Here is a 57,671-nt window from a genome sequence, read left to right as displayed (position 1 = left end):
CATACTCAGTTTATCCGTGCGCATCCTGTCCGCTCTTTTCGCAGTTTCAGAATCAGTATGGTAGCACTTCAAGCTGATTTCGTGGACGCAGAGATAGGGAAAATCAAAATCTGAGAAATATTTATTTCTACACCGAAGACAGAGAAATACGCTCAACTGTCTACCCTGAACCGGCTGAATGCTTTTATATAATCAAGCTTATTACCTCTTTCAGCACGTTAAAAATCAGGTACCAGCCCATACAAAATATTTTTAAAAAATATCCACAGTATCTTCAGAGCAAAGATCCGGCAGGACTACACTGCTGAGAAATGAATTTTCATAGGTGTTGCCATCTTAGAAAAAAACCACTCCGAAATCAGAAATTTCTTGCTTCCAACAACCTATCTGACACTTTATCTCGGAATTCCAAATAAGAGATTAGCTATTCAACATCAATACACAAAAGCAAAGCATCATTTAAGCTAAACAAAACCACGCAACTGTTTCACGTAAGCATAAGCAGCTTGTATACGTTGAGTATGCTCGGTAGCCCGCTGCATTTCTTTTGCAGACAATTTTTGTTTTACTAGTTTATCCGGATGATATTTATTCATCAGGCGGCGGTAAGCCTGTTTGATTTCATGCACACTGGCTTGGGGATTGATACCCAGCACCTGATACGGATCGCCGCCCAGCGGTTCTTCAACAGTCTGATGCTGTTGACGACTGCTCTGCTGCTGTTGCCGGTACTGCTGTTGTTGCTGCCGCGATTGCTGCTGTCGTTCCTTCTGGCGCTTACTCTGACGCTGATGCTTCCATTGCTCATTAGTTTGCCAGTAACGCTTATATTCACTCTCTTGCCCATGCACAGTTTGGCTGGCAAAAATCAGCATCTGCGAGTAAGGAATATGAAACTCATCAGCAATGATATTTAAGATACGCCGTTCATTATTGTGCAGCCTGCCATCAATCAGCGCCAGCTCAAGCATGTGTTTACAAAACAACATCAACGCGCGTTTTTCATTTCGGTAGGTACGGTACAACTGCCCCAGCCGAGCTCTAAGCGGATAGTTTTTCAGTTGCCCCATGTTAAAACCATAGCGCGCCAGAACGGCCAATTCGTCATTGAGCTGCAACTTTTTAATCAAGGCATAAACAGATGAACGGTCTTCATCTGTGACATGTCCCTTAGACGCACATATCTGGCCGGCCACTTCAAACATTACCGCTACATAGAGATTTTTATCGGTTGCAATGGAATCTTCAGTACCATCATCTACTATGTGGGCAGCAAATAAATAAAACAAAATCAGGATAATCAGTATAATATCCAGCAACACACCACCAGCACCGAAGAGCAAAGGTAAAAACCACAACAGCAATAAACAGATACCTGCACCGAGATTAGACATGTAGACCAGCCGATTGATAAAATCAGTAAATAGTAAGGTAAGACAAATAACTATACATGAATTTACGCGGAGTCTGATAATTTTTCAGAATTTTGATCTGTTCAGCATCACCCTGTGCCACTTTCACCAGCTACCAGAAGCACCGCCTCCTCCATATCCACCGCCTCCACCGCTGAAGCCTCCGCCTGACCCGCCACCGCCCCAAAAATTATCATCATGTGGATTGTAATGGTCACTGACAAATACATTTCCGGCAAAAACATAAGTTACGATATAGGAAAAAAGCGCAATAATAACGGCCAGAATCAGGTTCCAGCCAATATACCAGCCCAGAGCCAACACCAGTAAAGCTAAAATGAAACTGCCTAGCCGAGTGCCGAAAATATTCTTTAAAAATGCTCCCCCAAAAAAGACCAACATCATTGCTTCTATAAACATGGCAGAGAAACTTTGCTTTTGCGGAGGCTGCTGTGATACCGCCGGCAGTTTCTCACCATCAATCAGTTTTTCCAGAATGTCTACCGTTTGTCGTACCCCACCATCGGTATTATTTGCACGCAGTTGCGGACGCAGCACATCATCCAGAATACGCTTGGCATACACATCTGGAATAGCACCTTCCAGTCCACGGCCAGTGGCCAGAAAGGTTTTGTGTTCATCACGCACCAGCAACAGTAACACACCATCATCAACACCCATGCGCCCCGGCCGCCAGTTATTCATCACTCTGGTGGCGTAATCAAACGGCGTTTCCGGTGCAATAGTAGGGACAGTTAAAATCACAATTTGACTGCCATGCTGGCGACTGAAATCCAGCAACTGTCCATTTAAATCCTCTCGCGTATCCTGCTGCAACATATTTGCAGTGTCCATCACCGGCGCAGTTAAAGCAGGTATCGGCGCCAAATTTTCCGCTTGCGCAGCCATAATATAAAGCACGCAGCTTAGAAAAAATACCAACAGTTTATGGAAGGATAAGCGGATAGTGTTCATATCATTATTACCTAGAAACAGTACTGCAGAGTGTCTCCGCTGACTGTAAAACCGGAATCAGAATCTAATTGTATTTAGACCATGTGTCTGAATCATAACCGATAGTCAGCCGTTTCCGCCATCACGGCAGCACTTTGATAAGAGGCTTTAGACAATAGATCAATTCGGCTCTGCTAGCACGATTTAATTAAAATCTGTACAGATTTAACACTTAGCAGCAAGCACAAACTGAGGGCAGATAAAATAGCCGGCTAATATCGCATCTATACAACTACATTTCGACAAATCGCTAAACCACCAAAATCATTCTTTTAGCACTACTGCGAGGCATCGTCTAGGGGAGGGATAAAACCTAAATGAATTATATTAATATCTTGCCACCCGAATATTACCTTTTATTTATCAGCATTAAATTAGTAAATTCAAATTGCAAGAAATCTTAGAAGATAAAGATTTTGTTTTATCCAGCAACTACTTTACAATCTGTCATCACATAAGGTGATCATCTAGAGTTGCAATAGGAAATGATCACTTAAACCAAAAATGAATACTTACTTTTACGCAATACCGATTATTTGATTTATTAAAAGGAGACTAAGCTTGAAAATATACACTGCACCTGGAGCACGATCTTTGGCTGTTATCTGGGCCTTGGAAGAAATAGGTCTTCCTTATGAAGCAATCCGGGTTGAAATACACACAGATAATGCGGTTGTCAAATCACCTCATCCTTTTGGTAAAGTGCCATTTTTAACGGAAGGGAGCTTTTCTTTAAGTGAAACGTTGGCCATATGCCTTTATATTTGTGAAAAAAAACAAAATACGTTATACCCTGCGAATTTACAAGAAAAAGCTATCATCAATTCTTTAATCAGTTTTTCGATTACTGACTTAGAAACGCCACTTTCTTGCCTTGCTAAACAGATACTGTTTACTCCTGAAGATCAGCAATGGCCAGAATTTATCAATTACTTTAAAAAACAAACCATTGATGTTTTGTCTAGGATAGAACTAAAAGAAACAAATGCATGGCTCATTGGTGATACCTTTACGTTAGCAGATATCTTTTTATCTCATCGATTAATGTTTGCAAAAGCATTTGGCATTACATTGGACAAAAAACTTGAAAACTATCTTCAAAAAGCGATGAGTAGACCGGCATTTTTGAAAGCTCATAAAATAAATGATAATTAATTCTCATTTATTTTACGTATTTAATTAACCGCTTCATGGCGGTTTTTTTTGACTGAACCCTCTTTACTGAATTGAATTGGTTAAGCCGTGAGCAAGTTAAAAGACGCTTTATCGGAATACTCTTCAAGTTTTTAAATAAATTAGGCTTCTAACAAATTCTTTATGCACCCTAAGTATGTTTGATACGCAAGGCAAGGTTTCACGCATTTCCACCACTGCTTTTATGAATAAGCAACCATTATAATCACTTTAAAAAACCATTATATGCCATTTGAATATTTCTAAAATCGCATTTTTATCATTAAGTCCTTTAATAAAATCCTCAAGTTTTGAACGAAATATTGAGTATATATATTTCAATACTTCCATTATTAGTAATTATGCCAGAGATAATTCACCGTTTGAGACGTCCGACTATCTCATTATTCAGGCAGTTGAGCAAAAGATATAAAGTGACATGTGAAAGGCATCATCTACATTAAAAAAGATTATTGTTAAAAATAACGATTCTAATGTTGAAAACCATAATAAATGAATTAAAAAGAGAGTTATATTTTTAAATTAGGCATCAATACGGAAGAAGACAATAATAAATATTCTAGCTTAATAGTTTAAATGATTTAATATATAGGGTTCTGCTTGATAATCCCAAAGCTTATGGTGAAGGGCAGATAATGGCTATACGGCGAGAAGTAACCAATAGTATTAGAAAAAAAATTAATACTTACTATTGTTACACATAAAAGTCCTACTCTATATGTTCTCAGCAAAAGCAAACAGCCAGTTCTCATGAACCGGCTGTCACTTTGTAAAACAATTTGTACCTCTATTCGAGCTTTAAAACTCTACCTGAGGCGCCTGTTTTACAGCGGCTTCGTTTTCCGGCACAAAATTTGGCCGCACATGCATTCCGAAAATTTTCGCGGTCACATTATTCGGGAAAGAACGCAAGGTCGTGTTATACACCTGCACCGTTTGGATATAACGGTTTCGAGCCAGAGCGATGCGGTTTTCAGTACCTTCCAGCTGTGCCTGCAAATCACGGAAGCTCTGATCTGCTTTCAGGTTTGGATAGTTTTCAGTCACAACCAGTAAGCGGCTAAGCGCATTACTCAGATTACCCTGTGCTTGCGAAAACTGCTGCATTTTTGCAGGATCATCGGCGTCGCTGCTCGTCATATTCAAACTGCCCACCCGCGACCGCGCATTGGTTACCTCAGTTAACACCTGCTGCTCATGCTTAGCATAGCCTTTAACTGTATTCACCAAATTAGGCACCAGATCGGCACGCCGCTGATATTGGTTCAGCACTTCAGACCATGCAGCATTGGCGGCCTCATCCTGAGACTGCATGGTATTATAACCACAGCCACTCAGGCTCAGAGCCAGAATAAATGCGCTTAAACATCCCATTAAGCGTTTATACATTGTAAACTCCCGTATGTGTTATTGTGTCAGTTTAACATGCCATCGTTACTTTTTTTGCCATTACTAGCGAAATCTTATATACCTTAAGCTATAATGAATGCAAAATAATAAAAATCATTTTTACCAAACTGTAAAGGATGTTATATGTTTCCTGAATATCGTGACCTAATTAGCAAATTAAAGGCGGAAAACACTCATTTTGCTAATGTATTTGAAGAACACAACCGTCTTGATGATAAAATCACCGGCCTGACCAACAATCCGGTAACCAGCGGGCTGGAAAATCTGGATGAACTAAAACGGGAAAAATTACGTCTTAAAGATGAAATTTATGCCATGCTGCGCGAAGCAGACGGCAAAGCCTGATAATTCAGTCCAGAAAAAACCCTGCTTTAAGCAGGGTTTTTTTGGATGCAATCATGTAGCATTAGCGTTTTGAAACGTTGCAAAATAGCAGCAGGAAAAGAAACTGCCTTATTATTTTGCTGATCGAATGCTACAAACGTTACCAGTGCATGAACAACAGTCTGTCCAGTATCTTTCAGAAAGATAGACTGGCTTATTTCGACCTTGCGAGAATGTACCCTACTGAAAACAGTTTCAATCAGCAAATCATCGCCAAACACAGCACTATGTCGATAGCTGATATTGATATTAATCACTGCCATCCCGCAGCCCGCTTCAGCCAATAATGGTGTCAGCCCAGCCGTATCAAAATATTCCCAGCGCGCTTCCTCTAAAAATTCCAGATATCGTGCATTATTGACATGCCGGTATACATCCACATGAAAACCGCGTACTCGTATTTCAGTCTGATGCACTGAAGCGGACTGTGTCTGCTCTAATTTCTGCATAAGCGCCTATTCCACCAGTGTCCAGCTAATCGTACTATTTGCCCGTAGCGGCACCAAACGCTCATGGCCATACGGGTAGTATGCCGGTACCAAACGATTGGTTTTTACCAGTGTAATGATATCCGTATTGCGTGGCAGATCATAAAATGCTGGTCCGTTTTCCGATGCAAAGGCTTGTAATTTATCCAGTGCGCCGGCCTGCTCAAATGCTTCAGCGTACAACTCAATAGCGGCAAAAGCACTAAATATTCCGGCACAGCCACAGGCACATTCTTTGTGCGTCTGCGCATGCGGCGCACTGTCAGTGCCAAGAAAAAATTTATGAGATTGTGATCCACATACTGCCTGTATCAATGCCCGTCTATGGCTTTCACGCTTCAGTACCGGTAAACAATAATGATGCGGCTGCATGCCTCCTACCAGCAGAGCATTACGGTTATACAACAGATGCTGTGGCGTTACCGTAGCAGCCACATTCTTACCTGCTGCCGCCACTAACTGAGCAGCTTGGGCGGTTGTGATATGCTCAAATACTAGTTTCAGCTCAGGCAGACGTTGTAGTAATGGCTGCAACAACTCATCAATAAACACCGCTTCACGATCAAAAATATCAACTTCACTATGGGTTACCTCGCCGTGCACCAGTAAAGGCATGCCTATTTCGGCCATGGTTTCCATTACAGGCAGCAGAGCCCATAAATCACTGACACCGGCTGCTGAATTGGTCGTAGCACCGGCTGGATATAATTTACACGCTATGATACCGGCGGCTTTGGCCTCACGAATCAGCGCTGGTGTGCTCTGGTCGGTCAGATATAAAGTCATCAGTGGCTGAAAACTGTTGCCGGCCGGTACCGCGGCGAGTATCCGTTCACGGTAAGCCAGCGCAGCAGCAACAGTAGTTACCGGCGGCTTCAGATTGGGCATAATCACCGCTCGCCCCATTTGACGTGCACTAAAAGGCACCACTGCTTTTAAGGCTGCACCGTCACGCACATGAAGGTGCCAATCGTCTGGTCTGGTTAGAGTAAGAGTCTGCATCTGTATCCGTTTCGTTAACAAACTGTTTTACAGCTCAATAATACAGTTAGGCTTATTTAGATTGTAGAACCACCGTAGCCAGCATGGAACGGCTAAACATCGTAGTCATGCCGCCATTTATCCGCAGCAGCGCGAAAACTAACGGTGTTTCACCCACATCTGCATCACACCATCTTCGCCATTATGCACTTGTAGAAGCTGATGGCCTGTCTGGCGGCAAAAAGCGGCAAAATCGTCTGGCGCATTTTTATCGGTTGCCAACACTTTTAATATCTTTCCAGCATCCATCGCGGCCAAGGCTTTTTTGGCTCGCAGAATCGGCATCGGGCAATTCAGGCCGATAACATCCAATGTCTCATCACTATGTGGTTCGCTCATCATCAGCTCATCACAGATAATTGAAAAATATGATTATACAACGTGCATGCATTTGCCCAATAGTCTCTGGGCAGAAGCCCAACATATTAATTAGGACAAAGTACAGCTATTATCATCTGGATATTATTTTCCATGGCCTCCTCGGCCTAACATGTACAGGCTGAGAACAAATAACTACTTACTTTCAAAAATATTTTTTATTTATTAAATCAGATCTAATAATTAAATACAGCACTATTCCGTTGAATCATATCTGAAGCTCACTATTATATTTTGGCTGTTATCTGATAAATGATATTTGTCAGTTTTTTACAGTATCGGATAGCTAAATTAAGCTGAAAATTACTAGAGATAAAAAATCAACCTACTGGATAATTGTATGATTTTATATTGTGCCGTTAGCAAACATACTTTCTTATACAATACTTCTGCCTAAACCAACCCTGCTTATAGGTATTTTACGATGCTGCAGCTCCTACCACCGTAGATAATACAAACTCTCTTCTAGCATTGTATCTGTACAATCCAGCTCGCTGATTGGGGTTTGTGGACACATCGATCCGTAATTCATTCGCGTGTTAGCTGATTCACATCGTTAATTGTTGATTCAGTACGTCATATTCAGTTGCAAATACTTCTGAATAGATAAAATTATTTATACAGGCGGCAAAATCAGCAAAAAAACTTCCCAAACCAAAGTACGATAGCCACCACCTTCTTGGTGCCAGATGCTGTATATAGTCAAACCAAATTACTTTTGTGCCAGCGCCAACATCTCGCGAGCATGATTGCGCGTGGTATCAGTAATGGTTTCACCGCCTAGCATTCTGGCAATCTCATCTATCCGGCTATCGGCAGTCAGAACCTTTATTTCACTTATAGTCTGACCTTTACTGCTGTGCTTGCGCACCTGCCAGTGCTGCTGGCCACAAGCAGCTACCTGAGGTAAATGGGTAACTGCCAGAATCTGACGGTTTTGCCCGAGACTGCGCAAAGCATGGCCAACAACGTCCGCCACTGCACCGCCGATACCAGTGTCCACTTCATCGAAAATCAGCGTAGGAACTTCATTGTACTGACTAGTTACCATTTGCAGTGCCAGGCTGATGCGCGCCAGCTCGCCACCGGATGCCACTTTACTCATGGCGCGCAAAGGTGTGCCCTGATTAGCGGCTACCTGATATTGCACCTGTTCTAGACCATGCAGAGAGGGAGAAGCACTGAGCAGTTCAATATGAAAACGTGCACCCTGCATGGCCAGATTCTGCATATGAACAGTAGTTTGTTTAGCCAATTTCGCTGCTGCCTGATGCCTGCGGGCAGATAATTGCTGGGCTACCTGCATATATTCGTTTTCACGCTCTGCTACTCTCGCCCGCAAAGCCTCAATATCAGCCGCTGCTTCCAGCTCATTTAATGCAGATTCCACTCTGGCCAATTCTTCCGGCAATTGCGGTGGCTCCAGCCGATATTTGCGTGCCATGCTCATTAATTCCTGCATCCGCTGTCCCTGCTGTACCAGCAGATTTTCGTCAGTTTCTACACTGGCACTGGCTTCGCGCAGATAAGCACTGACTTCACCCAGCTCGGCTTCTACCGATTCCAGCAGAGTCACACTATCGGCAAAAGCCGGTGCAGCCTTAATCAATGCAGCCAGTTGCTGGCGGCAGTGAAACAAACGGCTTTGCAAGCCATCATCACCATTGAGAATCTCTTCTACGCTGGCAGCTGTGTGCAGAATATCGGCTGCATGTACCAGCGCATCATGGCTCTGACTCAGCGTTTCCCATTCATTTTCCTGCACATTTAAAGCACTGAGCTCATCCAGGCGCCATTGTAGGCGTTCGCGTTCGATATTCAGGCTGTCAGCTTGAGTCTGAGCTTTTTCCAGCTCGCGTTCGGCTTCCTGCCAGCGCTGGTAGGCTTCTCGCACACGTGCAACTTCCTTATCCGCCCCAGCAAAGGCATCCAGTAAAACGCGCTGCGCAGCTTCACTATTTAACGAATGATGAGCATTCTGGCCATGGATATCGATCAGTAATTCACCAATTTGGCGCAGTTGTCCCAGTGTCACAGCCTGATTATTGATAAAACTGCGGCTTTTGCCTTTCACATCAATGGTACGGCGGATACTCAGCTGCGTTTCCTGTGCATCCAATAAGCCCTGTTCCTGTAGTAAGGACTGCGCCTGCGGGACATCGCTTACATCAAACAGGGCTGATAACTGCGCTTCTTTAGCACCATGCCGTATTTGTCCGTAATCTGCTTTATCACCCAGTAACAACCCCAGCGCATCCAGTGTGATTGATTTGCCGGCACCAGTTTCCCCTGTCAGAACGGTAAATCCACTCTGAAAACTCAGGTTCAGTTCATCCACAATCACAAAGTCACGTAAAGACAACGCCAGCAGCATAAACAGCCTTTCTTCAAGAAAGCATCCATGATTCAGGGCTGATTTTAGTATTTTTTTAAAAAAGTGCAAGGTATTTTTTAGAAAAAACTAAAATTAATTATAAAAATTTCGATTTTATTAATTTTTACTACATGTCTTACACTTTTACAGCATTACCATCTGTCATGCCACATTAGCTAAAGCCAAAAATTAACGTAATTAAATAAGGATGTATTAGAAACTTTCAGCCACATTTCATACCAGCTGATCACCCCAGTGCAGTTTCTGGCGTAGAGTACGGTAATACTGATAATTCACTGGATGTAAGATACGTAGTGAATTGCGGTAGCGACTAATACGGATTTTATCCATTGTCTGCAAATCAAAAAATGCCTGCCCATCAAAATGCGCACGCGCATCCCCGCCTTTGGTAATCAACACTTCGATTTCACTGGTATCACTTACAGCAATCGGGCGGTTTGACATCGATTGCGGGCAGATAGGCACCAAACTGAATGCACGCAATGTGGGCTGTAGAATTGGCCCACCGGCCGCAAGTGCATACGCTGTAGAACCCGTTGGTGTGGACACAATCAGACCATCCGAACGCTGGGTGTAAACAAATTCTTTATTAATGAATACTTCAAATTCAATCATCTGCCCCAGCGCACCGCGGCTAAGAACCACATCGTTTAGTGCCAGTGAATGGTAAACGTCTCTGCCTTCTCGAACTACCGTCGTTTCCAGAAGAATACGCTCTTCTGGCAGATATTTACCCGTCAGCATGCCGGTTAGTTCGCTTACCATTTGTGCACGCGGTACTTGCGTTAGAAACCCTAAGTGCCCCTGATGAATACCAATCAGCGGCACACGATAGGGAGCCAGTTTGCGAGCCACTGAGAGCAGTGTGCCATCACCGCCCAGCACCATTACCAAATCACAGCGTCTTCCCATTTCACATTTGGTAATGATCTGGCAGCAATGCAAATTAGCCGCACTGATATGATTATCTGCTTGCGCCTCACCGTCCAGATACACCGATAACCCTGCTTCAAATAAAAAAGCAATAAGTTCATTCAATACTTCACTCATCATCGGCGTTTGCGGACGGGTCACAATTCCGATATGGTTAAACTGGCTATTCATGAATTACATGTTCCTAACAAAGTAGCTCACCCAGAATTCAACTGCCTTGGTTTTTATGGCTTATTATAAAGGGTAATACATTAATATACTTCCTTATTGTAATCCTCCAATTTCAGCAAAATTCTTATGAATCAGGCGCAACATCACACTCAAGGGCTAATCAGCTGTAAATCCTGATAATTTTAAAATAAATGATTATTACCTTGGCAACAGCGTGTACACAAATCTGATCTGAGTGCTGACTAGCATTTGCCTTCAAATACAAACTATAAAATGCTCACTTTTATTTGCAAACTGTTGAAAAATTAGCATTGATTTTGCAAATATAACCTAATTTACAGCACAGCTTTGGACTAAAAACAAACAATTTTCTTCGAATACCCACCAACTTCAGATATTGCCACATAAATAGCAGTTATCTGCTGCCATTTAACTATCATTCGCTGATTTAGCTAGTTCAAGCTACAATAATCGTTTAAAAACAGAGTTACTGCGATGGTTACATCTTTGCCTAAAGTATTTGCGCTTCTGGGGCCTACAGCTTCCGGTAAAACCAGTTTAGCTCTGAATCTGGCTGCTCAATTTCCGGTAGAAATCATCAGTCTGGATTCGGCTTTGATTTATCGGGACATGAACATCGGTACCGCCAAACCCACACCCGCAGAACAGCAGGCAGTACCGCATCATTTGATTGATATCATTTCCCCATTGGAATGCTATAGCGCTGCCCAATTTGTGAGTGACTGTGTACGCCTAGCTAGAGAGATACACAGCCGCGGCCACCTTCCCTTACTGGTAGGTGGCACTATGATGTATTACCACGCCCTTACTCAGGGGCTCAGCAGCCTGCCTGAAGCCAATCCACACATCCGTGCCGAGCTGGAAAAACTAAAACAACAGCATGGCATGGATTATTTATATACTTTATTGCAGAAAGTAGACCCAATTACGGCTGCACGCCTGCCTGCCGGCGATAGCCAGCGCATAGAACGGGCACTGGAAATCTATCATATTACCGGTATCCCGATGAGTAGCCATCTGGCCAATCAGCAAAACCAGCAACCATCTGTAGACGTATGCACACTGGCACTGCTGCCAGCCGACCGTGCTCACCTTCGCGTTCAGATTGGCACCCGCTTCCATACCATGCTGGCACAGGGTTTTGTAGAAGAAGTGCAAGCATTGCGTCTGCAATACCCAGACCTGCACTCAGACCTACCCTCCATGCGTTGTGTCGGCTACCGGCAAGCATTTGATTATCTGAATGGTATCATTGATTACGACACCTTCGTAGAACGCAGTATCGTGGCTACTCGCCAGCTAGCCAAACGCCAGCTCACATGGCTACGCAAGCTCAATCCGCAGCATATGCTTGACCCATTTAATCCAGCCGGACTCTTTGAGCAGACAGCTCATCTGATGCAGCAATTCTTTTCCTGAAATCATCCATTTCAGAAAAATTCTAGCTATGAATATTTAAGCAATAATAGTAAAAATTTATGTAAACATCTGCATGCTTCCTCAATAGACATATTCACAACATGCTGAATTAATTAATCTTACTGATTATTAATCTATAATTATTTATCTATGTGTACAGCACAGCCCCTTACCCATGCACAGACAAAACAGCATAAGACAATTATTTACAGTAAAATGCACACCGTTGATAGCGTCATTACGTCTTCTCATTCATTCCGAAAGAGATAAACGGCAAAGACAACATTTATCCTTCACGCCTCACTCTAGCCAGGCAAGGGTCAGGCATTTTTGATTTAATAAGGAGAAAACACGATGTCCGTACAGGATCGCATCCGTTATACCTCACTTCATTCCCGTCTGATGTCTGCTGCTCAGGCTGCAACCCTGATTCAAAATGATGCCAATGTTGGCATGAGCGGATTTACCGGAGCCAGCTACCCTAAAGTATTACCGCAGGCAATTGCCGATTTTGCTCGTGCAGAACACGCTGCCGGCCGGCCGTACAAAATCAATGTCTGGACTGGTGCGTCTACAGCACCTGAGTGTGATGGCGTTCTGGCTGATGCACATGCTATTAATCAGCGCCTGCCCTTCAATACCGACCGCCACATGCGGCAGGAAATCAATAATGGCGATGTCAACTTCATCGACATGCATTTATCACATGTTGCGCAGCAAGCTTGGTTTGGCTTTCTGGGTCACATGCACGTGGCTATTATCGAAGTGCTGGGCATCACCGAAGATGGTTTGTTGATTCCGTCTACTGCCATTGGTAACAACCAGACTTGGCTGGATATGGCCGATAAAGTGATTCTGGAAGTGAATACCGGTCTGCCGGTACAGATGGAAGGCATGCACGACATCCCGGTGAGCAATGCCATTCCGCCTCATCGCACTCCAATCAACATGACCCGTGCAGACGACCGCATCGGTGAAAAATACATGAAAGTCGATCTAAACAAAGTGGTAGCCATTGTAGAATCCAATGCTCCAGACCGCGACAATGTATTCAGCGAACCCGATGACAAATCCAAACAGATTGCCGCATACATCGTAGACTTCCTGTCTCAGGAAATCAAAATGGGACGCTTACCGAAAGAAATGCTGCCGATTCAGTCCGGCGTAGGTAATGTGGCCAATGCTGTATTGGCTGGTCTGTTAACCGGTCCGTTTGAAAATCTTTTCGGCTATACTGAAGTATTACAGGATGGCATGCTAGACTTGCTGCGCGCAGGTAAAATGGCCACCGCCTCCGCTACAGCCATCTCTCTGTCTGCCAAAGCATTCAAAGACTTTGCCGACAATATTGATTTTTACCGTGAACGCATTATTCTGCGTCCGCAGGAAATTTCCAATCATCCTGAACTGGTACGCCGCTTAGGCATTATTGCCATGAATTCCATGATTGAAGCGGACATTTACGGCAATATCAACTCTACGCACGTAATGGGTACCAGCATGATGAATGGTATCGGCGGCTCCGGCGACTTTGCTCGCAACAGCTTCCTAAACTTCTTCGTTACCCCATCTACTGCTAAGGATGACAAAATCTCCTGCATCGTGCCGATGGTATCGCATGTTGACCACACCGAGCACGATACACAGATTATTGTTACCGAACAAGGTCTGGCCGACCTACGCGGACTGGCTCCACGGCAGCGTGCAAAAGTGGTTATCGAAAAATGTGCACATCCTGATTATCGCGACCAGTTGCAAGATTATTATGATCGTGCATTGCAGACCGCAAAAGGTATTCATACGCCACACATCCTGACGGAAGCCTTAAGCTGGCACGAACATTTCCTAAAAACCGGTTCTATGAAAATGTAATTCATCATATACCGTATCCAAACAGCCCTGAATCATTCAGGGCTGTTTGTTTATTTAATCAACACGCACCATCAGCCAACTAATAGTTTCGTATCCTATACTCGGCAGTATTAAGTACTACATCTGCACAGCATTTTGTACAATAATTTTTCCCACAGTCTGACCCTGACTGCAAAACATTCGCATTGTATGAATTCCCTTCATCATGGCAAGGCATCAAATTCAGCCACACAGCCATCACTATCAGTTAAAATAAGCGCGACTCAATCTCATTCGCTGCATACAGCACTCTCTTTATTTCTCTACTTTCATAAAAGGAAAGACCGCCATGTTTTCCAAAGCGTTAACCATCGAAAAATTCGACCCACAGCTAGCCGCAGCCATTGCCCGCGAAGACCAGCGCCAGCAAGATCATGTGGAATTAATTGCCTCAGAAAACTATGTTAGCTGCGCTGTAATGGAAGCTCAGGGCAGCCAGCTAACCAACAAATATGCCGAAGGCTATCCAGGCAAACGCTACTATGGCGGTTGTGAATACGTAGACGAAGTGGAACAACTGGCCATAGACCGCCTCAAACAACTATTTGGCGCTACCTATGTTAATGTGCAACCACACTCCGGTTCACAAGCCAATCAGGCAGTGTACGCCAGTGTGCTGCAACCAGGTGACACCATTCTGGGCATGTCACTGGCTCATGGCGGCCACCTCACTCATGGCGCCAGCGTCAACATTTCCGGACGCTTATATAATGCCATTACCTATGGCCTGGATGAAAACGAAATCCTCGATTACGCACAAGTAGAACAACTGGCTCTTGAGCACAAACCGAAAATGATTGTCGCTGGCGCTTCTGCCTATGCACTGGAAATCGACTGGGCACGTTTCCGTGCCATTGCCGATAAAGTTGGCGCCTATCTGTTTGTGGATATGGCACACTACGCTGGTCTGGTAGCCGGCGGAGAATACCCAAATCCAGTACCGTTTGCCGATTTTGTCACTACCACTACCCATAAAACCCTGCGCGGCCCACGCGGTGGTGTGATTATGTGCCGCAGCGAAGAACATGCCAAAGCGCTTAATTCTGCTATTTTCCCATGCCTGCAAGGCGGCCCACTGATGCATGTGATTGCCGCCAAAGCCGTGGCATTTAAAGAAGCTTTGCAGCCAGAATTCAAACAGTATGCCCGTCAGATTAAAGCCAATGCCAAGGTACTGGCAGAAACCCTGATTGAACGTGGTTTGCGCATCGTATCCGGACGCACAGAAAGCCATGTATTTCTGGTGGACTTACAGCCGAAAAAACTGACCGGAAAAACTGCCGAAGCAGTGTTGGGACAGGCTCACATCACTGTGAACAAAAATGCCATTCCCAACGACCCAGAAAAACCGTTTGTCACCTCAGGTATTCGTCTAGGTACCGCCGCCATTACCACCCGCGGCTTTACTGAAGCCGATACCCGCGAGCTAGGTCATTTGATTGCCGACGTACTGGACAATGCAGATAATCAGCAGGTAATTTCAGAGGTGGCTGAAAAAGTACAGAAAATTTGCAATAGATTACCCGTTTATGGAAAATAAACAACATTATTAAATTCTTAATATCTAGTTATTGCTTAGATACTATAGAATATTTATACTCAAATAAGGCTACTTTAATATCGATTAAATGATGTTTTAATCTGTTTTCTAATGATATAAACATCAACATGGATTTCCTTACAGGAAAACCAGCTTTAACTAATCAGATATTATCAAAATACCAATAAAGTATTAATATAGCCTCATTGCAAAAGCAAAGTTTACACTTTGCTTTTAAGATTTAAGGTATCTTGATAATAAAATTTGAAAGGAAACAAAATGAAAAAATTAGTTTCTACTGCTTTATTGGCTGCATCTTTAACAATGACTGCTGGTTTTGCTTTGGCTAATTCTCAAAATGACACTACCGATGTGCGCAATTTTGCAGAATCTACTGCTCAAAATGGCCAGAATACTCATGTTTCTGATTCAACTCCTGAAAACACTCCATACCGCACTGTTAATACCTATGCTGGTAATCACTAAATAGTGAGTAATAATCAAAAAGCATAACTTTTCAGTTATGCTTTTTTTTCGTCCATCTCATCAATATTTGCCATTTGATATTCACTCACGTTTCTTGTTTCGATGCATCATCAAACATAAACTAAAATTTCATTCTCATACCAAAAAACCGCCTTACTACCCAAAACATAACATACTGATAACACATATTGATTTAAAATAAGCATTTCAATTAGTGATTTTACATCAGTAACGAACATCTCATAAGTTTCAAGGATTAAGATAAAGTTTCCTTATTTTCAGGGAGTACAACATGGGCTTAATCTGGACAATTGTAGTAGGTTTCATCATTGGCGTGATTGCCAAATTGATTTATCCAGGCAAACAACAAATTGGCTGGATTGTTACCACACTACTGGGTATTGGTGGTTCCTTACTCGCTGGATATGTTGGTCAGGCTTTCGGCTGGTATCATGCAGGAGAAAAAGCCGGTTTAATCGCTTCGATTATCTTCGCCTGTATTATTTTGTTTATTTACGGCAAAATTAAAAACCGGCCATTATAGAATAAAAAAACGGTGACGAATACATATTCGCCACCGTTTTTTCAACAAATATATCTTTACTTCTTCATCTGCACCTTACCCAGCCCCTTTTCCCGAAGTTGAGCAATCGTTGCATCAATACCCTGCTGCTGAATTAACTGATCAAACTGATTACGGTAGACCGTCACTAAACTAGTGCCGTTCACACGAAAATTATAAATCTTGAATACACCATTAGAATAATACATCTGATAACCCACGGTATAATGTTTATCACTGGCACTGACAATCTCAGTGAAGGTTTCCAGTTTGTTATTACCCTGATTCACCACTTTGGGCAGGACTTTTACCGTTGCATTGCTGGCACCCATCAAAGCAGAATGTGCGTAAATTCGTACAATCATATTCTTGAAAGCAGCGCTGAAATCCTGCCGCTGCTGCGCAGTAAATTGCCGCCACGGCAACCCTACAGCCAAAGCAGATATACGCTCGTAATCCAAATACTGATCCGCATAGCGCTCAATCTGACTGATTCGTTGCTGCTCGTTCAGACTTTTGTCACGTGCTACCGACAACACCGCATCCACATTCTGCTGCAATTGCTGTTGCGCCAGCTGTTCTTGCGTAGCGGCAAACGTACACACCGATACCATCAGCATCCACGCAGCCAGACAAGCTTTAACATACCTCTGCATTTTTCATTCTCCTATTGGTAAGCAAAAAAAACGGCTTATGTAATTATCTTCCATAAACCGTTTGCTGTATTCATCTGCGAAATATCTCTACACTGCTTTAGCAGCTAACCAGTCAGTTACACTGGCCAGTGCCTTCGGCAACGCTGCCACATCATGGCCGCCTGCCTGTGCCAAATCAGGACGGCCACCGCCCTTTCCACCAACCTGCGCAGCCACATAATTAACCAGCTCTCCTGCTTTAACTGTTTTACTCAGGGCTTTCGATACACCTGCAGTAACGGCAATTTTACCATCATTTACAGCAGCTAATACCACCACAATATTCTCACCCTGTGAAACCAAATCAGCAGCGATATCACGCAACGCACTACTGTCTGCATCAATCTGGTTCAGTATTAGCCGCGCACTGCCCACATCCTGAGCCTGTGCCAGCAGCGCACTGCCCGCGTGTTTGGCTAGCTCTGTTCTGGCTTCGCTCAGTGCTTTTTCCAGCTGTTTCATTTGGCTGTGCATGCTTTGCAGTTTAGGCACTAGGTCTTCAGCAGTCTGAGCCTTCACCTCCACTACTGCGGCTTTCAGCAAATCTTCCTGCTGTTGTACATACTGTAGAGCATTCAAGCCGGTTACCGCCTCAATGCGACGTACACCGGCGGCAATACCACTCTCAGATACTATCTTGAACAGTCCGATATCACCGGTACGTGCCACATGAGTACCACCACACAGCTCGGTGGAAAATTCACCCATGCTCAATACACGCACTTCATCGCCGTATTTCTCACCAAATAGCGCCATGGCACCAGCGGCAATGGCATCATCAAAATTCATATTCTGAGCACAAACCGGCACATTGGCCACAATAGCCTGATTTACACGGCGTTCCACTTCTGCCAATTGGGCGCTGGTTACCGGCTGCGTATGTGAGAAATCAAAGCGTGTACGCTCTGCATTCACTAGCGAGCCTTTCTGCTCAACATGCGTACCCAGCACTTCACGCAGGGCACGATGCATCAGATGAGTCGCACTGTGGTTACGCATACTTGCTTCACGCAAAACACTATCTACCTGAGCAGTAACCGCATCGCCGACTTTCAGGCTGCCAGAAACCATTTCTCCAAACTGACTAAACACTTTTGCCTTAATTTTCTGCGTGTCATCTACTTGAAAACGGTTTTCACCAGCAAAAATATAGCCCATATCACCTGTCTGACCACCAGATTCGGCATAAAATGGCGTGAAATCAATCACCACGGCACCAGTTTCACCTGCGTGCAACTGTTCAACTGCCTCACCGTCTTTATACAAAGCCAAAATCGTGCTTTCATTCTGACGCTCATGATAACCAGTGAATTCAGTATCTGCTCCATCATAAGCCAACTGGGTATTGGCTTTGAAATTCTGCGCCGCACGCGCACGCGCACGCTGAGCAGCCATTTCGCGCTCAAACCCTGCTTCGTCCAGACTAATATTGCGTTCACGGGCAATATCAGCAGTTAAATCATAAGGGAATCCATAAGTATCATACAGCTTGAAAATCACTTCACCGGCAAGCGTATTACCACCATCCTGCAAAGCATTTTCCAATAAGGCCATACCCGTTTCTAGCGTCTGCGCAAAACGGCTTTCTTCTTGTTTCAGCACCTCGCTGATTTGTGCCTGTTTTTCTACCAGTTCTGGATAGGACGCACCCATTTCCTGCACCAGATCAGCTACCAGCAAATGGAAAAACGCCTGTTTACAGCCCAGTTTGTAGCCATGGCGTACCGCGCGGCGAATAATGCGCCGCAATACATAGCCACGTCCTTCATTGCTCGGCAGTACACCATCAGCAATCAAAAAGGCACAAGAGCGGATATGGTCGGCAATCACCTTCAGGCTGGGTACTTCCTGACTGTAAGGCACGCCAACCACACGAGCCACAGCATGCAGTAAATGCACAAACAAATCGATTTCATAATTACTGTGCACCTGCTGCAATACCGCAGACACGCGCTCTAGTCCCATACCGGTATCAACCGAAGGTTTTGGCAGCGGATTCATATTGCCGTTTTCATCGCGGTTATACTGCATAAACACACAGTTCCAGATTTCGATAAAACGGTCACCATCTTCCTCAGGGCTACCCGGAGGGCCTCCCCAAATATGTTCACCATGGTCGTAAAAAATTTCTGAGCATGGACCACAAGGGCCAGTATCACCCATCTGCCAGAAATTATCCGAAGCATAGCGCGCACCTTTATTGTCGCCAATGCGAATAATTTTTTCTGCCGGTAGGCCGATTTCATTCAACCAAATATCATAGGCTTCATCATCATCTGCATAAACGGTAGCCAGCAGCTTTTCCTTTGGCAGATTAAGCCAATCCTTACTCGTCAGGAATTCCCAAGCAAAATGTAGCGCATCATGTTTGAAATAATCACCAAAGCTGAAATTGCCTAGCATTTCAAAAAACGTATGATGACGCGCAGTGTAGCCTACATTTTCCAAATCGTTGTGCTTACCACCGGCGCGTACACATTTCTGTGCCGTGGTTGCGCGACTGTACGGACGCTTGTCAAAACCCAGAAACACATCTTTAAACTGATTCATGCCTGCGTTGGTAAACAACAGGGTTTTATCATCCTGAGGTGGAACCAGCGAAGAAGACGGCACCACCTGATGCCCCTTACTGGCAAAAAATTTAAGAAAATTAGAACGTAAATCTGCTGTTTTCATGGTAGTTTCAGTTGAACGGGCGATTAATCGTATTCAGGCAGTCTGTATACACACAGACTGCCTGAATATGGATATTAAAAACAGGACACTGGATAAACTATCCCAACTACCGCCCTTGTTAAAATCATGTGCTTATCTTACCGCAGTTTTACGCATAAGCATACCAGAACTGGTTAAAAACCATGCCAAAATGACAAATCCGACAACACCCCTACCCGATTACGGTATAGTTAGCCCTAAGCACACAGAATATGAAGTTACAAGGTGATCATACCCCATCACCATGCCAGCCTAAAACAGGCGCATCTTTGAAAAGGACAAACATGAAAAACACAGCCTGCCTGAGTTTATCCAGTTTGATTTTATGCATACTGGCCGCCTGCAGCGGTTCTCATGAAAATAGCAGCACCAAGCCGGCTTCTGCCGTAGCGGCCAGCAGCACCGGCACATTGAACGAAACTAAAACACTGAAAATCTACAATTGGTCTGATTATGTGGACCCAAAAACCATCAGTGAATTTGAAAAGAAATACGGCATAAAAGTTACCTACAACTATTATGACAGCGACGAAACACTAGAAAGCAAAATCCTAACCGGACAGTCTGGCTACGACATCGTTGGTCCGTCCAACTCCTTTGTCGGCCGACAGATTAAAGCTGGCGCTTATCAGCCGCTAGACAAGAGCCTGATACCCAACTGGAAAAACATTAACCCGAAATTACTTGATTTATTAAAAGATGTCGATCCGGGCAACCAATATGCTGTCCCTAATTACTGGGGTATGAATACCATCGCCATTAACATTGATAAAGTCAATGCCGCACTGGGTGACACCCCAATGCCAGAAAATAGCTGGGATCTGGTTTTCAATCCGAAATATACAGACAAACTGAAAAGCTGCGGCATCAGCTACATGGACAGCCCTGTAGAAATGATTCCGCTGGCACTGCACTATGCAGGTAAAGATCCCAACAGCCAAAGCAAAGACGATATAGACATGGCTGCCAATCTCATCAAAGCCAACCGCAGCAACGTGCTGCGCTACTCTTCTTCAGGCTACATCGACGATCTGGCTCGAGGAGATGTCTGCGTGGCCATCGGCTTTGGTGGCGATTTAAATATCGCCAAACGTCGTCGGCTAGAAGCCACCGGTAAAAAAGATATTCAAGTTTTAGTTCCTGAACAAGGCGTATCTCTATGGGTGGATACTCTGGCCATTCCCAAAGATGCCGCCAACTTGAAAAATGCTTACCGCTATTTAAATTGGGTTCTCGAACCCCAGATTGCTGCTCGCAATGGCAACCATGTTACCTATGCACCCGCCAGCCTGCCAGCAAAACAACTGATGAAAAAAGAATATCGCGAAGACAGCAGCATCTTCCCATCAGATGAAGTGCTGGCCAACAGCTATCTCGTTTTACCGGCCAAATCCGATACTCTGAAATACGAATTGCGCTTATGGCAAAATCTCAAAGCAGGCAAATAAAACATTAGCCTATATTTGCTTAAAACAAAACCCCTCAGTAATGAGGGGTTTTGTATTGCCGGCCGCCGAGACAGAAATTTTACACGGCTAGCGACACAGCTCAGGAAATTTCCGCCATGCCTGCGACAGCGTCATACCATTTGCATACAAATTAACCGTACTCTGCGACATACCCGCTTTAACCACATCTATCTGCAACCCTTCTTTGCCGGTAAATGGATTAACCAGCGCCAGCGTCTGACTACCATTCGGATAACTGCTTATTCTGTAAAATTCACGAGGCAAATTAAAACGAGACTGCAACTTATCATGCAAACACTTGCTGACTTCGATAGCAGGCCGGTCAATATTCAGGCTCACTTCCGGCGGAGTACTACGTTCCGGTTTCAGCACCGTCACATCTTTTGTGACTACCGCACAGCGAAAACCTTTACTGCCTATGGGCTGGTCAGCCTGCAATAAAGCTTTGGCCATAGCCTCTGAATCACATTCGCGCTCTTCTTGCGCATAAGGTGTGACCTGAGCACACCCCACCAACATGCTGGCACACAGACAAGGCCACCATAATAAATTCTTCCACAACATGTTTGATTTTCCACTGGATGCCTAGAGGTTCTATGCCAAACTGAACCCAGACATAATTTTTCCCCGCCAACAGGCAGCAGGTTTACTGAATCTGCCCAGTTGTAATAACTTCATGGGCATAACATAATGATTAATTGATTAATCTTTGCCAATGCATAAAACACCTGCATAACAAATGTAATATCGAAAGCAAAGTGGCTATAATAACAGCCATATCTTGCCACACACCAGTCTTATCATGATTTTTTCAGCAGCCCGACCCATAAAAACCGTCACCCTCGCCTTAACCGGCGCTTCAGGCATGCCTTATGCCAAAAGACTACTGGCCTGCCTATTGCAAGCAAATATCAAAGTCTGGTTATTGTACTCACAAGCTGCACAGATAGTGGCACAGCAGGAAATCAATTGGCATCTACCTACCAACGCCAAGCAATGTACCGCAGCTTTATGTAGTGAATTCGGGGTCGACCCATCTCAACTCACCGCATTTGGCCGTGATGAATGGTTTGCTCCACCCGCCTCCGGTTCTAATCCCGCAGATGCCATGATCATCTGTCCGGCAAGCATGGGCTGTGTTGCCGCCATTGCTGCCGGTACCTCAGATCATTTGCTCGAACGTGCTGCCGATGTTTGCATCAAAGAACAGCGACCACTGATAATCGTACCGCGAGAAACGCCGCTTTCAGCCATTCATCTGGAAAATATGCTTAAACTCGCACGTCTAGGCGTCTGTATCCTACCACCGGTATCGGCTTTCTATCAGCATCCGCAAAGCGTAGCAGATATGGTAGATTTTGTGGTAGCACGTATTCTGGATCAGTTGCAGATTCCGCACCGGCTGATAGCGCGTTGGGGCGAAGAAAATAATTATTGACACCACTCATTGAATGTTTTACTGTATAAAAATGAAAACCAAACACACTTTCTCTTTTGCTTATTATTGGTACCACACCTCGGTGCGGTGCCTTTTTGCGTTTATTTAAAAAACATAAGCAAAAACAAAGTGAACCGCCCGGCCAATCCGAGGCGGTTTTTTTATACCATAAACGCCTCGTACACTAAGGCAATAACAATGAATCAACAACTATTGGAGAATAAAATGCCGGTATTACCGCAGAAACGAATGCAGCACACTGAAGCACCTGTACCACAACTTCAGCGCTGGTATATGATTGTAGATGGCAATCAGCACAGAAGCGACCTGTTACAGCTTCAGCCACAATTTCAAAGCCCGTACATGCTTAGTGAAGCACTGATTCCACAGCTGCGGATGGTAGCCATGTTAATAGCCGCACAGCGGCTCAGTTCTGATCAACCTACACCAGACATTATCAGTGAAGAAGCAGACTGGTTTGCTGCCCGTATCCTGGTAATGGGCGTGCGCATTTTTCACCTGGATATTACCTTAATCCCCATGTTGAAAACGGCCAATAGCCGCGCTCGTATGTTTGCACAAAAGCACAACCTTCCCTTTACTCAGGCACAAATGCGCATGAGTTTGCATGCCGGCCGGCCGCAACAGATGTTGATTATCGAAACAGAAGCACAATGTGAAGAAGATAAAGGACTGCTACAAAACAGCATCGATTTTGCCCGTATGCATTGTCTGAGCGAAAGCAGCCTACTGGCTCCCTGCCACCAGATTTAAAACCAGCACTCATTTAATTCTGCGTAGATTGTGACTAACTTTATATCGGGCATACAACGCCACCTGCTGCAAAAACTGCTCCAGTTCTGCAGCAGCAAAACGAGTATGGATAAAATAACAGCCGTCCCCTGTAATTTTGTGCAGAGCCTCTACCGCAGCAAAGCGACTGACCATATTTTCAAATTCCCCAAACCGGCTGCCGTTCATATAAATTGTAATAAACTGTTCTGACTCAGAATATTCTGACACCGTGAACCGCTCAATCACGCCTCTATCAAGCAGGCTCTGTACCCTTAGCCCCACTGCCTGACCACTCAGAAATACTTTTTCCCCAACTTCTTTCCATGACATCCGGCTATTGATTTTCAACAAATCCACAATTGCCCGGTCTTTTTTATCCATATTTTCATCCTGAAAATAAATCCTGCCTACTGCTTTCATATACCCGTTCAGTATTGCATGCTAATTACAGATAATAGAAGTCTCACAACAAACATGAAAACATATATGAAACAAGCACTCCTTATCATCGATGTGCAAAATGATTATTTCCCCCAAGGAAAAATGGCATTGCATCAGCCACAAATGGCATTGGAAAATATACTCAGATTGCGCCAACAGTTTCGCCGGCTGCAGCTACCAATATTCTATATTCAACATATTAACATTCGTAAGAATGCAACTTTTTTCCTGCCGGATAGCCATGGAATAGAGCTTCATCCACAGCTAATGCCCATCGCCACTCAGACAGAATGGATTATCCGCAAAAATTTCCCCAACAGCTTTGTACAAACCGATCTACTAACGCAGCTACAAAAGCAGGCAGTAGAACAATTGGTTATCTGCGGAATGATGACCCATATGTGCATAGATTCCACTACCCGCCAAGCAGCAGAACTTAATTTTCAACCTATTCTAATTGCCGACGCCTGTGCCACACGTAATCTCGAACTGAATGGCGAGACGATACCGGCAAAAAATGTACAGCATAGCTTTATCGCGGCTTTGAGTTTTTTTGCTGACATCCAGTTCGCCAGCCAGTTCTTAAATCCATCCAATGCCTAAATCATTTCTTTTGCTTTTTTATTAGCCATCACAAATAAAAAGAAATAACTGCCCGTCTGTTTGACACATAATTGTCAGACAACAAGGCAGTTATCAGCCTTCAACCTATTGTTTTTATATTAAAACTGTCAATATATTGTGATTATTATATTGTGATTATTCTGAAATTTTAAAAACAAATATACCGGTACTGTAATATACACAAATAGCCACGAATACCATTAGTTATTCGCAAAAAAGTAGATGTAAAATTTCAAATTAACAAAAATAAAAAAGCATCTGTTTTTCAAATTCAGAAAACAGATGCTTTTCAGTGCCAATCTGCTGATTGGATTTGATTGCTTACATTGGGATATAGCGGCTTGGGTCCTGCGGCTGACCATTCTCACGTAATTCAAAATGCAGTTGAGTCCGCTTAGCATCAGTGCTACCCATTGTGGCAATCTGCTGACCACGTTTCACCTGCTGGCCTTCTTTCACCATAATACTCTGGTTATTGCCATAGGCAGTCAGATAGGTTTGATTATGCTGCACAATAATCAGATTACCATAGCCGCGCAAACCATTACCGGCATACACCACCTTACCGGAAGCGGCAGCCATAATTGGCTGGCCAGCATTGCCACCATAATCGATTCCCTTACTGCTGCCGCCGAAGCTTTGCAGGATATTACCGGCAGTCGGACGCTGCCATTCAATACCGCTTACACTGCGCACACCACCAGTGCTTACGGTTTTACTTGTTGAGACAGTAGTAGAGCTAGATGGCGTAGTCGTCGTGGTCGTACTGGTGGTCGTTGTCACATTCGCTGTGCTTACCGGCGTCGTTACCGTAGTGGTGGTATTTTTGCTTCCGGCCGGTGCAACATATCCAGCCGGTTTCACCCGCAGCACCTGCCCCAGACGAATATTGTTATCAGCCAGATTATTCCAGGCACGCAAATTATCCTGCGTAATCTGATAACGTTTTGAAATATTGTATACCGTGTCACCACGCTGTACCGTATGCGTAGCAGCATTGATATCAACTGGTGAATAATTGCCTACATAACCAGTGGCTGTGGCGCCAGCATTGGGCGTATAAGCCGGAGGCGTGTCTGTCGGTGGTGTATAAGGCGGGGCACCATAAGGATTGTCGGCAGTGGTAGCAGCAGTACCGGCGTTACTGCTGCCCGTTTCTGTCGGTGCTGCCGGTTGTTTGAAAATAGTACAGGCACCTAATGCCAGCACCAGCAAACACCAGCTGGAACGAATTACGTTTTTTTTCAACATAACGGTTTACCTTAAATCATTGCAATGTTCAGGGGGTGCCAGCGCGATAGCGGCGGCAACAGCCAATTCAGACATTATCATAAACAATGCCCAGCATTGTGTAAAATAGCATCAAGGTTAAACTATTTTAACATGTCCTAATAATTATGTATTATTCAGGCTGTTTTTTTCAGCAATTGCCCAGTCATACAGTGCTTTTTTACTCTCACCACTGATTTCCGCAGCCAAAGCGGCGGCTTGCTTGGTAGGCAGTTCCTGCACCAAGATCTGCATCACACGGATTGCCTCAGCAGACAAATCCGCCTGCTTTTCAACTTCGGCCGGATGCAACACCAGTACCATCTCGCCACGTTTCTGATTAGCATCCGTCTGTAAAACCGTCTGGATATGCGCCACCGTACCCGTTATATAAGTTTCATGCGTTTTACTAATTTCACGCGCCAAAAGCATACTACGCAGAGGATACAACACAGCCATCTGTGCCAGCGTATCCATAATCCGGTGCGGAGTTTCAAACATCACCACCGGACAAACTGCTTTTTGCCACTCCTTTAAACGCTGCTGACGTTCGCCACTTTTGGCCGGCACAAAACCTGCAAAATAAAAATCAGATTCCGTCACTCCAGCCACGCTTAAAGCAGCCATCACCGCACTGGGACCAGCCACAGGTGATACCGCAAATCCAGCTTCTCGCACCCGCGTAACTAAACGGGCACCGGGGTCACAAATCGCCGGTGTACCGGCATCCGAAACCTGTGCCACAACTTCCCCTGCTGCCAGTGCATCAATCACCCGCTGCGCCATACTTTGCTCATTCTGCTCACGCACACTAATCAGCCTGCCCGAAATACCATAAGCCCGCAGCAATTGCTGAGTTACCCGCGTATCTTCGGCACAAATCAAATCAGCTCGCGACAACACAGCCAGAGCATGAAAGCTTAGATCAGCCAGATTACCAATTGGAGTAGCCACTACATAAAGGGTTTGCGGTACAATGCTGGCAACAGCTTTCTGGTAATGGACTTGCATTTATTAATCCGTAATCTGGTTAAGTGATCATTTAAGTGTCAAGGCAGAATACCGGCAGCACTCAGCCTTAAATGAATACTATACCACGATGTCACATTGCATTCGTATTCAAGCACCAACCGGAAATACCTGACCACCACTAGAAATACTATTTAGCCCAACAACGGGCACTTTATCCGGCTGCCTTATCTGCCCAAAGCACAAAGCGCAAATTCATATTAATTGACACATAAACTTATATGACAGAACCCATTTCCGCCCATCAACACTTTGTCGATAGCGCCCAGCTACTAAACGAATGCGCTGATTTATTGGCAGAACCCATTGCCGAAGTGGCTCAGGGCATCCTCATGGCTCTGATGAGCGATGGCAAACTGCTGATAGCCGGCAATGGCGCCTATGCTTCTCTGGCCAACACACTGGCCGCTTATATGGTTACCCGCCTGCAACAGGATCGCATGGCTCTGGCTGCCTTATCTCTCTGTACCAATCCTTCCGTAATCAGCACGCTGACAGATAGCGAACCCAAAGATGTCTTTGCTAAACAGATTCATGCGCTCGGCAAACAGCACGATATGCTATGCGTACTCTCAGCCGATGGACAGAGCCTAAATCTCGTCAGTGCAATCAAAACTGCCCATGAGCGCGATATGCGTGTACTGGCCATTACCGGCGGCAGTGGTGGCGAAGTAGCCGCCTTGCTACACGATGATGACCTGTGGCTAAACGTCCCTGGAGACCATCCCCTGCGCGTACTTGAAGCACATCAGGTTACCATTCATGCCCTGTGCGCACAGATTGACCAATTATTGCTCGGTGGTTTATAAACAGCATCAATACAAATTACAGGTGTATCTCATGAAAAAATACTTGTCTGCCCTGGCATTGGGGCTGTGTCTGACCACCACCCTCACAGGTTGTCCAGCTGTTCTGGTAGGCGGAGCTGCCGTTGGCACCCTGTCAGTCACCGATCGGCGCACTACCGGCGCTCAGACCGATGACAAAATAATGGAAGTACGCATTCACGATGGCGCCATTTCCTATCTCAACAGCCAAGCACAGGAAAGCAAATTCCAGCCAACCTTATCCGTTATCAGCTACAATCGGCAAATCCTGCTACTCGGACTAGTAGCCAACGAAAATGACAAAAATCTCGTGGAACGCGTAGCCCGTGCTCAGCCTGCTGCACAGAAAGTTTACAACTACATAGACATCGCCAGTCAGAACCGTAAATTGAGCCATGTGACGGACGACACATGGATTACATCAAAAGTCCGTTCCAACCTGCTCAATACCAAAGGCGTCTCACCAAATCACGTCAAGGTTGTTACCTTTAACGGTGTTACCTACGTCATGGGTATTCTGACACCAGCAGAACAGCAGGCTGTCACCGCAGCCATCAGCACCACCTCCGGCGTGCAAAAAGTGGTTACTCTATATCAGACCTTTGAAAACACCCCCACTACCACAGCAGCCAGTTCCTGATAATCGCCCAGCTGCTGCAATCAAATGCTCACAAACGGCCGGTTGCAGCAACCAGGGTAAAGTATCTGATTAGCGTAAACACAAATTTGCGTATAATAACTGCCTTACACCCGACGATATCCCTTAAAGGATTACCACATCATGAGCACAAAACCCACCGCACCCGAAAGAAAAAACAAAAAAAACGCGGTTAAAGCTGGTCTAAGCACCTTTACTAAAATCCTTCTCAGCCTGTTTCTGATTCTAGCCATTTTTGTTGTCTGGTTTGTTTTTCACGCTTGGCAGGTGCTGAATAACGCACCGGATACTGCCGGCTATGCCTCACAGGCTAGTTTTGAAATTCTTACACCCAATGGTGCTCCCGGAAATAACAATACCGCGCAATCACCGGTATTTATTCCCAATGCTACCGTCACCACTGCTTCTGACAGTGATAACAATGACAGCGCCTCAGCTCCGCAGACTCCGGCCACACCTATAAAAAATAGCACTAAGCCAAAAGCCAATGCGGACAACGAAGAATTACAGCCACTGGTACCCACCAATGCACCTGCTGCTACCAACAGAGACAACAATCCGGAAACCCCAGCAGCACCAGCTCCTGCACCTAAACCCAAATCATCCAACAACAGTGCCAATGGCAAACCATTAGACAACCTGTTCTGATAACACTCCGGTATAAACAACAATGCCCGTCCTTAAGACGGGCATTGTTTTTTGTCAGCTTACATTGAAAACATGCAATCCAGACACCTGCCTAAGCAGCTACTGCAAAATATCGGCAAGAGCATACATATGTAATGGTACATTACATCGCCCATTACCATGTAATTACCGCACACTGAAGCTGCACAAAACACGCCGCTACAACGGAATAAATCGTAATCCTGTATTTAGCTGCCAGCAAAGTTCAGATACAGCTAAACTTATTTCTGATAGGGATTATCCAATGTAGCCATCAATTCAGCCAGATAAGCACGCAGCTGCTTTTCCTGACAACCCATCAGCAATCCATCTTCAAAGGCTTCCTGTGCCAGCTCATAGATTTCTTGCATATTCTGCTGCATCACTTTAATTTTTTCCGTGCAAGAGACCACATTACCGGCATCATCCACCCATCTGGGCATCGGAGGTAAAGGTTTCATCAATGTTTCACCCTGCGCGCCGTTACAAAAGCTTTAGACCAGTACCCCTGCTCAATACTGGTAATTTCGATATTCTTGCCCGTACGAGGCGCGTGAATCATTCTACCATTACCAATATACATACCCACGTGCGAAATCCCACCACCGCCAGGGCTGAAAAAAACCAGATCACCCGGTTGCAGTGCAGCACGGCTTACCACTTCACCCACCGTAGCCATCTGGCGCGAGCTACGCGGCAGCGTCACCCCCATACTGCGGCGGAAAATATATTGCATAAATCCACTGCAATCCAGCCCACTGGTGGGTGAATTACCACCAAAGTGATAGGCCACCCCAAGCAACCCCATCGCATTCATAATCAGGTCACTGGCATCATCACCCGTACGTACGGCTGGTGCTGCTGTTCTGTCACGAATCAGACGCTCCAGTGCAGCATTATCCAATCCCTCGTCAGGCGCCGCCATCACCGGCGGCACCAGAATGAAACCGGCGCATAGACATACAGTTGCCGTTTTCATTAATTTTTTTATCCACTTCATGCCAACATTATTCCATCTGTTCATCAAACAATTCTGCTATCCTGTAAGCAGACTTTGTTCGGGACATAATCATATGTTTTCACCCAGCTCATCCCGCATTAGCGACTGGACTCGTATGCGTGAAATTCTTACCATTTTGGCCAAACACGGTCTGGGTGAATTTCTTGTTCGTATCAAACTGCCGATACGCCGGTACAAACATACCGACCCATCGGCTCAGCAGGGCTATCTCAGTACACCGCGGCGCGTGCGCCTTGCCTTTGAAGAGCTGGGACCCACATTCATCAAACTCGGACAAATACTCGCCACCCGTACAGATGTTTTCGGAGAAGAATGGACGGAGGAATTTGCTCAACTCCAAAACAATACCCATCCTCTTCCCATCATAGAAATCAAAAACATCATTCAGGCTCAGCTCAACCAGCCACTGGAAAGCATCTTCAGCCACATAGCAGCTCAGCCCATCGGCAGCGCATCCATCGCACAGGTTCACCGAGCCACACTCAGCAGCGGCGAGCAGGTCGCCATCAAAGTGAAACGACCGGGAATAGAATCCACCGTAGCCGCCGATCTGCGTATTCTTAACCACATAGCTCAGCTACTGGAATCAGAAATACCTGAATCCAGACGCTACTATCCGGTACAAATGGTGCAATACTTTGCCCGCTCACTTGAAAAAGAAACAGATCTCACTGCTGAACGACGCAATATGCAACATTTTGCCCGTCTTTACAACCACCAACAGCAAATCCATATACCGCAAACTTATGCGGCGTATTCTAACCGTCAAATACTGGTACAAGAATATATTGACGATACTTTACTTAAAAATCTTGCTCTCAGCAGCTGGAGCAAAGAACAGCGACGCAAGCTTGCTGCCGCACTGGTTGATATTTTACTCGACATGATATTACAGCACGGCCTGTTTCATGCAGACCCCCACCCCGGTAACATCTTAGTGCGAAACGATGGCCGTATCACCCTAATAGACTTTGGCCTTATCGGCCGCCTAAGCCAGCAGCGCCATCAGGAAATCATCTCCCTTATTCAAGCTCTGCTGGAACGCGACCAGTTTGCTTTACAATATATTCTCTCCAACTGGGCACAGGGCGAACCACTTAACGAAAATCAGCTCGGCAGCGACGTATTCGAAATGCTGCTCAACTATGAACAGCTCAGCAGCGGCGATATCAGCATTAGCCAGATTATCAATGATATCACCTACATCATCCGCGAACACGGCCTCACATTGCCGGCCGACCTAGTAATTTTATTCAAATGCTTAATTACGCTTGATGGCGTCATCAAACAGATAGACGGTGATTTCGAACTTCTTAGCCATGCCCAGAACTCCATTCACAACGTATTACGCCAGCGTTTCAACACCCGCACATTCTGGCGTCACAGCAAAATGCAGCTGCACCTACTCTCACAACTCATAAACAGCCTGCCTCAAAACCTGTTGCAACTAAATAAGCGCATTCAGCATGGCCAACTTCCCGTCAGCATCAATATTCAGCATATCGACAAATTCAACAACCAGCTAGACAAAGTAGCCAACCGGCTAACCATGGGGATCGTTACCGCGGCACTGATTATCGGTTCTTCCATCGTAATGAACATCAACGCCGGTCCAAAAATCTTCGGCTTGTCTTTTTTCGGCCTGATTGGCTATCTGCTCGCATTCAGTAACAGCCTGTGGGTCATCTGGTCTATATGGCGCTCAGGCCGGCACTGACACCCATCTCACCCCAAAGTTACCCTTGTTAAACCCCACCCGTTTCCATTAAAATATATATTCATATAGAAGCAAAGCATCATCAATCTGCATATAGTGTTATTATCAACAGAATAACCACGTGGTTCGCAATCCATCCCACGCAAAAAAACTAGGAGCCTCAATTCACATGTCTCAGCTGAATCCAGCCATATTTTCTGCTCATTACGGTTTTAGTCTTTCAAACAGCCGCTGAAGCAGAAGCAATATGTACAAAATCGCCAAAGAATTCCAATTCGATGCCTGTCATATGCTAGATGGACATAAAGGCAAATGTCACAATCTCCATGGCCACACCTACCGGCTGATAGTCGAAATCAGTGACCAACTCCGGCCACACGGCTCCAGCAAAGAAATGGTAATGGACTTTGCCGACATTAAAACCATCATCAACCAAAGCATCATCAGCCAGCTAGATCACGCCTACCTGTATGACGCCAGCAATAGCAACGAATGCAAAATAGCCGACCTGCTACAACAGATGCAACGCAAAGTATTCGCCTTTCCCTGCCGCACCACTGCCGAAGGCATAAGCCGCTTCATCTTCAATCAGCTCTGCGACAAACTACCCGTATCCAAAATCACCCTGTGGGAAACGCCCACATCCTATTGCGAGTATCAGCAAAGCTAGACATGACTCAATTCAACATTGTCGAAATTTTCGAATCACTACAAGGCGAAGGCTACAACACTGGCATGCCCGCCATTTTCATCCGTCTGGCCGCCTGCAATCTCAGATGCCCATGGTGCGATACCGACTACATGCATTATCAAAGCATGTCTTTGCAACAAATCCTCAACACCGTCCAACAGTATCAAAGCAAAAACATTATCATCACCGGCGGTGAACCCACCATCAACAAAAAACTACCCCTGCTCTTACAGCAGCTTAAACAATTAGGCTATTACCTTGCCATAGAAAGCAACGGACTGGGAAAGATAGATTCTCAAATAGACTACATTTCACTAAGTCCCAAATTTCACTACCGCCAGCACTATCCGTTTCCAGCTCAGAATCAGGCTGATGAAGTACGCATCGTCGTAGAAGACCATCCCGAATTTCTAGCATTCTGCCTAAAAATCGAACAACACATACAGGCCAGACATTACTTCCTCTCACCCTGCGAACAAAACGGTCGCTTCAACATGCTTACCACTTTGCAAGCATTAGGTCAGCTCAACCAACATCGTCACGACAATAAATGGCTGCTCAGCTTGCAGACACACAAACTGGCCGATATAGCTTAAATCTTCAACGTATTTTTTATCAAATATCCCAAAAACCATTGAAATTCAGCAAACCAACACAATATCATAAGCAAGATAATTTACTTCAAAATTAAAAAATTCAACTTTACTACATACAATGCAACCACATTGTGCATATATGCCAACAATTGTTACAATATAATCAACCTGAGAAATTATTTACCCACAAAATCACGGAGAATTACACACATGCAACCACGCAACAGCTATGATTTCACTCAGCTTGGACAAGCTAGTGAAAACCCACAAACCGTAGTGCTGCGCAAAGCCTATGCTCTACTTGGTCTCTCATTCCTGCCTTGCGCAGCTGGTGCTTACGCTGGAACATATGTCAATTTCTATGCATTGTTTAGCAATTCTTGGCTATCTGTCGTCGCCTTTTTCATCTTTGCCTACGGCCTCATGTTTGCCATAGAAAAAAACCGTTACAACAACTTGGGTATTGGTTTACTGATGGTATTCACCTTCGGCTTCGGATTTTTCCTTAGCCCCATCTTACAATTTGCTCTAGCCTCTAGTATCGGTGGACAAATCGTTGGTATGGCTGCCCTGATGACCGCGGGGGTATTTTTCACTATGGCCACCATAGCACACCGTTCTAAATCAAGCATGAATGGCATTGCTCAGTTTCTGACTGTAGGTGCAGTTGTTCTTATCATCGGCATGATTGTCAACATGTTTATGAACGTACCTGCACTTGGATTAACCATAGCAGCTGGTTTTGTTATCTTCAGCTCACTTATTATCATGTGGCAAATCCGTGCCGTCATTGCCGGCGGTGAAGATAGCCCCACCAGCGCAGCCCTAACCCTGTTTATTTCCATTTACAACATTTTTACCAGCCTAATCCAAATTTTGTTGGCCGTAATGGACAATCGCTGATATCACCAACATAACATGAAAAACTGCCTGAATCCCATATCGGTTCAGGCAGTTTTGTTTTACCCAGCAAAGCAAAGTTTAAACCTCTCAGAACACACCATTTAACCTAGCATTTTCTTATAATAGACTTTTAAGCACAGAATCAACATGAACCAAACCATACATTGGACAGAACACGGTCAGAGCATGCAAGCCATGTGGGGCGGTGACAGCCGCCATCCGGCACCCACCCAAATTCAGACAATCAGCCAAATCAGTGCAGAACAAGCTTTACAGCAGATGCGCCAGAATATCGCACTGCTTTGGCGGGGTGATTACCACCAAGGCAAACAGCTACTGGCAGCAATCAAAAAACGTGTACATAGCAAAGCACGCACGCACAACGATTTTCACAAACACCGCCTGCAACAGGCACAACACAGCCGCCTGTTTCAGCAGCTACTTATAGAAATTCAACCAGACGGACAAATATCCAATAATCGTGCACCTAACGTTGCAGGCGCAATCACCGATGTATATGGCAGTCCCAACCATACCAACTTACTTCTCCCCCTTCATTTGCTACTCGGCTACATTGGCGCACATGAATGGCATAAAACAGGTGTCCGCATACCCGCACTCAACGGGCAGAAAATCTATGTTCCCTATGGCGTTTTTTCACCTGTACGTGGTGAATATCTGCAACTAGTAGCAGAAGCTCACCTGCCTGAGCCCTGCCACAGCGCATGGGATATCGGTACCGGCAGTGGAGTACTGGCTGCCATACTGGCACAGCGCGGTATAGCTCATATAACTGCCACCGATAACAACCCACGCGCCATAGCATGCGCACAAGCCAACATTCAACGCCTCGGATTAGCTGGACAGATTCACATCCAACACACCAGCCTATTTCCGGATGGCCGCGCCGACCTCATTATTTGCAACCCGCCATGGCTACCTGCCAAAGCAAGCAGCGATATTGAAACTGCCCTTTACGACCCGGCACACCATATGCTGCAATCCTTTCTCAGTCATGCACTCAACCACTTGAATTCGAATGGACAGGTATGGCTGATCATGTCCGATATTGCCGAACATCTGGGTTTACGATCGTCGGAAGCTTTACCGCAGTGGATACAATCAGCCGGCTTAAAAGTGATACACAAAACCGATATTCAACCAACACATCCAAAAGCTCACCAGCACCATCACCCACTAGCCAATGCACGCAACCGCGAAATTACTTCCCTTTGGCAGCTATCAGCACAATAACTCCGTAACAAAAACGAGAAACAAATTTAACTAAATAGCATAAAGATTAGTGTTTTTAATTTCTCGTTTTTAATCTATTTTTATAAACCGCTTTATTTATACCAATCCCTTAGCAAAAACCCAGTTGCACATTAAATCAGAATAAAACCTATTCCGATAACTCAGCAATAGGGGTAGCTGCTACTTTTTTAGTCAGCAACAAAAAAAGTTACTAATCCATTATTCCAATCGAGATTACTCTGAGTGAAATTGCTATTCTTTTCTGCAAATCAGCTAAATTCATATTATATTACAGCTAATGTCTTAAATCGTTTTGGATGATCCACCTACACTACTATGCATTATTTAATCGTTATCGGTCTGCTGACTGCTTCCAATCTAGTGATGACTACCGCATGGTACTGGCACATTAAGCCAAGCAATAACATTTTTCCACTGTGGCAAATTATTCTAATCAGCTGGGGTATTGCACTGTTTGAATATTGTCTAGCAGTGCCCGCAAATCATCTTGGCGCACAATGGGGTATTAAACCTTTTCAGCTAAAGATTATCCAAGAGGTTGTTACACTAGTAGTATTTACACTGTTTGCAATACTGTATCTAAAAGATGAATTCCGCCTAAATTACCTGATCAGCTTTGCATTCATTCTCGGCGCAGTTTATTTTGCTTTTAAACGCTAATCCAATAAAAAAGGACGCACCAGCGTCCTTTTTTAAATTCGCCTATCAGGCCTTCGGCAAAGTCACACCGGTTTGTCCCATATATTTGCCGGCACGGTCTTTATAAGAAGTAGCGCACTCTTCGTCACTTTCAAAAAACAACACCTGCGCTACACCTTCGTTGGCATAAATTTTAGCTGGCAGCGGCGTGGTGTTGGAAAACTCCAGAGTGACATAGCCTTCCCACTCCGGCTCAAACGGCGTAACGTTGACGATGATGCCACAACGCGCATAAGTGGATTTACCCAGACACACAGTGAGCACATTGCGCGGAATACGGAAGTATTCCACTGTACGAGCCAGGGCAAATGAATTGGGCGGAATAATGCAGAAATCATCCTCAATGGTAACAAAATTGCGCGTATCAAAATTTTTCGGATCAACAATGGTGCTGTTAATGTTGGTAAAAATCTTGAATTCACGGGCACAGCGGATATCGTAGCCATAGCTTGAAGTGCCATAGGATATGATTTTTTCACCGTTTACCTGTTTAATCTGGTTCGGTTCAAATGGTTCAATCATGCCATGCTCTTCGCTCATGCGGCAGATCCACTTGTCTGATTTAATACTCATGACGATACCCTTGATAAATTTAGCGCATTATACCGAAGCCTATGCTGCCGTTGCAGGCCTATTGCGGCAATTTACGCCTGCATATACATTTAATCGGCCATCCAGCCACCAAGATGATGCACCAGCTCAGCCAGCAGATCACCCAAAGCTTCAGCCATCAGAATTTGTGAAGCAAAAGTTATGCTCTGTATATCATCACCCTGACCGGCTGCTTCTTCTTGAATCACGTCCAGAAACTGGATGCGCTTCAGAGTAAAATCCTGTGTGAGCACAAAGCGCACTCTATCCTGCCAGCTTAGCCCCAGCTGAGTAACGACTTTACCGTTTTTCACCAGATTAACCACTTCTTCGGCAGTCAAATCCTGATGGCTGATGCGCACCACCGGTGCAGCATCACCCAGACCTTTCAGTTCACAATCACTGTCGAGCTCAAAATGGCCGGCTGCAGCACCATTTAGCAGCCACTCTGTCATCAGACTGCCCGGAGATTGCTGGGTTCGCGGTAGCCTAGCTTCCAAACCGCCCAATGCATCACGCAATTTGGTAAGCAGCATTTCTGCGCGATTGGTGTTGGCCTGATTAATCAGCAGCAGACCACGCTGCGTATCAATTAACGCTTCTGTTTTGCTGCTTTTGGTAAAGGCACGCGGCAGTAAATCATCTGTGATGGTTTCTTTTAGTTCCATCTTTTCCTTGCGGCCAACATTACGCCCTTCTGCTTCCCGGATTTCGCTAATTTTTTCTTCCAAAATATCGCGTACCACTGCAGCCGGTAATACTTTTTCTTCTTTTTTTAATGCTATACGCAAAGTGTTTTGTGCCGGAAACACCATTTCCGGGCTAAATGATACTGGGCTGGCAAATCCGATGCTATCCCAGTCCAGCCCCATACATGGCTTGAATTCAGCTTGAGCGAGTTTGTCGGCCAAAGTTTCCAGAGCCGGTAAATTCTCTTTATTAAGCGGATAAATAGTTAATTGCTTAAACCACATGCGTTATGTCTTTCACATTCAACTGAGAAAGAGGAGATTATACGGCAGCTTGCACCACAGCGTCCTGAAGCTGGACGCTGATAAGGTAATTAATTTTTAAGGTGTGAACCAGAGCAAAGCGATGCAAATATCGGTCAATAATGTTCGAATATTATTCTGTAGCGCTTCACTTATTAATTTACATTTTTCATGTTTAATTAAAGTTTTGTGTAGATGCAACACTTACGCCCTAAACCCCTTAAATAACTAGATTTAAGACATTAACGACGAAACAATCATCCACCACTATTTCCTTTCACTCATTACATTCATTCAGCAAGCAAAAACCGTCCTGAAACAACTTGCACAAGCCCAGAAGGATGAAGCGTGTGTACTTTCCGAACAAGTACCGGAAAAAAAACTGGAAAATATGATGTATACCTGCCGGATAATCTCTTATCAATGGGCTATGCCAATCAGGCCGTTGATACCACTGCAACGCACCAATGGCTACAGCAACTTATCCCCACCCAGCCCGAAACCGACCAAACCTAAACATTTATTACTATCTCAACCGAATCATTTACTCTTTCGACCGGCACTCTGCAAATAAATCAAGCTGTGCCTGATATTCATTGGTGTGGACATCCATCAACCCTAGTACCGAGTGAAAAATATTATCGTGTGAGTAGGCCTGCTGCTGAGCATGCCGGCGCAGACAGTCCATATTCAAATGGCTGGCGCGGGCAAAATCCTGATTAGCCCAAAACACCATCGGCACATGGGTCTGTTCTGCCGGCGCGATTGCGTATGGTGTGGCATGAAGATACATTCCATTTTCGCCCAAAGATTCACCGTGGTCAGAAAAATACCACATGGCACTGGCCAGTCCCTTTTCCTGCTGCAACAGCTTAATCAATTCAGCCAGCACATGATCCGTATACAGCACAGTATTATCATAAGTATTGCGTAATTCCTCATTACTGCACTGCTGAATCTGATTGGTATCGCAGGTAGGCGTAAACCGCCGAAACGTATCTGGATAACGCTGATAATAAGCTGGTCCGTGGCTACCCATGGTATGCAGTACGAGCACGGCATCATCCGTTAAATCAGCAATCGCAGCCCGTAAATTAAGTAACAGGCTCTCATCCAAACACCCATCACTGTTGCATTCCAAATTCGGTGCCCAATCTCGTACATCTACATGGCGGACGCGCTCGCATACCCCTTTACAACCGCCATCATTATCACGCCACAGCACATCCACACCCGCACGCTGCAAAACATCCAATAAACCTTCCTGATGTTTAGCCAAATTGGCTTTATAGTGCTGACGTGGCATATTGGAAAACAGGCATGGTAAAGATATCGCCGTTGCCGTACCACAAGAAGTGACTTGCGGAAAATTAATTACTTGCTCTCCCATCGCCGCCAGCTCCGGCGTAGTCTGGCGCTGATAACCATTCAGGCCCCAGCTTTGTGCACGCGTGGTTTCTCCCATCACCACCACAAGCAACCGCTTCGGCCCCTGTTGTTGATGACGGACATCCAGCCCAATTTTCTGTAACGGCTGGTGCGCATCATAAGCGTTATAAGCGGTTTTCAGTGCCGCACCCACAATATTTGTTGGCACAATCAGATGATTCACAGCCTTATTATTACGAAAAAAAGAAATATAGCTACCATATGCCAGAAAAATAATCGCTGCCACCATAGCCAGAGAACCACCCATCATCAACAAACGCCCACCTAGCTCACGATACCAAGGACGAGCATAGCCAATCTTTATCCCCCAGCAATACCACTGTGCCGGTAACAAACCCGTTATCCCCAGCCACATCCAAAATTGTGGCGTCAACCAAGCTCCAGCCTCCCCAACATTAGTCTGAATAATATTTTGCAGCATATTCGCATCAAAATAAATATTCTGCATCATTACTGCATAGCTTACCGCCGAACCTAGTAACAGCAACAAAGGTACCATCACCCGATGCAAATAAGGCCAAAACAGCAATTGCATACAGAAATTCATCGCCGCCAGCAGAAAAAAGGGTATAGTTAACCATAATATGATGTTGTGATTAAAACTAACATGCTGCACCAGATATTTCCAGAAGCCGAAATTCAAAACTACAGAAATATAAACACTCAGCAATAACACCGTTCGATTACTGCTCAAAACCCATTTAGACTGCATTTGCTAGCCCCTGTTAACCAAACAGTGGCAAGTGTAAAAAAACAGCCTTAAGTGAAGCTTAAGGTAAACCGTACCCACACCCCATAGCGATGTGATACGGTATAGAACAAAAAGCATTAACCTGTACATATCAGGAGCCACAAATGAATCAATCCTGGCATGAAGAAAAACATTTTTCCAACCGTAATAACTGGCTGCGAGCCAGCGTACTCGGTGCCAATGATGGCCTTATTTCTACAGCCAGCCTGTTGATGGGTCTGGCCGCTGCTGAACCAAACCACCAAACCCTGCTCATTACCGGTATTGCTGCCCTTGTATCCGGTGCTGTCTCCATGGCCGCCGGGGAATATGTTTCCGTATCCAGCCAGCGCGATACTGAAGCTGCCGATTTACGCAAAGAGCTCGACTCCCTCACTCGCTATCCTGAAATGGAGCTGGCAGAACTTACTGATATATACAGGCAGCGCGGCTTAAATCAGACACTGGCACAGCAAGTAGCAGAAGCATTAACCAAACACAACGCCCTCGAAGCCCACGCCCGCGAAGAAATCGGCATCACCGAAGTTAGTAAAGCCAACCCTTTGCAAGCAGCGATGGCTTCTGCCTTTTCTTTTGCTTGCGGCGCCCTACTCCCCGTATTACTATCACTACTAAGCTCAACCGTTTGGCTAATGAGCACACTGGCTGTCACCACCGTAATCGGTCTCGGCATCCTCGGTTGCATCTCAGCCCATCTAGGTGGGGCACCCAAACGACCGGCAGTCATCCGCATCATCATCCTCGGTGCTCTGGCACTCGCTTTTACCAGCATGATCGGTCGAATAATCGGCATAACAATATAAAAAGCATGCGCATACTGATACTCGAAGACGACAGCGATATTGCAGATGGACTACATGCAGGCTTACACCAGCATGGCATGGCCTGTGACATCTTTGCTTCCGGACGTCTGGGTGAACAAGCGCTGAGCGCTGCTCCATACGACGCCGTTATACTAGATTTAAGTCTAGCCGAAACAGACGGTATGGACGTACTCAGACACTGGCGCAAACAGGAAATCAATACTCCCGTACTCATTCTTACTGCACGGGATGCCTTGCCAGACCGGCTAGCTGGCCTCAATGCCGGAGCAGATGATTACCTATGCAAACCCTTTGCCTTAGATGAGGTCATTGCCCGCCTTCACGCCTTGATAAGGCGCAGTCAGGGCATCAGCCAGACCCAAATCAGCTTTGGCCAGCTTATCCTTAGTCTCAACAGCTGTAGCGCCAGCTTATATGGCCAGCCACTAAATCTCACACAGCGCGAATGGTTGCTGCTGCAACTACTCGTTACTCACCCCCAGCGCGTATTTACGCGGGCTCAGATCGAAGACAAACTTTATAGCTGGGAGCAAGAAGTTGAGAGCAACGCCGTAGAAGTCCACGTACATCATTTACGCAAAAAAATCGGTGCCAGCATCATCCGCACCCGCCGCGGTCTTGGATATCAGCTCGGAGAGGCACCATGAAGCCCACCACCGCCATCAGCCGGCGATTACTTATCTATCTTGGTGCCACCCTGCCCATTTTGTGGCTAGTCACTGCCTTTATTAGCGCAGCAGCCGTCATGCATGAAATAGACGAAGCCGGCGATACTCAAATGAGCCAGCTCGCACAGCGGCTGATGCATACTCCCATCAACCTTGATACCAGTCATTACCCAACCCTGCCGGAAATACCACAAAAACAACGTGGACTCATCGACAGCAAAGAATCCGGCTATGCCATCTGGTACAAAGGACAGCTTATCAACGCAGACCAGACCGGTCACAGCATCCCATACCGCAACAACTACCAAGGCTTCATCAATCAGGGGGAATGGTGGCAAAGCCACGCATGGCGCCTCTTTTACCTGAATAACCCTCAGCAGCAACTTCAAGTAGCCGTATCCTTCAGCATGCATGAACGCCTGCAAACCGTATTACGCGCCGTATGGTCACAATTGGCCGTATCTATCCTTGCCATCCCTCTGCTGCTATGGCTCATAGTATGGGGCGTCCGTCGAGGCACCAGACCCCTGCAAAAATTAACCCAGACCCTATACCAGCGAGATCCGCATAGTGTCACGCCCATTACCAGCGCCGTACCCAGCGAAATACAACCCATGATTAACGCGCTGAACGACTTACTCCAGCGTATTGAACAAACCCGAGCCCGTGAGCTGCGTTTTACTGCCGATGCCGCACACGAACTGCGCAGCCCGCTGGCCGCTCTCAAAGTACAAACAGAAGTATTGGCCTTAACCCCACTTAGCGATACTCAACAGCAGCGCGTACGCACCATCGAACACAGCATCGACCGCACCACCCATCTGGTCGACCAGCTCCTCACTCTTTCCCGCCTCGACCCACTCACCGCCCCACCTTATACTACCGCAGTAAACTGGACAGAAATCACCAACGAAGCCATTGAAAGCGTCAGCCTTCAAGCACGTGAACGCCACTGTCGCATCCGGCGCCAGTATCAGGCCGAAACAGCAGACATACTCCCTCTGACCGGCGACCCGACCCTGCTGACCATACTTATCCGCAACCTACTGGATAACGCCATCCGCTACAGCCCCGAACACAGCACCATCAACCTCACTCTAGCAGCCGACAGTATCACCATCACCAACCCCTGCAACGCCATCGCCCCCGAAAACATGCAACGCCTGCGCGAACGGTTTTTCCGGCCGGCCGGACACGAAAGCAGTGGCAGCGGACTGGGATTATCGATTGTAGATGGGGTAGCGCAATTGCATGGGCTAAAAATTCAACTGGATACTAAAAAACCAACCTATAATGAACTAATCTTTTTTCAAGCAAGGATAAATTTCCCAATTTAAGAAAGTATTTCTATGAAAATATTATTAATAAGAAATCATCCATCCATATATCAATTTCATAATTTTTAATAAGCTTATTAATTTAATTCATTTTAAATTGGCAACAACAACTTTATTAAAATAACTTTTTTAAAATTATTTGAATTTTAATACAATTATATATATTAAAAACAATGTTCATAAATATAAATTAAATATTAATATTTATAATTTATCAATATTAATAAATATGATAGATTATTGGTTTCAATGCTATGTAAAGTCACACCATTTTCTTTTTCCACAACCACAAGGACAAGGTTGATAAGGACCAATAACTTATTCATATTTTAAAATTTCAGGACTTCAATGAAAAATTTAATTTGAAATTCCATTCATTTGTTCTGAATCTCTACCAGATAATTTAAGTAACCCAAATTTATTTTTAGAATTTTCATTGTTTAGAATTTCAAATTTTTTTATTAAGTAATTTTCTATAATTTTGCACACAAGACAAATTTTTTAAAGGTTTTCTAATATTATTAATTTGATATCCTTCATATTTTATATTTATATTTGGTAAAAATAATTTTTTTTGAAGCATATTTTCTTGGTGTAACATCTATCTCGACTATTAACTTTTATATATTCAGAAACATTATCTATACACTCATGTACAAGAGCATCATCGGCAGGAAAAACATTGACTAATAAAGGCTTTTGATTATTTATTTCATTACAAAATCTAACAAAATTTTATTTAACACAGGTTTAATAGGAAAGTATATTTTGGTCATATTTTTATATATAATAAACCTAATTTTTATGCTTATATATTTAATGATAAAGGTTTATCTAATATAAAATAATAATTTTTTAAATCAGCTATAATTTGATATATTCAGAAAAATGAAATAAAACACTTATTGCTTAGAGTAACGCGTTTGGCCAGCATATACACTATTTCATGCAGAACAAGTGCTTCTTCACAGCAACAATTGAGCAGATATTTAACCACCTTGAAGTTGATTTAGGCATTTTTCTGTTCAGCGCTTAATTAATTGTTGAAATAATAGACATAGCCGCGGCATTTTGCAACAAAGAAGCAGCGCCATCATGAAAATCAGAGTTAATGAAATTTATATTCCCGCCTTAGACTATCCAAAACATAAAGCTTTGCAGATAAACAAATCCTACAGTTCTTGCTTTACCCGATAGGTCGGCTGATTTTCATCGATTTCAATTTTCTTTAGCTTGTCACAACTGGGCGTACCGGCAAAATCTTTAAAAGGCGACTCCTGCTCATTTTTGCAATTTTCTTTAAGCCTTATTTTATCAAACTGCGAAGGTTTATAAGCAAAAACATTGCTTAAAGAGCAAGATAACAATATAGCCAGAACAATAGAGGCAAAACCGTTTTTCATTACCTTTAATCCTTTGTCACCAGATAATATTTAACCTGTTAATTGAATTTGTGTTTTGCTGTGATTCAAATAACAGACAAAATCATCACTTTTACTTATTAATTTGTTTAAGTCCTTTATATAACGGTATAAATGAAACCTGAATCCATTACCATAATACAATATTACCATCAATAATTAAGTAATTTCCATTACTAACAGATAAATTGAAAATAAATTAATTTTCTTGTTTCAAAGTAAAATTTTTATTTTGCCCTTTTGAATTATTTAATTTATAAAAATAATTTAATACCGGTAAATTAAGTCTGTTTTGATTAGATTTAGAAATAAAGAATATTTTTATTCAAATTAATTTTGACATTGCTTATAAAATACTATTTTTATTTATATCCAATTTTGAATAAAACCGGAGATGAATTTAAAGTAAATTGAATAAAGTTCAGTACATTTCAATTTGATAAATATACTGGTATGTTGATATTTTAGCAAAAATCCACTCACTCACACAATTTGACACATCTATGTCCACTTAGGGATAATTCGCACGCTTATTATGCACGCGCCTATCGTCTAGTGGCCGAGGACACCGCCCTTTCACGGCGGCAACCGGGGTTCGAATCCCTGTAGGCGTGCCAAATTGCGAAGCTAAATTAATTGCTCAGAGTGTAAATCTGATTATTCAATTTTTATAAGTATTGGTCAAAATTTTATCAGTCCAATTCTATTTATTTTTAATTACTGCATTCCTTAACTATTTTCTTTATGTTGTTGACTAGGATTATATCTTGGTCAGAGGCAGTCTAATTAAGCTACTGTAACAAAAAAACAGCGTTTTAACACGCTGTTTTTTTTTATTAATTCTCTGATTTCTATTTTCTAATAATGCGTCTTATCAAGAAAATGATAGCGCAAGCAAAGAATACCAGTCCCAAGAGCTCACTCATTTTATCCCAGTTATGCAAATTCAGAGCCAGCGGCGCTTCTCCTTCACCTAACGCAATGGAAACCACAATTACCATGGCCATGACCACGCCAACAATACTTTCACCAACAATCAAGCCAGCTGCCAGTAAAGTTCCACGGCGGTCAGTGGCTTTTAGCTCACGCTGCTGTGTTTTAGGGTCGCTGTATCGATTTCTAATGTGACGCATACAGAAGTATGAAAGTACGGTGCCAATAAAAATGGGCATATTTACAGAAGCAGGCAGGTAAATGCCCATACCTACTGCCAATGGCGGCACACTCCAGCCCGGGCGCAGTTTTTTGACTACTAAATCCAGAAGGATAAGAAATATACCTAGGAAGACACCTATTTTAATATAGGTCCATTCCAGATTATGGGAGAAAATACCTTTGGCTATAGTAGTCATCAGCGTAGCCTGCGGCGCAGACAATGCCTGTGCTGCATCCATATTTGCTCTTGGCAACGCGCCAGTAAAGCCATAAGCGTTATATAGCAATTCCAGTACTGGCGAAATAACAATGGCACCAACAATACAGCCGATAATCAGGGCAACCTGTTGACGCCATGGAGTGGCGTGCACGAGATGGCCGGTTTTTAAATCCTGCAAATTGTCATTTGAAATAGTAGAAATAGCCATGACTACAGATGCTGTAAACAACGCCAGTGCGGTCATAAACTGGTTGCCACCTGCCATAGCAAAGATGCCACTTGACTGGCCAATTACCATGAATACTAAAGATATAATAACAATTGAAACGATTCCGATACTGGATATTGGGCTTGAAGAAGAACCAATCAGGCCGGCCATGTAGCCACTGGCCGCAGCCACAAGAAAACCAATAATAAATGCCATAATTGTGGCACAAGCTACCAGCGCACAGGCAAGTCCAACGGATATATGCACAGAGGAAATAAAACTATAAAAGGTGGCTGCCAGAATAATCAATGTAGCAAGCACAATAAGTAGCATGGTTTTAGGAGATAAATCCTGATTCACCCGTTCCTGTGTCTGTGCGCTATCTGAGCTGGAACTAAAAGCCTGAAAAGATAGCTTCATGCCCTCAAGCATTGGTTTGAACAGGGTGATTAAAGTCCAGATTGCTGCCACGGCTATTGCCCCAGCGCCAATATAACGAACTTTGGTAACCCACAAATTGATGGCAAAATCAATCATGCTTGCATGTTCAGGCATGGGTGTGGTGCTGGTAAAATACGGTACGGCTATGCCCCATGAGAAAAACATACCCAATAAGACGGCTATACCACCCGTAATTCCTACCAGCCAGCCGGCACCCAGTAGAGCAAGTGAGAATCCCATGGGTACCTGAAAAACTGCGCCCCCTACTTTAAACCAAGCGCTAGCGCTTTCGCTAATTATGCGCAATCCACTGACCAAAAAGCTGAATATACCTGAGAGTATACCGCCGGTAACAATTTGTTTTACTCCACTTTGTGGTTCCTGAGCATCAGCATCGTTCTGCGGCTGATTGTGATCTCCGGCTTTGAGTATTTCGGCAGCAGCCAAGCCTTCTGGATAAGGTAAATCACTTTTAACAACCAGTACATGGCGCAGGGGTACGGTAAAAATAACACCCAAAATACCACCAGCCACACATATTAAAGTGGTCTGCCAGAAGGGAAAGCCTTGCCAGTAGCCAATCATCAGCAGGCCGGGTAAGACGAAAATTATTGAAGACAATGTTCCGGCGGCTGAAGCCTGTGTTTGTACCATGTTGTTTTCAAGAATATTTGAACCTTGAAAGCATTTGAGTACAGCCATGGATATCACGGCTGCTGGTATGGATGATGCAAATGTCAGGCCGACTTTTAGCCCCAGATATACATTAGATGCTGTAAAGATAACAGTGATGAGTGCACCTAAGATCATGCCGCGAATGGTTAATTCCCGGTATTGATCGACCGCCGATGAGGTGGTTGAGGGGTGTTGCATGTAATAACTCCATAAAGATGCGGACTGGAATAATAGCAATAATTCTGAAATTTCTGGATATTAATTTATTCTTTTACCGCCGCTATTTTGGACAAAAAGCTGCATTGTACAAACTGGTCTGTGTTTTTTCATTAGATTTTAAGAATCTAATGTAAATAATATTTATTTTATTTTTTATTAGGTTAATTGGGTTTAAATCAGCTGGTGATATTTCATTATTTATTGAAATCGTTTCTTTTCCAGCCGTTTGTTGTCAAGCCTGATACTGATGTCTATACTGGGCATTTTTATCAAGCTGTGTATTTGTCATGAGTTTCGTTCTGGTTTTACAGCATGCTGATTTGCTTTCCTGTGATTTGTCTGCATTAGATGCAATTATGCCTATTTCACCTGAGTACAGTTTCAATAAATCAGTATTACGCTTACCGGTGCGGAAAGAATTCAAGCTTGAAGAGACATTACAAGCTAAGCTACTGGCGCAGCATATAGATTTTGCTATTCTACCGGATGAGCGTTTTGCTGACTTGGGTCTGATTGTCAGCGATATGGATTCAACCCTGATCACGATTGAATGTGTGGATGAAATTGCGGCCGGCGTGGGTCTACAGGCAGAAGTAACAGCCATTACTGAACGCTCAATGCGGGGAGAAATTGACTTTGAGCAATCATTACGTGCTCGGGTAGCATTGTTAAAAGGGTTACCTGTTACTGAACTTAACCGAGTATATGACGAAGTTTTGAAATTATCACCGGGAGCCGAATGGCTGCTACAGCAATGTCGAGAATATGGGGTAAAGTTTATGCTGGTTTCAGGTGGCTTTACTTACTTTACTGATCGTCTCAAACAGCAATACGGGCTTGATTACACATATGCCAACCAATTAGTAGTGCAAAACGATAAGTTAACTGGCGAGCTAACCGGCCGTATTATCGATGCACAGGCTAAAGCAGATTTACTGGCAGAATATTCAGCAATGCTAGGATTGGCTAAGTCTCAGATTGTGGCTATGGGTGACGGTGCCAATGATATTCCGATGTTACAGGCTGCTGGTTTTGGTGTAGCTTATCATGCCAAACCCAAAACTCAGACTGCCACGACCATTAGTGTCCGTTTTGGTGGTTTGGATGCGGTGCGCAAATGGTTCCGCTGATGTTTAGTTTTGTCTTACAGACTTATATTAAAAACTCATTGCAATTAATTTAGAATTAAGAATAATCACATAGTTACATAGATATTTTTAGGAATACACTTATGTACCCGATAGCTGAGCCATATCAGTCTGGCCTGTTGCAAGTTTCTGCAATTCATCAGATTTACTGGGAAGCAAGCGGTAATCCGGCCGGTAAGCCGGTAATTTTTTTGCATGGCGGACCGGGTGCAGGAGCTTCACCAGCTTGCCGAGGTTTTTTTAATCCAGAAAAATACCGCATCATTATTATAGACCAGCGTGGCTGCGGCCGCTCCCTACCTTATGCTTGTATTGATGACAATACCACTTGGGATCTGGTAGAAGATATAGAAAAAGTACGCCGAATGCTACAGATAGAGAGATGGCAAGTCTTTGGCGGTTCTTGGGGCAGTTCGTTGGCATTAGCCTATGCTAAAACTTATCCGCATCGAGTGACCGAGCTAGTACTTCGAGGAATATTTTTATGCCGTCCACATGAAATGGATTGGATCAATCAACAGGGTGCCAATCGTTTTTTTCCTGAAGCATGGAAAAATTACCTTGCTCCGATTGCTGTGGATAAACAACACAATCTGATTGATGCCTATCATGAGTTGCTTTGCCATCCCTATACCGACGAAGTCTCCCAGCTTAATGCAGCTCGAGCATGGGCACAGTGGGAAAGCAATATTGTTCATTTGGAACCAGACCAAGCCGGTGTGGATGAATATGACGATTCTTATAAAGCATTAGCAATCGCTCGCATTGAAAATCATTATTTTGTTCATCGCTGCTGGCTGGCGAGTGAATTTGCTTTACTAGAAAATATTCAAGTGTTGGCTGATATTCCGATGGTGATTGTTCAGGGGCGCTATGATATGTGCACACCATTTGAAAGTGCTTGGGATTTAAAACAGGCTTTGCCTCATGCCAAGCTGGTGGTCACCATAGCGGGACATTCTGGATTTGAACCAGCCAATCAAGCGGCATTGGTGGCTGCTACAGACGCTTTTGCTAATCTATAGTTAACCTATACTAGATTAAGCTTTAATTAAACAGGCCTGAATCGAATCAGGCCTTTTACGTTGATCAAAATTACCTTTATCTTTCTTAGCAAAATTTCTGAATCAGACTGTATAAACTGCCACTGTGTTGTTCAGCTTTTGCTGCTATGGCATTTTTTGCTATACCCGATACTGGAGAAATACCATATAAGGCAGTATACCCAAGGTAATTCATTTGCGTATATTCCGCAGATTGTTTAACTGATTGTAAAAAATCATCGATGAGAAAATGATTTTCTTTTTGAAAATTAATCTCTGGTTGGCCAACTGTCATAGAGACGAGTAATTTTTTATCTTTCAATTTGTTTCCTAGTGAACCATAGGCAAATTGATAAGTGAACACTTGATCAAACCAAATTTTTAATATAGCGGGCATATTAAACCAATACATTGGGTATTGAAGAATAATAAGCTCATGACGAAGCAAAGCTTGTTGCTCGGCATCAACATCAATCTGATAATCAGGATATAAATTGTAAATATTTCTAATCTCTATATCCGGTAGTCTAACAGCTAAGGATTCGGATATTGTTTTGTTTGCAATGGAGTTTTTAAAATCTGGGTGCGCCAGTATCATTAGGGTCATGATTTTTCCTCAATAAACTATAAAAATTTTATGTACTCAAATAATTTTAGTAGAATTTAAAAAAAATACTATAACTATCAAATATGAGAGTTAGGAAAAAAATCATGCATACAGATGATTCCTGTGCAATTACCCATCGTGGTAAACGCTATCATTGCAATATTAGTTTAGCTATGAATCTAATTGGCGGTAAATGGAAAGGTGTGATTCTTTATTATTTGCGTAGTCAACCAAAAAGATTCAGTGAACTCAGAAAAAATATGCCAGATATTACTGAAATGACGCTAAGCCTTCAGCTTAAACAGCTAGAGAAGGATGAGTTAATTACTCGAACGGTGAAAGGTGATAAACCTCCCGTACAAGTGAGCTATGCACTTACCAACAAAGGTCATTTACTTAGCCCGATTTTAATGTCTCTATGTAACTGGGCCGAAGTGATTAATGATGAAAATCAAAAAATGCTTTAGGTTTAAGCAGATAAATAATTTTCAATTATGATTTCTGGCCGGTTTATACGATCTGAATGGGTTGGTTTCAATTTGATTCTTTTATTTTGGCTGGTTTCAGCTCTAGCATAATTACTTGATTTAGGCATGAATAAAGTTGACTAAAATTGTCGGGTATTAGATAATTCAACCATTGTCAGTCTATTTCGGGTTTTGTCATGCGTTTAACCACCAAGGGGCGTTTTGCTGTTATTGCCATGCTGGATTTAGCCATGCATGCGCAATCTGGTGCGGTAAACCTGACTGCGATTAGTGAGCGCCAGCGTATTTCCTTATCTTATCTGGAACAGCTTTTTGGCAAATTACGCCGTGCAGGGCTAGTAGAAAGTATCCGAGGCCCGGGTGGCGGCTATGTTTTAAGCCATGCAGCCGACCATATCAATATTGCCGATATCATTGCGGCTGCAGAAGACACGATGGATGCAACATTGTGCGGCGGCCATGCAGACTGTCAGGATGGTACGCCTTGCCTGACTCACGATTTATGGGTCAACCTAAATAAAACCATAGACGATTATCTGCGCGGAATTACTTTGCAATGTATCCTGAATCAACAATCTTACCGAAATATCAGTAATGAACAAAAAAGCAGCCTTGAGCAGCCGATTACCTTGATTAATCTGCACTAAAACTAGCGCTGTGATAGATATTTAAAGAGAACACGACAATGACCGTAAAACTTCCTATTTATCTGGATTATTCAGCCACCACGCCAGTAGACCCGCGTGTAGCAGAGAAAATGATTCCCTATCTGACTGAATTCTTCGGCAACCCCGCTTCAAACAGCCACAGTTTCGGCTGGCAGGCAGAAGAAGCAGTAGAAAATGCCCGGAATGAAATTGCTGCATTAATTGGTGCTGATTCTAAAGAAATTATTTTTACGTCCGGTGCCACTGAATCGGATAATCTGGCACTGAAAGGAGCCGCTCAGTTCAACGCCAGTAAAGGCAAACATCTGATTACGGTCAGAACTGAACACAAAGCTGTACTGGATACGATGCGTGAGCTGGAACGTGAAGGTTTTGAGGTCACTTATCTCGGCGTAAAAGAAAACGGTCTAATTGATTTGGATGAACTGAAAGCAGCAATCCGCCCAGATACAACTGTTGTAAGTGTAATGTGGGTGAATAATGAAATCGGCGTGATTCAGGATATTGCCGCTATCGGAGCAATCTGCAACGAAAAAGGCGTAATTTTTCATGTTGACGCCGCGCAGGCTACCGGCAAAGTACATATTGATGTAAAAGCCAATCAAATTGGCTTGCTCAGTATGTCGGCTCACAAAACCTATGGTCCTAAAGGGATTGGTGCTTTATATGTACGGCGCAAACCGCGTGTACGTCTGAATGCACAGATGCATGGTGGTGGTCATGAGCGTGGTTTCCGCTCTGGCACGCTGGCTACTCATCAGATTGTTGGTATGGGTGAAGCATTCCGTCTGGCACGTTTGGAAATGGATAAAGATAATGCGCATGCTAAAGCTCTGCGTGACCGTTTTCTTAATGCCATCAAAGATGTTGAGGAAGTGTATATTAATGGCGACCTTGAACATCGTGTTTACCAGAATCTGAATATCAGCTTTAATTTTGTGGAAGGTGAAAGCCTGATTATGGCGGTGAAGGATATTGCGGTATCCAGCGGTTCTGCTTGTACTTCAGCAAGTCTGGAACCGAGCTACGTGCTGCGCGCTCTTGGCCGTAATGATGAATTGGCGCATAGTTCGCTGCGTATTACTTTTGGGCGCTTTACTACTGAAGAAGAAGTGGATTACGCTGCCGAACTGATAAAATCCAAAATCGGTAAATTACGCGAGTTGTCACCGTTGTGGGAAATGCATCAAGAAGGTATTGATTTAAGTAGTGTGGAGTGGGCAGCTCATTAATCTGCGTGCAATAGTAACCTTCGGTTTCTGCTTTAGTAATCCCGTACAAGGCAACATTCCCTCTAAACCGAGGGCTATTTGATGTGCAGAATAGGATTTTGCCTCTCAGCATAATAATTGTTAAAGGAACATATCATGGCCTACAGCGATAAAGTCATTGATCATTATGAAAATCCACGCAATGTTGGTTCGTTTGAAAAGGGTGACCAAAGCGTGGGCACTGGCATGGTGGGTGCACCGGCCTGTGGCGATGTAATGAAGTTGCAAATCAAGGTAAGCGATAACGGTATCATCGAAGACGCTAAATTTAAAACTTATGGTTGTGGCTCGGCTATCGCCTCTTCCAGCCTAATTACAGAATGGGTAAAGGGCAAAAGTTTGGATGAGGCGCTGGCCATTAAAAACAGTGCCATCGCAGAAGAACTGGCATTGCCGCCAGTGAAAATCCACTGCTCAATTTTGGCCGAAGATGCCATCAAGGCTGCTGTAGCAGATTATCGAAAAAAACATAACGAGTGATATGACAATGTTAAGCAGTACCGCAAACAATGATGAATCCACTACGGAAAAAAATGATAATCAGCAGGTTAATGCAGTACGCCTAAACAATATCAGAATGTGTTCCAATCAATTTTGTCTTGAATGTAACGAACCCATTTCACCCGAACGCCAGTTTCAATATCCTGGCACGCGTTTTTGTAGTAATTGTGAGGAAAAAATCGCCGTTAAACGCTCTTTTCTCTCTTCCTATAAACGCCGTTTTAACCGTAACCGTAATCAAACCTGAATGACTAACGCTTATTCAGGTCTCAGTTCTGACAGGAGAGAATATGATTTCTCTGACTGAAAAAGCCGCCCAGCACATCAGTAATTATTTGACCAAACGTGGTAAAGGCGAAGGTATTCGCCTAGGAGTCAAGAATAGCGGTTGTTCAGGCATGGCCTATACACTGGAATTTGTCGACCAAATCCAGCCAGAAGATTTAATTTTTGAGCAACATGGTGTCAAAGTTTTTGTTGACCCCAAAAGCCATGTCTATCTAGATGGTACCGAACTAGATTTTGTTAAAGAAGGTTTGCAGGAAGGATTTAAGTTTGCCAATCCCAATGCAAAAGATGAGTGTGGTTGTGGCGAAAGTTTTCACGTATAAGCACGAAATATTGCTACCAATAGCGATACACCTACTACCTTGTATCGCATCACAACGAGACATTGACTGCAGAAAAAGCAGATTAACAATCACAAAATTTGTTTTATTACCCTGATGTGACTTCTGCTTCTATCCTGTTATCACCACAAGGTGAAATACATGAACCAATACTTTGCTTTGTTTCAGCTACCCGAACAATTTAACATTGATATTAAAAAGCTCGAACAGAATTATCATTTACTGGCTGCACAGTGTCATCCTGACAAATTTGCAGCCAGCAACAGCTTTGAGCAGAAGCAAGCTATGATGATGGCAGCCACGGTAAATGAAGCTTATCGTATTCTATGCAATCCCTTAGACCGTGCGGCCTATCTGTTACAACAGAAAGGCATAGATGCAGATGCACCGGAACACACTCATTTTCCAGCCGAATTTCTGATACAGCAAATGCAGTGGCGCGAAATATTGGAAGATGCACGTGCTGAGGCGGATACAGCTACTCTACATGAATTGGCGACAACCATTCAGCAGGAACAAAACCATTTATATCAAAAGCTTGATGCAGCTTTTGCGCAGAATCAGGCTGATAAGGCAGCTGAACTGGTGCGTCAGGGGCGTTTTTTATACAAATTAAATGCCGAAATAAAGGCAGCATTGCTCTGACACCGTTAACTTCAGCGTCAGAAATATGATTTAAAATAAGTTTAAATCATAAAAGTAACATCTAAAATCAGGACTTAGTTCAAATTATGGCTTTATTGCAAATTGCCGAACCCGGCCTTTCTGCCGCCCCGCATGAACACCGACGTGCCGTGGGAATCGATTTAGGCACCACCAACAGTCTAGTGGCCACTGTACGCAGCGGTCATGCAGAATGTTTAGCCGACGAACAAGGGCGAATTACCCTGCCTTCAGTAGTCCGTTATCAGCAGAATTGTGCTCCAGAAGTAGGTACAGATGCATTAAAAGCCCAGCGCATTGATCCTTCCAATACCATTAGTTCGGCCAAACGCCTTATTGGCCGGAGTCTGGACGACATTAAAAATCAGCCTGAAACCCATTATCTGCCCTATCGTTTCACCGATGAAGACCGCATTATCAGTATTCAGACCCGCGCCGGTAATAAAACACCGATAGAAGTTTCTGCGGACATTTTACGCGTGCTGAAAACACGGGCAGAAAATAGTTTGGGTGGCGAACTGGCTGGCGCTGTAATTACCGTACCAGCATATTTCGATGATGCCCAGCGGCAGGCCACCAAGGACGCAGCGCACCTAGCCGGCTTGCACGTTTTACGTTTACTTAATGAACCTACTGCCGCTGCCATTGCCTATGGGCTGGATAATGCCGCCGAAGGAACGTTTATTGTTTACGACCTTGGCGGAGGTACATTTGATGTTTCCGTTCTAACATTAAGCCGTGGCTTATTTGAAGTAAAAGCCACCAATGGCAACAGTGCTTTAGGTGGGGATGACTTTGACCAGCGCCTTTTTTGTTGGTTATTAGAACAAAACAAATTGTCTCAGCTTAATGCACAGGACAGCGCCCTACTGCAATCACTTTCGCGCGCAGCTAAAGAATCTTTAACCACTGAACAATCCACCACCATAGCTGCTACGCTTTCCAATGGTCAACAAATAGTCACTGACATTAGCCGAGATACGTTCCATCAGCTTACACAACCACTGGTAGCCAAAACACTGGAGCCGGTTAAACAGGCCATGCGTGATGCGAATATCAGCAAAAACGATATAAAAGGCGTTATTATGGTTGGCGGTGCCACTCGAATGCTGCATGTACAGCATGCTGTAGCTACCTTTTTTGGCCAAACGCCACTGAATAATCTCAATCCCGATGAAGTAGTTGCGCTTGGTGCAGCCATGCAGGCCAATGTACTGGCCGGAAATAAAAACGATGATGAATGGCTGCTTCTGGACGTTACTCCCCTCTCATTGGGGCTGGAAACATATGGCGGTTTGGTTGAAAAAATCATTCCGCGCAACAGCACCTTGCCTACCGCTCGCGCCCAAGATTTCACTACATTTAAAGACGGCCAGACCGCAATGATGATTCATGTAGTACAGGGAGAACGTGAATTGGTTTCGGATTGCCGCAGTCTCGCCCAATTTACTCTGCGCGGTATCCCGCCAATGGCTGCCGGTGCTGCACGCATTCGGGTGACCTTTCAGGTAGATGCCGATGGCCTGTTATCTGTTTCCGCAAGAGAACAAACTACCGGCGTACAGGCTCATATTGAAGTTAAGCCCTCATACGGATTGGATGACACCGTTATTACTCAGATGCTAAAAGACAGCTTTACCCATGCACAGACTGATGCGCAGCAACGCGCCCGTGCGGAAGCAATAGTAGAAGCTGAAAGCATTATTGGCGCAGTCAGCAGCGCCCTAAATCTTGATGCTGATTTACTCAGTGCTGCCGAACAGCAAATCATCGACACAGCCTTGGCACAAATCAGACACCAGATGGAAATTGGCAATGCACAGGACATCCGCGATGGCATACAAAAGCTTAGCCATGCCACAGATGAGTTTGCTGCCAGACGCATGAACCGTAATATACAGCGTGCATTACAAGGTAAAAACGTTAGCGATATATAGAATTCAACCACAGACAGCTAAAAACTATCTGTACTTACACAGGAGATAAAACAATGTTAAAACTATATTACCTACCAGGTGCATGTTCATTTGTCCCCCACGTAGCTCTACAATGGAGTGGACTGGATTATGTAGCAGAAGCAGTAAGTCGCGATAAAATAAAATCTGCAGAATATCGGGCTCTGAATCCGCAAGGTCAGGTACCTTTACTTGTAGATGGAAACTGGGCACTAAGTCAGAATATAGCTATTATTGATTATATTAATGATTTAGCACCCGATAAAGGTATCTATGGCGCTGCATCAGCTACTGACCCTAAAATACGTGCCAAGGCTCGGCAATGGCTGGCTTTTGCCAATAGTGACCTGCATACAAAATTCAAGCCTCTATTCGGGGCAGCCAGAATGGTTGATGGTGAAGCTGCTCAGAACAGTCTTATTGCTTATGCTAGTAGTGATGTTGAAAACACATTTGCATCGTTAGATAAAATGCTGGCTCAGCAAGATTATTTAACAGGTAATAGCATCAGTATTGCCGATGTTTACATTTTCATTGAAATGCAATGGGCTCAGAGATGTAAAATTGATCTTAGCAAATATCAGCATTTGACTTCTTTTGCTCAGCGGGTAAGCGCTGACAATGGTGTCAACACAGTGCTGAAAGCACAAGGCTTGATATAATACTCACTCCGGCGTGGCTGGTAGCAAGTATAGACACCAGCCACGCCTTGCATCATTTAGAATGACGGAACTACCATGCCCAAAATTACTGTACTGCCTCACCCACAACTTTGTCCTGAAGGAAAAATATTAGACAATATTCCGTCCGGCACCTCAATTTGTGATGCATTACTTGAGCATGATATTGAAATTGAACACGCCTGCGAGCAATCCTGCGCCTGCACCACCTGCCACGTGCTTGTGCGTCAGGGCTACGACAGCCTACCTGAACCAAGCGAACAGGAAGAAGATTTACTCGATCAGGCATGGGGGCTCGAAGCCGATTCACGTCTGAGCTGTCAGGCACGTTTGGCAGATAGCGATGTAACCATTGAAATCCCCAAATACACTATTAACCATGCACGTGAAGAACACTGATATCAGAGCACAGCTCAAAATTACCGCTTGCCATCACTTTTTTTCACTAATTCTTAACAATTAATACAGAATCACATCATGAAATGGACTGATATACATCAGATTGCCGAAGAACTGGCAGACCGTCACGAAGACATCGATCCTACCACCATCCGCTTTACTCGATTGCGTGAACTAGTATTGGCCTTACCAGACTTTGATGACCAGCCAGAGCATTGCGGTGAGCGCGTACTTGAAGCCATTCAGCAAGCATGGATAGATGAAACTGACTGAGCAGAAAAGCATACCAGCAATCAAACCATATCTATCATGACATATTAAGCAACAAACTCAACTGATAACAGCCAGAACACCATAGCCCCCCCCCCTTAAGGGCAAATG

At 44.2% G+C, this 57,671-nt stretch carries 60 protein-coding genes, 1 tRNA gene and 1 riboswitch (1 of these 62 only partly in view); of the genes, 38 read left to right on the top strand and 23 right to left on the bottom strand.

Annotated features, from left to right (window positions below; all coding sequences use genetic code 11):
- From ABU615_RS09290 to ABU615_RS09280, 3 genes are all read right to left on the bottom strand, one after another.
- Positions 1 to 24, bottom strand: the 5' portion of a protein-coding gene (locus ABU615_RS09290) for a TPM domain-containing protein (protein WP_370388886.1). Its footprint begins 498 nt before the window's first position; 24 of the gene's 522 nt are visible here — the first part of the coding sequence; the start codon lies at positions 22 to 24; its stop codon lies off the left edge, out of view.
- A gap of 440 nt (positions 25 to 464) precedes the next feature.
- Entirely contained in the window at positions 465 to 1,394 is a 930-nt protein-coding gene (locus tag ABU615_RS09285) for a DnaJ domain-containing protein (RefSeq protein WP_370388885.1), read from the bottom strand.
- 123 nt (positions 1,395 to 1,517) lie between these two features.
- Positions 1,518 to 2,387 carry a YgcG family protein gene (locus ABU615_RS09280; protein ID WP_370388884.1) on the bottom strand — a complete coding sequence of 290 codons (870 nt, stop codon included), beginning with the start codon at positions 2,385 to 2,387 and terminating at the stop codon, positions 1,518 to 1,520.
- 600 nt (positions 2,388 to 2,987) lie between these two features.
- Here ABU615_RS09280 and ABU615_RS09275 point away from each other — a divergent pair.
- Positions 2,988 to 3,581, top strand: a complete 594-nt coding sequence (locus tag ABU615_RS09275; RefSeq protein ID WP_367434153.1) for a glutathione S-transferase family protein — start codon at positions 2,988 to 2,990, stop codon at positions 3,579 to 3,581.
- An 837-nt stretch (positions 3,582 to 4,418) separates the two neighbouring features.
- Here the strand turns inward: ABU615_RS09275 and ABU615_RS09270 are convergent.
- On the bottom strand, positions 4,419 to 5,009 hold the full coding sequence (locus ABU615_RS09270; RefSeq protein ID WP_180295865.1) for a LemA family protein: 591 nt from the start codon (positions 5,007 to 5,009) through the stop codon (positions 4,419 to 4,421).
- Positions 5,010 to 5,153: 144 nt separating this feature from the next.
- On the opposite strand from ABU615_RS09270, the gene ABU615_RS09265 reads away from it, so the two are divergent.
- Positions 5,154 to 5,375 (top strand): YdcH family protein, encoded by a 222-nt coding sequence (locus ABU615_RS09265; RefSeq protein WP_100139789.1) that lies wholly within the window; start codon positions 5,154 to 5,156, stop codon positions 5,373 to 5,375.
- Between the two features lie 26 nt (positions 5,376 to 5,401).
- Here the strand turns inward: ABU615_RS09265 and ABU615_RS09260 are convergent, their stop codons facing one another.
- The 5 genes from ABU615_RS09260 to ABU615_RS09240 form a co-directional block, all read right to left on the bottom strand.
- Positions 5,402 to 5,863 carry a thioesterase family protein gene (locus ABU615_RS09260; protein ID WP_267404573.1) on the bottom strand — a complete coding sequence of 154 codons (462 nt, stop codon included), beginning with the start codon at positions 5,861 to 5,863 and terminating at the stop codon, positions 5,402 to 5,404.
- Between the two features lie 6 nt (positions 5,864 to 5,869).
- Positions 5,870 to 6,904, bottom strand: a complete 1,035-nt coding sequence (gene pyrC / locus ABU615_RS09255; protein WP_370388883.1) for a dihydroorotase — start codon at positions 6,902 to 6,904, stop codon at positions 5,870 to 5,872.
- A 138-nt stretch (positions 6,905 to 7,042) separates the two neighbouring features.
- Positions 7,043 to 7,282, bottom strand: coding sequence for a sulfurtransferase TusA family protein (locus ABU615_RS09250; RefSeq protein ID WP_370388612.1), 240 nt, complete (start codon positions 7,280 to 7,282; stop codon positions 7,043 to 7,045).
- A 751-nt stretch (positions 7,283 to 8,033) separates the two neighbouring features.
- Entirely contained in the window at positions 8,034 to 9,695 is a 1,662-nt protein-coding gene (gene recN, locus ABU615_RS09245) for a DNA repair protein RecN (protein WP_370388882.1), read from the bottom strand.
- Positions 9,696 to 9,929: 234 nt separating this feature from the next.
- Complete coding sequence (locus ABU615_RS09240) at positions 9,930 to 10,820, bottom strand: NAD(+) kinase (RefSeq protein WP_267408227.1); 891 nt, start codon at positions 10,818 to 10,820, stop codon at positions 9,930 to 9,932.
- Positions 10,821 to 11,315: 495 nt separating this feature from the next.
- Here ABU615_RS09240 and miaA point away from each other — a divergent pair, with 495 nt between their 5' ends.
- The 5 genes from miaA to ABU615_RS09215 all read left to right on the top strand — a co-directional run bounded on the left by miaA (position 11,316) and on the right by ABU615_RS09215 (position 16,741).
- Positions 11,316 to 12,260, top strand: coding sequence for a tRNA (adenosine(37)-N6)-dimethylallyltransferase MiaA (miaA, locus tag ABU615_RS09235; protein ID WP_367489210.1), 945 nt, complete (start codon positions 11,316 to 11,318; stop codon positions 12,258 to 12,260).
- Positions 12,261 to 12,614: 354 nt separating this feature from the next.
- Entirely contained in the window at positions 12,615 to 14,132 is a 1,518-nt protein-coding gene (locus ABU615_RS09230; protein ID WP_267391265.1) for an acetyl-CoA hydrolase/transferase family protein, read from the top strand.
- 328 nt (positions 14,133 to 14,460) lie between these two features.
- Entirely contained in the window at positions 14,461 to 15,711 is a 1,251-nt protein-coding gene (gene glyA, locus ABU615_RS09225) for a serine hydroxymethyltransferase (protein ID WP_100139781.1), read from the top strand.
- Between the two features lie 279 nt (positions 15,712 to 15,990).
- Positions 15,991 to 16,197, top strand: coding sequence for a hypothetical protein (locus ABU615_RS09220; RefSeq protein ID WP_100139780.1), 207 nt, complete (start codon positions 15,991 to 15,993; stop codon positions 16,195 to 16,197).
- A gap of 292 nt (positions 16,198 to 16,489) precedes the next feature.
- Positions 16,490 to 16,741 (top strand): GlsB/YeaQ/YmgE family stress response membrane protein, encoded by a 252-nt coding sequence (locus ABU615_RS09215; protein ID WP_100139779.1) that lies wholly within the window; start codon positions 16,490 to 16,492, stop codon positions 16,739 to 16,741.
- Positions 16,742 to 16,797: 56 nt separating this feature from the next.
- On the opposite strand, the gene ABU615_RS09210 is transcribed toward ABU615_RS09215, so the two are convergent.
- Positions 16,798 to 17,415, bottom strand: a complete 618-nt coding sequence (locus ABU615_RS09210) for a phospholipid-binding protein MlaC (protein ID WP_100139778.1) — start codon at positions 17,413 to 17,415, stop codon at positions 16,798 to 16,800.
- 87 nt (positions 17,416 to 17,502) lie between these two features.
- Complete coding sequence (alaS, locus tag ABU615_RS09205) at positions 17,503 to 20,130, bottom strand: alanine--tRNA ligase (protein WP_370388881.1); 2,628 nt, start codon at positions 20,128 to 20,130, stop codon at positions 17,503 to 17,505.
- Positions 20,131 to 20,453: 323 nt separating this feature from the next.
- Between alaS and ABU615_RS09200 the strand changes: the two genes are divergently transcribed.
- A complete protein-coding gene (locus tag ABU615_RS09200) occupies positions 20,454 to 21,617 on the top strand; it encodes a polyamine ABC transporter substrate-binding protein (protein ID WP_370388880.1) in 1,164 nt (387 codons plus the stop codon).
- A gap of 87 nt (positions 21,618 to 21,704) precedes the next feature.
- Here the strand turns inward: ABU615_RS09200 and ABU615_RS09195 are convergent, their stop codons facing one another.
- Positions 21,705 to 22,202: a hypothetical protein gene (locus ABU615_RS09195; protein ID WP_100139774.1), complete on the bottom strand. Its 498-nt coding sequence runs from the start codon at positions 22,200 to 22,202 to the stop codon at positions 21,705 to 21,707.
- A gap of 238 nt (positions 22,203 to 22,440) precedes the next feature.
- Between ABU615_RS09195 and ABU615_RS09190 the strand changes: the two genes are divergently transcribed.
- On the top strand, positions 22,441 to 23,076 hold the full coding sequence (locus ABU615_RS09190; RefSeq protein WP_100139773.1) for a flavin prenyltransferase UbiX: 636 nt from the start codon (positions 22,441 to 22,443) through the stop codon (positions 23,074 to 23,076).
- Positions 23,077 to 23,274: 198 nt separating this feature from the next.
- Positions 23,275 to 23,850 carry a hypothetical protein gene (locus ABU615_RS09185; protein WP_367489222.1) on the top strand — a complete coding sequence of 192 codons (576 nt, stop codon included), beginning with the start codon at positions 23,275 to 23,277 and terminating at the stop codon, positions 23,848 to 23,850.
- Positions 23,851 to 23,859: 9 nt separating this feature from the next.
- Here ABU615_RS09185 and ABU615_RS09180 read toward each other — a convergent pair whose 3' ends face one another.
- Positions 23,860 to 24,252, bottom strand: coding sequence for an Lrp/AsnC family transcriptional regulator (locus ABU615_RS09180; RefSeq protein ID WP_370388879.1), 393 nt, complete (start codon positions 24,250 to 24,252; stop codon positions 23,860 to 23,862).
- Between the two features lie 105 nt (positions 24,253 to 24,357).
- Here ABU615_RS09180 and ABU615_RS09175 point away from each other — a divergent pair, with 105 nt between their 5' ends.
- Positions 24,358 to 24,915 carry a cysteine hydrolase family protein gene (locus ABU615_RS09175; RefSeq protein WP_367489227.1) on the top strand — a complete coding sequence of 186 codons (558 nt, stop codon included), beginning with the start codon at positions 24,358 to 24,360 and terminating at the stop codon, positions 24,913 to 24,915.
- Positions 24,916 to 25,257: 342 nt separating this feature from the next.
- Here the strand turns inward: ABU615_RS09175 and ABU615_RS09170 are convergent, their stop codons facing one another.
- Together ABU615_RS09170 and rsmI are read right to left on the bottom strand one after the other, a co-directional pair.
- Positions 25,258 to 26,187 (bottom strand): peptidoglycan DD-metalloendopeptidase family protein, encoded by a 930-nt coding sequence (locus ABU615_RS09170; RefSeq protein WP_100139770.1) that lies wholly within the window; start codon positions 26,185 to 26,187, stop codon positions 25,258 to 25,260.
- A gap of 144 nt (positions 26,188 to 26,331) precedes the next feature.
- Positions 26,332 to 27,216 (bottom strand): 16S rRNA (cytidine(1402)-2'-O)-methyltransferase, encoded by an 885-nt coding sequence (gene rsmI / locus ABU615_RS09165; protein WP_370388878.1) that lies wholly within the window; start codon positions 27,214 to 27,216, stop codon positions 26,332 to 26,334.
- A gap of 239 nt (positions 27,217 to 27,455) precedes the next feature.
- Between rsmI and ABU615_RS09160 the strand changes: the two genes are divergently transcribed.
- From ABU615_RS09160 to ABU615_RS09150, 3 genes are all read left to right on the top strand, one after another.
- Complete coding sequence (locus tag ABU615_RS09160; protein WP_267391275.1) at positions 27,456 to 28,043, top strand: SIS domain-containing protein; 588 nt, start codon at positions 27,456 to 27,458, stop codon at positions 28,041 to 28,043.
- Between the two features lie 31 nt (positions 28,044 to 28,074).
- Positions 28,075 to 28,701, top strand: a complete 627-nt coding sequence (locus ABU615_RS09155) for a BON domain-containing protein (protein WP_267391276.1) — start codon at positions 28,075 to 28,077, stop codon at positions 28,699 to 28,701.
- A 141-nt stretch (positions 28,702 to 28,842) separates the two neighbouring features.
- Positions 28,843 to 29,367 (top strand): hypothetical protein, encoded by a 525-nt coding sequence (locus tag ABU615_RS09150; protein WP_367489237.1) that lies wholly within the window; start codon positions 28,843 to 28,845, stop codon positions 29,365 to 29,367.
- A gap of 260 nt (positions 29,368 to 29,627) precedes the next feature.
- Here ABU615_RS09150 and ABU615_RS09145 read toward each other — a convergent pair whose 3' ends face one another.
- Entirely contained in the window at positions 29,628 to 29,846 is a 219-nt protein-coding gene (locus ABU615_RS09145; RefSeq protein ID WP_100139765.1) for a hypothetical protein, read from the bottom strand.
- Positions 29,846 to 30,364, bottom strand: a complete 519-nt coding sequence (locus ABU615_RS09140) for a C40 family peptidase (RefSeq protein WP_367577800.1) — start codon at positions 30,362 to 30,364, stop codon at positions 29,846 to 29,848. Before ABU615_RS09140 ends, ABU615_RS09145 begins: the two co-directional genes overlap by 1 nt.
- Positions 30,365 to 30,458: 94 nt before the next feature.
- Between ABU615_RS09140 and ABU615_RS09135 the strand changes: the two genes are divergently transcribed.
- The 6 genes from ABU615_RS09135 (at position 30,459) to ABU615_RS09110 (ending at position 36,248) form a co-directional block, all read left to right on the top strand.
- Complete coding sequence (locus ABU615_RS09135) at positions 30,459 to 32,123, top strand: ABC1 kinase family protein (RefSeq protein WP_370388610.1); 1,665 nt, start codon at positions 30,459 to 30,461, stop codon at positions 32,121 to 32,123.
- Between the two features lie 115 nt (positions 32,124 to 32,238).
- Positions 32,239 to 32,284: riboswitch (PreQ1 riboswitch) on the top strand.
- An 86-nt stretch (positions 32,285 to 32,370) separates the two neighbouring features.
- Positions 32,371 to 32,793: a 6-carboxytetrahydropterin synthase QueD gene (queD, locus tag ABU615_RS09130; RefSeq protein WP_370388877.1), complete on the top strand. Its 423-nt coding sequence runs from the start codon at positions 32,371 to 32,373 to the stop codon at positions 32,791 to 32,793.
- Between the two features lie 2 nt (positions 32,794 to 32,795).
- The gene (locus tag ABU615_RS09125) at positions 32,796 to 33,410 is read left to right on the top strand and encodes a 7-carboxy-7-deazaguanine synthase QueE (protein ID WP_100156296.1); all 615 of its coding nucleotides are present in this window, start codon (positions 32,796 to 32,798) and stop codon (positions 33,408 to 33,410) included.
- A 210-nt stretch (positions 33,411 to 33,620) separates the two neighbouring features.
- A complete protein-coding gene (locus ABU615_RS09120) occupies positions 33,621 to 34,313 on the top strand; it encodes a Bax inhibitor-1 family protein (RefSeq protein WP_367577795.1) in 693 nt (230 codons plus the stop codon).
- Between the two features lie 147 nt (positions 34,314 to 34,460).
- Complete coding sequence (locus tag ABU615_RS09115; protein WP_370388876.1) at positions 34,461 to 35,567, top strand: methyltransferase; 1,107 nt, start codon at positions 34,461 to 34,463, stop codon at positions 35,565 to 35,567.
- A gap of 336 nt (positions 35,568 to 35,903) precedes the next feature.
- Entirely contained in the window at positions 35,904 to 36,248 is a 345-nt protein-coding gene (locus tag ABU615_RS09110; protein ID WP_100139759.1) for a DMT family protein, read from the top strand.
- 45 nt (positions 36,249 to 36,293) lie between these two features.
- On the opposite strand, the gene dcd is transcribed toward ABU615_RS09110, so the two are convergent.
- Entirely contained in the window at positions 36,294 to 36,860 is a 567-nt protein-coding gene (dcd, locus tag ABU615_RS09105) for a dCTP deaminase (RefSeq protein WP_367489254.1), read from the bottom strand.
- 89 nt (positions 36,861 to 36,949) lie between these two features.
- Positions 36,950 to 37,852 carry a recombination-associated protein RdgC gene (locus ABU615_RS09100; RefSeq protein WP_267391284.1) on the bottom strand — a complete coding sequence of 301 codons (903 nt, stop codon included), beginning with the start codon at positions 37,850 to 37,852 and terminating at the stop codon, positions 36,950 to 36,952.
- A 366-nt stretch (positions 37,853 to 38,218) separates the two neighbouring features.
- Here ABU615_RS09100 and ABU615_RS09095 point away from each other — a divergent pair, with 366 nt between their 5' ends.
- Complete coding sequence (locus ABU615_RS09095; protein WP_367489257.1) at positions 38,219 to 38,386, top strand: hypothetical protein; 168 nt, start codon at positions 38,219 to 38,221, stop codon at positions 38,384 to 38,386.
- Positions 38,387 to 38,414: 28 nt separating this feature from the next.
- Here ABU615_RS09095 and ABU615_RS09090 read toward each other — a convergent pair whose 3' ends face one another.
- Complete coding sequence (locus tag ABU615_RS09090) at positions 38,415 to 40,031, bottom strand: phosphoethanolamine transferase (RefSeq protein WP_370388875.1); 1,617 nt, start codon at positions 40,029 to 40,031, stop codon at positions 38,415 to 38,417.
- A 143-nt stretch (positions 40,032 to 40,174) separates the two neighbouring features.
- On the opposite strand from ABU615_RS09090, the gene ABU615_RS09085 reads away from it, so the two are divergent.
- Genes ABU615_RS09085 through ABU615_RS09075 form a run of 3 tightly spaced genes read left to right on the top strand, consistent with a single transcriptional unit; the run spans position 40,175 to position 42,899 of the window.
- Positions 40,175 to 40,873, top strand: a complete 699-nt coding sequence (locus tag ABU615_RS09085; RefSeq protein ID WP_367489265.1) for a VIT family protein — start codon at positions 40,175 to 40,177, stop codon at positions 40,871 to 40,873.
- 5 nt (positions 40,874 to 40,878) lie between these two features.
- Positions 40,879 to 41,541 carry a response regulator gene (locus ABU615_RS09080; RefSeq protein WP_100139751.1) on the top strand — a complete coding sequence of 221 codons (663 nt, stop codon included), beginning with the start codon at positions 40,879 to 40,881 and terminating at the stop codon, positions 41,539 to 41,541.
- The gene (locus tag ABU615_RS09075) at positions 41,538 to 42,899 is read left to right on the top strand and encodes an ATP-binding protein (RefSeq protein ID WP_370388874.1); all 1,362 of its coding nucleotides are present in this window, start codon (positions 41,538 to 41,540) and stop codon (positions 42,897 to 42,899) included. The genes ABU615_RS09080 and ABU615_RS09075 overlap by 4 nt, the downstream gene beginning before the upstream one ends.
- A gap of 1,172 nt (positions 42,900 to 44,071) precedes the next feature.
- On the opposite strand, the gene ABU615_RS09070 is transcribed toward ABU615_RS09075, so the two are convergent.
- On the bottom strand, positions 44,072 to 44,302 hold the full coding sequence (locus ABU615_RS09070; RefSeq protein ID WP_369608884.1) for a hypothetical protein: 231 nt from the start codon (positions 44,300 to 44,302) through the stop codon (positions 44,072 to 44,074).
- A gap of 559 nt (positions 44,303 to 44,861) precedes the next feature.
- Between ABU615_RS09070 and ABU615_RS09065 the strand changes: the two genes are divergently transcribed.
- A tRNA-Glu gene (locus ABU615_RS09065) sits at positions 44,862 to 44,937 on the top strand.
- A gap of 234 nt (positions 44,938 to 45,171) precedes the next feature.
- Here the strand turns inward: ABU615_RS09065 and ABU615_RS09060 are convergent.
- Entirely contained in the window at positions 45,172 to 47,217 is a 2,046-nt protein-coding gene (locus ABU615_RS09060; protein ID WP_267404592.1) for an OPT family oligopeptide transporter, read from the bottom strand.
- Between the two features lie 308 nt (positions 47,218 to 47,525).
- Between ABU615_RS09060 and serB the strand changes: the two genes are divergently transcribed.
- Positions 47,526 to 48,368, top strand: a complete 843-nt coding sequence (gene serB, locus ABU615_RS09055) for a phosphoserine phosphatase SerB (RefSeq protein WP_370388873.1) — start codon at positions 47,526 to 47,528, stop codon at positions 48,366 to 48,368.
- Positions 48,369 to 48,469: 101 nt separating this feature from the next.
- On the top strand, positions 48,470 to 49,411 hold the full coding sequence (pip, locus tag ABU615_RS09050; protein ID WP_370388872.1) for a prolyl aminopeptidase: 942 nt from the start codon (positions 48,470 to 48,472) through the stop codon (positions 49,409 to 49,411).
- Between the two features lie 85 nt (positions 49,412 to 49,496).
- Here the strand turns inward: pip and ABU615_RS09045 are convergent, their stop codons facing one another.
- Positions 49,497 to 50,036 carry an NAD(P)H-dependent oxidoreductase gene (locus ABU615_RS09045; RefSeq protein ID WP_369611731.1) on the bottom strand — a complete coding sequence of 180 codons (540 nt, stop codon included), beginning with the start codon at positions 50,034 to 50,036 and terminating at the stop codon, positions 49,497 to 49,499.
- A 104-nt stretch (positions 50,037 to 50,140) separates the two neighbouring features.
- Between ABU615_RS09045 and ABU615_RS09040 the strand changes: the two genes are divergently transcribed.
- The 11 genes from ABU615_RS09040 (at position 50,141) to iscX (ending at position 57,563) form a co-directional block, all read left to right on the top strand.
- Positions 50,141 to 50,503 carry a winged helix-turn-helix transcriptional regulator gene (locus tag ABU615_RS09040; RefSeq protein ID WP_369611732.1) on the top strand — a complete coding sequence of 121 codons (363 nt, stop codon included), beginning with the start codon at positions 50,141 to 50,143 and terminating at the stop codon, positions 50,501 to 50,503.
- A 197-nt stretch (positions 50,504 to 50,700) separates the two neighbouring features.
- The gene (locus tag ABU615_RS09035) at positions 50,701 to 51,171 is read left to right on the top strand and encodes an Rrf2 family transcriptional regulator (protein WP_100139742.1); all 471 of its coding nucleotides are present in this window, start codon (positions 50,701 to 50,703) and stop codon (positions 51,169 to 51,171) included.
- Positions 51,172 to 51,209: 38 nt separating this feature from the next.
- Positions 51,210 to 52,424, top strand: a complete 1,215-nt coding sequence (locus ABU615_RS09030) for an IscS subfamily cysteine desulfurase (protein WP_100139741.1) — start codon at positions 51,210 to 51,212, stop codon at positions 52,422 to 52,424.
- A 135-nt stretch (positions 52,425 to 52,559) separates the two neighbouring features.
- Positions 52,560 to 52,943 (top strand): Fe-S cluster assembly scaffold IscU, encoded by a 384-nt coding sequence (gene iscU / locus ABU615_RS09025; protein WP_025330175.1) that lies wholly within the window; start codon positions 52,560 to 52,562, stop codon positions 52,941 to 52,943.
- Positions 52,944 to 52,950: 7 nt separating this feature from the next.
- A complete protein-coding gene (locus ABU615_RS09020; protein WP_267391371.1) occupies positions 52,951 to 53,211 on the top strand; it encodes a TraR/DksA C4-type zinc finger protein in 261 nt (86 codons plus the stop codon).
- 43 nt (positions 53,212 to 53,254) lie between these two features.
- Positions 53,255 to 53,575 (top strand): iron-sulfur cluster assembly protein IscA, encoded by a 321-nt coding sequence (gene iscA, locus ABU615_RS09015; protein ID WP_100139739.1) that lies wholly within the window; start codon positions 53,255 to 53,257, stop codon positions 53,573 to 53,575.
- Positions 53,576 to 53,734: 159 nt separating this feature from the next.
- Positions 53,735 to 54,238: a Fe-S protein assembly co-chaperone HscB gene (gene hscB, locus ABU615_RS09010; RefSeq protein ID WP_370388871.1), complete on the top strand. Its 504-nt coding sequence runs from the start codon at positions 53,735 to 53,737 to the stop codon at positions 54,236 to 54,238.
- An 86-nt stretch (positions 54,239 to 54,324) separates the two neighbouring features.
- Complete coding sequence (gene hscA / locus ABU615_RS09005) at positions 54,325 to 56,193, top strand: Fe-S protein assembly chaperone HscA (RefSeq protein ID WP_370388870.1); 1,869 nt, start codon at positions 54,325 to 54,327, stop codon at positions 56,191 to 56,193.
- A 53-nt stretch (positions 56,194 to 56,246) separates the two neighbouring features.
- On the top strand, positions 56,247 to 56,873 hold the full coding sequence (locus ABU615_RS09000; protein WP_267391374.1) for a glutathione S-transferase family protein: 627 nt from the start codon (positions 56,247 to 56,249) through the stop codon (positions 56,871 to 56,873).
- 75 nt (positions 56,874 to 56,948) lie between these two features.
- Complete coding sequence (gene fdx / locus ABU615_RS08995) at positions 56,949 to 57,290, top strand: ISC system 2Fe-2S type ferredoxin (protein WP_100139735.1); 342 nt, start codon at positions 56,949 to 56,951, stop codon at positions 57,288 to 57,290.
- Between the two features lie 78 nt (positions 57,291 to 57,368).
- Entirely contained in the window at positions 57,369 to 57,563 is a 195-nt protein-coding gene (iscX, locus tag ABU615_RS08990) for a Fe-S cluster assembly protein IscX (RefSeq protein ID WP_100152239.1), read from the top strand.
- Positions 57,564 to 57,671: the final 108 nt, after the last annotated feature.

This window comes from Snodgrassella alvi, assembly GCF_040741455.2.
Classification (GTDB): Bacteria; Pseudomonadota; Gammaproteobacteria; order Burkholderiales; family Neisseriaceae; genus Snodgrassella; species Snodgrassella alvi_E.
The sequence above is the reverse complement of the archived record's forward strand: the minus strand, read 5'-3'. Positions and strand labels throughout refer to the sequence as shown.

Bases quoted from the DNA above. Each gene is read 5' to 3' on its own strand.
- ABU615_RS09285 (WP_370388885.1), bottom strand. From the start codon at position 1,394: ATGTCTAATCTCGGTGCAGGTATCTGTTTATTGCTGTTGTGGTTTTTA.
- ABU615_RS09280 (WP_370388884.1), bottom strand. From the start codon at position 2,387: ATGAACACTATCCGCTTATCCTTCCATAAACTGTTGGTATTTTTTCTA.
- ABU615_RS09270 (WP_180295865.1), bottom strand. From the start codon at position 5,009: ATGTATAAACGCTTAATGGGATGTTTAAGCGCATTTATTCTGGCTCTG.
- ABU615_RS09265 (WP_100139789.1), top strand. From the start codon at position 5,154: ATGTTTCCTGAATATCGTGACCTAATTAGCAAATTAAAGGCGGAAAAC.
- ABU615_RS09260 (WP_267404573.1), bottom strand. From the start codon at position 5,863: ATGCAGAAATTAGAGCAGACACAGTCCGCTTCAGTGCATCAGACTGAA.
- pyrC (WP_370388883.1), bottom strand. From the start codon at position 6,904: ATGCAGACTCTTACTCTAACCAGACCAGACGATTGGCACCTTCATGTG.
- ABU615_RS09250 (WP_370388612.1), bottom strand. From the start codon at position 7,282: ATGAGCGAACCACATAGTGATGAGACATTGGATGTTATCGGCCTGAAT.
- recN (WP_370388882.1), bottom strand. From the start codon at position 9,695: ATGCTGCTGGCGTTGTCTTTACGTGACTTTGTGATTGTGGATGAACTG.
- ABU615_RS09240 (WP_267408227.1), bottom strand. From the start codon at position 10,820: ATGAATAGCCAGTTTAACCATATCGGAATTGTGACCCGTCCGCAAACG.
- miaA (WP_367489210.1), top strand. From the start codon at position 11,316: ATGGTTACATCTTTGCCTAAAGTATTTGCGCTTCTGGGGCCTACAGCT.
- ABU615_RS09230 (WP_267391265.1), top strand. From the start codon at position 12,615: ATGTCCGTACAGGATCGCATCCGTTATACCTCACTTCATTCCCGTCTG.
- glyA (WP_100139781.1), top strand. From the start codon at position 14,461: ATGTTTTCCAAAGCGTTAACCATCGAAAAATTCGACCCACAGCTAGCC.
- ABU615_RS09220 (WP_100139780.1), top strand. From the start codon at position 15,991: ATGAAAAAATTAGTTTCTACTGCTTTATTGGCTGCATCTTTAACAATG.
- ABU615_RS09215 (WP_100139779.1), top strand. From the start codon at position 16,490: ATGGGCTTAATCTGGACAATTGTAGTAGGTTTCATCATTGGCGTGATT.
- ABU615_RS09210 (WP_100139778.1), bottom strand. From the start codon at position 17,415: ATGCAGAGGTATGTTAAAGCTTGTCTGGCTGCGTGGATGCTGATGGTA.
- alaS (WP_370388881.1), bottom strand. From the start codon at position 20,130: ATGAAAACAGCAGATTTACGTTCTAATTTTCTTAAATTTTTTGCCAGT.
- ABU615_RS09200 (WP_370388880.1), top strand. From the start codon at position 20,454: ATGAAAAACACAGCCTGCCTGAGTTTATCCAGTTTGATTTTATGCATA.
- ABU615_RS09195 (WP_100139774.1), bottom strand. From the start codon at position 22,202: ATGTTGTGGAAGAATTTATTATGGTGGCCTTGTCTGTGTGCCAGCATG.
- ABU615_RS09190 (WP_100139773.1), top strand. From the start codon at position 22,441: ATGATTTTTTCAGCAGCCCGACCCATAAAAACCGTCACCCTCGCCTTA.
- ABU615_RS09185 (WP_367489222.1), top strand. From the start codon at position 23,275: ATGAATCAACAACTATTGGAGAATAAAATGCCGGTATTACCGCAGAAA.
- ABU615_RS09180 (WP_370388879.1), bottom strand. From the start codon at position 24,252: ATGGATAAAAAAGACCGGGCAATTGTGGATTTGTTGAAAATCAATAGC.
- ABU615_RS09175 (WP_367489227.1), top strand. From the start codon at position 24,358: ATGAAACAAGCACTCCTTATCATCGATGTGCAAAATGATTATTTCCCC.
- ABU615_RS09170 (WP_100139770.1), bottom strand. From the start codon at position 26,187: ATGTTGAAAAAAAACGTAATTCGTTCCAGCTGGTGTTTGCTGGTGCTG.
- rsmI (WP_370388878.1), bottom strand. From the start codon at position 27,216: ATGCAAGTCCATTACCAGAAAGCTGTTGCCAGCATTGTACCGCAAACC.
- ABU615_RS09160 (WP_267391275.1), top strand. From the start codon at position 27,456: ATGACAGAACCCATTTCCGCCCATCAACACTTTGTCGATAGCGCCCAG.
- ABU615_RS09155 (WP_267391276.1), top strand. From the start codon at position 28,075: ATGAAAAAATACTTGTCTGCCCTGGCATTGGGGCTGTGTCTGACCACC.
- ABU615_RS09150 (WP_367489237.1), top strand. From the start codon at position 28,843: ATGAGCACAAAACCCACCGCACCCGAAAGAAAAAACAAAAAAAACGCG.
- ABU615_RS09145 (WP_100139765.1), bottom strand. From the start codon at position 29,846: ATGAAACCTTTACCTCCGATGCCCAGATGGGTGGATGATGCCGGTAAT.
- ABU615_RS09140 (WP_367577800.1), bottom strand. From the start codon at position 30,364: ATGAAAACGGCAACTGTATGTCTATGCGCCGGTTTCATTCTGGTGCCG.
- ABU615_RS09135 (WP_370388610.1), top strand. From the start codon at position 30,459: ATGTTTTCACCCAGCTCATCCCGCATTAGCGACTGGACTCGTATGCGT.
- queD (WP_370388877.1), top strand. From the start codon at position 32,371: ATGTACAAAATCGCCAAAGAATTCCAATTCGATGCCTGTCATATGCTA.
- ABU615_RS09125 (WP_100156296.1), top strand. From the start codon at position 32,796: ATGACTCAATTCAACATTGTCGAAATTTTCGAATCACTACAAGGCGAA.
- ABU615_RS09120 (WP_367577795.1), top strand. From the start codon at position 33,621: ATGCAACCACGCAACAGCTATGATTTCACTCAGCTTGGACAAGCTAGT.
- ABU615_RS09115 (WP_370388876.1), top strand. From the start codon at position 34,461: ATGAACCAAACCATACATTGGACAGAACACGGTCAGAGCATGCAAGCC.
- ABU615_RS09110 (WP_100139759.1), top strand. From the start codon at position 35,904: ATGCATTATTTAATCGTTATCGGTCTGCTGACTGCTTCCAATCTAGTG.
- dcd (WP_367489254.1), bottom strand. From the start codon at position 36,860: ATGAGTATTAAATCAGACAAGTGGATCTGCCGCATGAGCGAAGAGCAT.
- ABU615_RS09100 (WP_267391284.1), bottom strand. From the start codon at position 37,852: ATGTGGTTTAAGCAATTAACTATTTATCCGCTTAATAAAGAGAATTTA.
- ABU615_RS09090 (WP_370388875.1), bottom strand. From the start codon at position 40,031: ATGCAGTCTAAATGGGTTTTGAGCAGTAATCGAACGGTGTTATTGCTG.
- ABU615_RS09085 (WP_367489265.1), top strand. From the start codon at position 40,175: ATGAATCAATCCTGGCATGAAGAAAAACATTTTTCCAACCGTAATAAC.
- ABU615_RS09080 (WP_100139751.1), top strand. From the start codon at position 40,879: ATGCGCATACTGATACTCGAAGACGACAGCGATATTGCAGATGGACTA.
- ABU615_RS09075 (WP_370388874.1), top strand. From the start codon at position 41,538: ATGAAGCCCACCACCGCCATCAGCCGGCGATTACTTATCTATCTTGGT.
- ABU615_RS09070 (WP_369608884.1), bottom strand. From the start codon at position 44,302: ATGAAAAACGGTTTTGCCTCTATTGTTCTGGCTATATTGTTATCTTGC.
- ABU615_RS09060 (WP_267404592.1), bottom strand. From the start codon at position 47,217: ATGCAACACCCCTCAACCACCTCATCGGCGGTCGATCAATACCGGGAA.
- serB (WP_370388873.1), top strand. From the start codon at position 47,526: ATGAGTTTCGTTCTGGTTTTACAGCATGCTGATTTGCTTTCCTGTGAT.
- pip (WP_370388872.1), top strand. From the start codon at position 48,470: ATGTACCCGATAGCTGAGCCATATCAGTCTGGCCTGTTGCAAGTTTCT.
- ABU615_RS09045 (WP_369611731.1), bottom strand. From the start codon at position 50,036: ATGACCCTAATGATACTGGCGCACCCAGATTTTAAAAACTCCATTGCA.
- ABU615_RS09040 (WP_369611732.1), top strand. From the start codon at position 50,141: ATGCATACAGATGATTCCTGTGCAATTACCCATCGTGGTAAACGCTAT.
- ABU615_RS09035 (WP_100139742.1), top strand. From the start codon at position 50,701: ATGCGTTTAACCACCAAGGGGCGTTTTGCTGTTATTGCCATGCTGGAT.
- ABU615_RS09030 (WP_100139741.1), top strand. From the start codon at position 51,210: ATGACCGTAAAACTTCCTATTTATCTGGATTATTCAGCCACCACGCCA.
- iscU (WP_025330175.1), top strand. From the start codon at position 52,560: ATGGCCTACAGCGATAAAGTCATTGATCATTATGAAAATCCACGCAAT.
- ABU615_RS09020 (WP_267391371.1), top strand. From the start codon at position 52,951: ATGTTAAGCAGTACCGCAAACAATGATGAATCCACTACGGAAAAAAAT.
- iscA (WP_100139739.1), top strand. From the start codon at position 53,255: ATGATTTCTCTGACTGAAAAAGCCGCCCAGCACATCAGTAATTATTTG.
- hscB (WP_370388871.1), top strand. From the start codon at position 53,735: ATGAACCAATACTTTGCTTTGTTTCAGCTACCCGAACAATTTAACATT.
- hscA (WP_370388870.1), top strand. From the start codon at position 54,325: ATGGCTTTATTGCAAATTGCCGAACCCGGCCTTTCTGCCGCCCCGCAT.
- ABU615_RS09000 (WP_267391374.1), top strand. From the start codon at position 56,247: ATGTTAAAACTATATTACCTACCAGGTGCATGTTCATTTGTCCCCCAC.
- fdx (WP_100139735.1), top strand. From the start codon at position 56,949: ATGCCCAAAATTACTGTACTGCCTCACCCACAACTTTGTCCTGAAGGA.
- iscX (WP_100152239.1), top strand. From the start codon at position 57,369: ATGAAATGGACTGATATACATCAGATTGCCGAAGAACTGGCAGACCGT.